Source organism: Stenotrophomonas sp. YJH_SMC_58 (assembly GCF_059369635.1).
This window is the reverse complement of sequence record NZ_JCAFSW010000006.1, coordinates 1-57,671: the sequence shown is the minus strand read 5'-3', so window position 1 is coordinate 57,671 and position 57,671 is coordinate 1. Positions and strand designations below refer to the sequence as shown.

General features: G+C 67.4%; 46 protein-coding genes and 1 pseudogene (1 of these 47 running past the window's edge). 20 read left to right on the top strand and 27 right to left on the bottom strand.

Annotated features, from left to right (window positions below; genetic code table 11):
• Both AC5P68_RS09845 and AC5P68_RS09840 read left to right on the top strand, forming a co-directional pair.
• Nucleotides 1-625, top strand: the 3' portion of a protein-coding gene (locus tag AC5P68_RS09845; protein ID WP_005408718.1) for a DUF885 domain-containing protein. 1,184 nt of this gene lie to the left of the window's left edge; only the last 625 of its 1,809 coding nucleotides appear in the window; the start codon falls outside the window, past its left edge; its stop codon occupies nt 623-625.
• 145 nt (nt 626-770) lie between these two features.
• Nucleotides 771-1,766: a polysaccharide lyase gene (locus tag AC5P68_RS09840; RefSeq protein ID WP_111187934.1), complete on the top strand. Its 996-nt coding sequence runs from the start codon at nt 771-773 to the stop codon at nt 1,764-1,766.
• Nucleotides 1,767-1,775: 9 nt separating this feature from the next.
• Here the strand turns inward: AC5P68_RS09840 and agp are convergent, their stop codons facing one another.
• The 3 genes from agp to AC5P68_RS09825 form a co-directional block, all read right to left on the bottom strand.
• A complete protein-coding gene (agp, locus tag AC5P68_RS09835; RefSeq protein WP_049402227.1) occupies nt 1,776-2,999 on the bottom strand; it encodes a bifunctional glucose-1-phosphatase/inositol phosphatase in 1,224 nt (407 codons plus the stop codon).
• 67 nt (nt 3,000-3,066) lie between these two features.
• Nucleotides 3,067-4,899, bottom strand: coding sequence for a multidrug efflux ABC transporter SmrA (gene smrA, locus AC5P68_RS09830; RefSeq protein WP_049402228.1), 1,833 nt, complete (start codon nt 4,897-4,899; stop codon nt 3,067-3,069).
• 199 nt (nt 4,900-5,098) lie between these two features.
• Entirely contained in the window at nt 5,099-6,658 is a 1,560-nt protein-coding gene (locus AC5P68_RS09825; protein ID WP_049402229.1) for a serine hydrolase, read from the bottom strand.
• A 110-nt stretch (nt 6,659-6,768) separates the two neighbouring features.
• Between AC5P68_RS09825 and AC5P68_RS09820 the strand changes: the two genes are divergently transcribed.
• Genes AC5P68_RS09820 through AC5P68_RS09810 form a run of 3 tightly spaced genes read left to right on the top strand, consistent with a single transcriptional unit; the run spans nt 6,769 to nt 9,009 of the window.
• Nucleotides 6,769-7,212, top strand: a complete 444-nt coding sequence (locus AC5P68_RS09820) for a VOC family protein (RefSeq protein ID WP_005408713.1) — start codon at nt 6,769-6,771, stop codon at nt 7,210-7,212.
• Nucleotides 7,209-8,027 (top strand): DUF72 domain-containing protein, encoded by an 819-nt coding sequence (locus AC5P68_RS09815; protein WP_049454693.1) that lies wholly within the window; start codon nt 7,209-7,211, stop codon nt 8,025-8,027. Before AC5P68_RS09820 ends, AC5P68_RS09815 begins: the two co-directional genes overlap by 4 nt.
• Before the next feature lie 34 nt (nt 8,028-8,061).
• Nucleotides 8,062-9,009: a DMT family transporter gene (locus AC5P68_RS09810; protein WP_005408711.1), complete on the top strand. Its 948-nt coding sequence runs from the start codon at nt 8,062-8,064 to the stop codon at nt 9,007-9,009.
• A 45-nt stretch (nt 9,010-9,054) separates the two neighbouring features.
• Here the strand turns inward: AC5P68_RS09810 and AC5P68_RS09805 are convergent, their stop codons facing one another.
• The 6 genes and pseudogenes from AC5P68_RS09805 to AC5P68_RS09780 all read right to left on the bottom strand — a co-directional run bounded on the left by AC5P68_RS09805 (nt 9,055) and on the right by AC5P68_RS09780 (nt 18,712).
• Complete coding sequence (locus AC5P68_RS09805) at nt 9,055-10,215, bottom strand: AAA family ATPase (protein WP_049402231.1); 1,161 nt, start codon at nt 10,213-10,215, stop codon at nt 9,055-9,057.
• Between the two features lie 163 nt (nt 10,216-10,378).
• Nucleotides 10,379-11,449, bottom strand: coding sequence for a sensor domain-containing diguanylate cyclase (locus AC5P68_RS09800; protein ID WP_005412715.1), 1,071 nt, complete (start codon nt 11,447-11,449; stop codon nt 10,379-10,381).
• A 144-nt stretch (nt 11,450-11,593) separates the two neighbouring features.
• Nucleotides 11,594-12,316, bottom strand: coding sequence for a pseudouridine synthase (locus tag AC5P68_RS09795; RefSeq protein WP_005408708.1), 723 nt, complete (start codon nt 12,314-12,316; stop codon nt 11,594-11,596).
• 34 nt (nt 12,317-12,350) lie between these two features.
• The gene (locus AC5P68_RS09790; RefSeq protein WP_033835113.1) at nt 12,351-14,015 is read right to left on the bottom strand and encodes a sensor domain-containing diguanylate cyclase; all 1,665 of its coding nucleotides are present in this window, start codon (nt 14,013-14,015) and stop codon (nt 12,351-12,353) included.
• Nucleotides 14,016-14,124: 109 nt separating this feature from the next.
• A pseudogene (locus tag AC5P68_RS09785) lies at nt 14,125-16,547 on the bottom strand (putative bifunctional diguanylate cyclase/phosphodiesterase).
• Nucleotides 16,548-16,765: 218 nt separating this feature from the next.
• Complete coding sequence (locus AC5P68_RS09780; RefSeq protein WP_495216597.1) at nt 16,766-18,712, bottom strand: DEAD/DEAH box helicase; 1,947 nt, start codon at nt 18,710-18,712, stop codon at nt 16,766-16,768.
• Between the two features lie 267 nt (nt 18,713-18,979).
• On the opposite strand from AC5P68_RS09780, the gene AC5P68_RS09775 reads away from it, so the two are divergent.
• Nucleotides 18,980-19,201 (top strand): RNA-binding S4 domain-containing protein, encoded by a 222-nt coding sequence (locus AC5P68_RS09775; protein ID WP_005408703.1) that lies wholly within the window; start codon nt 18,980-18,982, stop codon nt 19,199-19,201.
• A gap of 11 nt (nt 19,202-19,212) precedes the next feature.
• Here the strand turns inward: AC5P68_RS09775 and ubiM are convergent, their stop codons facing one another.
• The 4 genes from ubiM to AC5P68_RS09755 all read right to left on the bottom strand — a co-directional run bounded on the left by ubiM (nt 19,213) and on the right by AC5P68_RS09755 (nt 22,639).
• Entirely contained in the window at nt 19,213-20,391 is a 1,179-nt protein-coding gene (gene ubiM / locus AC5P68_RS09770) for a 5-demethoxyubiquinol-8 5-hydroxylase UbiM (RefSeq protein ID WP_033835110.1), read from the bottom strand.
• 79 nt (nt 20,392-20,470) lie between these two features.
• Nucleotides 20,471-20,860: an MAPEG family protein gene (locus AC5P68_RS09765; RefSeq protein ID WP_049402234.1), complete on the bottom strand. Its 390-nt coding sequence runs from the start codon at nt 20,858-20,860 to the stop codon at nt 20,471-20,473.
• Nucleotides 20,861-20,871: 11 nt separating this feature from the next.
• On the bottom strand, nt 20,872-21,417 hold the full coding sequence (locus AC5P68_RS09760; protein ID WP_005408699.1) for a DUF4019 domain-containing protein: 546 nt from the start codon (nt 21,415-21,417) through the stop codon (nt 20,872-20,874).
• A 58-nt stretch (nt 21,418-21,475) separates the two neighbouring features.
• A complete protein-coding gene (locus AC5P68_RS09755) occupies nt 21,476-22,639 on the bottom strand; it encodes a COG3904 family protein (RefSeq protein ID WP_049402233.1) in 1,164 nt (387 codons plus the stop codon).
• A 582-nt stretch (nt 22,640-23,221) separates the two neighbouring features.
• Here AC5P68_RS09755 and AC5P68_RS09750 point away from each other — a divergent pair.
• The 3 genes from AC5P68_RS09750 (at nt 23,222) to AC5P68_RS09740 (ending at nt 26,860) form a co-directional block, all read left to right on the top strand.
• A complete protein-coding gene (locus tag AC5P68_RS09750; protein ID WP_049402541.1) occupies nt 23,222-24,700 on the top strand; it encodes a DNA-3-methyladenine glycosylase 2 in 1,479 nt (492 codons plus the stop codon).
• On the top strand, nt 24,697-25,188 hold the full coding sequence (locus tag AC5P68_RS09745) for a methylated-DNA--[protein]-cysteine S-methyltransferase (protein WP_049402542.1): 492 nt from the start codon (nt 24,697-24,699) through the stop codon (nt 25,186-25,188). Before AC5P68_RS09750 ends, AC5P68_RS09745 begins: the two co-directional genes overlap by 4 nt.
• A 421-nt stretch (nt 25,189-25,609) precedes the next feature.
• Nucleotides 25,610-26,860 carry an alkaline phosphatase family protein gene (locus AC5P68_RS09740; RefSeq protein ID WP_033835538.1) on the top strand — a complete coding sequence of 417 codons (1,251 nt, stop codon included), beginning with the start codon at nt 25,610-25,612 and terminating at the stop codon, nt 26,858-26,860.
• Nucleotides 26,861-26,960: 100 nt separating this feature from the next.
• Here AC5P68_RS09740 and AC5P68_RS09735 read toward each other — a convergent pair whose 3' ends face one another.
• Entirely contained in the window at nt 26,961-27,140 is a 180-nt protein-coding gene (locus tag AC5P68_RS09735; protein ID WP_004150462.1) for a 30S ribosomal protein THX, read from the bottom strand.
• A gap of 110 nt (nt 27,141-27,250) precedes the next feature.
• Entirely contained in the window at nt 27,251-27,664 is a 414-nt protein-coding gene (locus tag AC5P68_RS09730; RefSeq protein ID WP_008264835.1) for a MerC domain-containing protein, read from the bottom strand.
• 135 nt (nt 27,665-27,799) lie between these two features.
• On the opposite strand from AC5P68_RS09730, the gene AC5P68_RS09725 reads away from it, so the two are divergent.
• The 4 genes from AC5P68_RS09725 to AC5P68_RS09710 all read left to right on the top strand — a co-directional run bounded on the left by AC5P68_RS09725 (nt 27,800) and on the right by AC5P68_RS09710 (nt 33,612).
• The gene (locus tag AC5P68_RS09725) at nt 27,800-30,007 is read left to right on the top strand and encodes a TonB-dependent receptor (RefSeq protein WP_049403566.1); all 2,208 of its coding nucleotides are present in this window, start codon (nt 27,800-27,802) and stop codon (nt 30,005-30,007) included.
• A gap of 200 nt (nt 30,008-30,207) precedes the next feature.
• On the top strand, nt 30,208-30,774 hold the full coding sequence (locus AC5P68_RS09720) for a TetR/AcrR family transcriptional regulator (RefSeq protein ID WP_019659167.1): 567 nt from the start codon (nt 30,208-30,210) through the stop codon (nt 30,772-30,774).
• Nucleotides 30,774-32,447 (top strand): MFS transporter, encoded by a 1,674-nt coding sequence (locus tag AC5P68_RS09715; RefSeq protein WP_049456694.1) that lies wholly within the window; start codon nt 30,774-30,776, stop codon nt 32,445-32,447. Before AC5P68_RS09720 ends, AC5P68_RS09715 begins: the two co-directional genes overlap by 1 nt.
• A 10-nt stretch (nt 32,448-32,457) precedes the next feature.
• The gene (locus tag AC5P68_RS09710) at nt 32,458-33,612 is read left to right on the top strand and encodes an HlyD family secretion protein (RefSeq protein ID WP_049403564.1); all 1,155 of its coding nucleotides are present in this window, start codon (nt 32,458-32,460) and stop codon (nt 33,610-33,612) included.
• A 60-nt stretch (nt 33,613-33,672) separates the two neighbouring features.
• Here the strand turns inward: AC5P68_RS09710 and AC5P68_RS09705 are convergent, their stop codons facing one another.
• From AC5P68_RS09705 to creB, 7 genes are all read right to left on the bottom strand, one after another.
• Nucleotides 33,673-34,164: a transcriptional repressor gene (locus AC5P68_RS09705; RefSeq protein ID WP_495216593.1), complete on the bottom strand. Its 492-nt coding sequence runs from the start codon at nt 34,162-34,164 to the stop codon at nt 33,673-33,675.
• 34 nt (nt 34,165-34,198) lie between these two features.
• A complete protein-coding gene (gene gltX, locus AC5P68_RS09700; protein WP_049403562.1) occupies nt 34,199-35,602 on the bottom strand; it encodes a glutamate--tRNA ligase in 1,404 nt (467 codons plus the stop codon).
• A gap of 153 nt (nt 35,603-35,755) precedes the next feature.
• Nucleotides 35,756-37,333 (bottom strand): M20/M25/M40 family metallo-hydrolase, encoded by a 1,578-nt coding sequence (locus AC5P68_RS09695; protein ID WP_049397508.1) that lies wholly within the window; start codon nt 37,331-37,333, stop codon nt 35,756-35,758.
• 169 nt (nt 37,334-37,502) lie between these two features.
• Nucleotides 37,503-37,913, bottom strand: coding sequence for a hypothetical protein (locus AC5P68_RS09690; RefSeq protein ID WP_012479575.1), 411 nt, complete (start codon nt 37,911-37,913; stop codon nt 37,503-37,505).
• A 10-nt stretch (nt 37,914-37,923) separates the two neighbouring features.
• Complete coding sequence (creD, locus tag AC5P68_RS09685; RefSeq protein WP_049404793.1) at nt 37,924-39,243, bottom strand: cell envelope integrity protein CreD; 1,320 nt, start codon at nt 39,241-39,243, stop codon at nt 37,924-37,926.
• Between the two features lie 81 nt (nt 39,244-39,324).
• Nucleotides 39,325-40,785, bottom strand: coding sequence for a two-component system sensor histidine kinase CreC (gene creC / locus AC5P68_RS09680; RefSeq protein ID WP_049404790.1), 1,461 nt, complete (start codon nt 40,783-40,785; stop codon nt 39,325-39,327).
• 3 nt (nt 40,786-40,788) lie between these two features.
• Complete coding sequence (gene creB / locus AC5P68_RS09675) at nt 40,789-41,514, bottom strand: two-component system response regulator CreB (RefSeq protein WP_080356484.1); 726 nt, start codon at nt 41,512-41,514, stop codon at nt 40,789-40,791.
• A gap of 35 nt (nt 41,515-41,549) precedes the next feature.
• Here creB and AC5P68_RS09670 point away from each other — a divergent pair, with 35 nt between their 5' ends.
• The 4 genes from AC5P68_RS09670 to AC5P68_RS09655 all read left to right on the top strand — a co-directional run bounded on the left by AC5P68_RS09670 (nt 41,550) and on the right by AC5P68_RS09655 (nt 47,324).
• Nucleotides 41,550-42,407, top strand: a complete 858-nt coding sequence (locus AC5P68_RS09670) for a 23S rRNA (adenine(2030)-N(6))-methyltransferase RlmJ (RefSeq protein ID WP_005408683.1) — start codon at nt 41,550-41,552, stop codon at nt 42,405-42,407.
• 95 nt (nt 42,408-42,502) lie between these two features.
• Nucleotides 42,503-43,048, top strand: coding sequence for a GNAT family N-acetyltransferase (locus AC5P68_RS09665; protein WP_004150340.1), 546 nt, complete (start codon nt 42,503-42,505; stop codon nt 43,046-43,048).
• A gap of 149 nt (nt 43,049-43,197) precedes the next feature.
• On the top strand, nt 43,198-46,662 hold the full coding sequence (mfd, locus tag AC5P68_RS09660; protein WP_033835530.1) for a transcription-repair coupling factor: 3,465 nt from the start codon (nt 43,198-43,200) through the stop codon (nt 46,660-46,662).
• A gap of 44 nt (nt 46,663-46,706) precedes the next feature.
• Nucleotides 46,707-47,324, top strand: coding sequence for an HD-GYP domain-containing protein (locus tag AC5P68_RS09655; RefSeq protein WP_033835529.1), 618 nt, complete (start codon nt 46,707-46,709; stop codon nt 47,322-47,324).
• Between the two features lie 199 nt (nt 47,325-47,523).
• On the opposite strand, the gene AC5P68_RS09650 is transcribed toward AC5P68_RS09655, so the two are convergent.
• Both AC5P68_RS09650 and gpmA read right to left on the bottom strand, forming a co-directional pair.
• Complete coding sequence (locus AC5P68_RS09650) at nt 47,524-49,617, bottom strand: M13 family metallopeptidase (RefSeq protein WP_033834514.1); 2,094 nt, start codon at nt 49,615-49,617, stop codon at nt 47,524-47,526.
• Between the two features lie 161 nt (nt 49,618-49,778).
• A complete protein-coding gene (gene gpmA / locus AC5P68_RS09645) occupies nt 49,779-50,528 on the bottom strand; it encodes a 2,3-diphosphoglycerate-dependent phosphoglycerate mutase (RefSeq protein ID WP_033834513.1) in 750 nt (249 codons plus the stop codon).
• Between the two features lie 94 nt (nt 50,529-50,622).
• Between gpmA and nfi the strand changes: the two genes are divergently transcribed.
• Entirely contained in the window at nt 50,623-51,297 is a 675-nt protein-coding gene (nfi, locus tag AC5P68_RS09640; protein WP_033834512.1) for a deoxyribonuclease V, read from the top strand.
• A gap of 38 nt (nt 51,298-51,335) precedes the next feature.
• Here nfi and AC5P68_RS09635 read toward each other — a convergent pair whose 3' ends face one another.
• Nucleotides 51,336-52,316, bottom strand: coding sequence for a cation diffusion facilitator family transporter (locus AC5P68_RS09635; protein WP_049404787.1), 981 nt, complete (start codon nt 52,314-52,316; stop codon nt 51,336-51,338).
• 221 nt (nt 52,317-52,537) lie between these two features.
• On the opposite strand from AC5P68_RS09635, the gene AC5P68_RS09630 reads away from it, so the two are divergent.
• The gene (locus tag AC5P68_RS09630) at nt 52,538-53,464 is read left to right on the top strand and encodes a hypothetical protein (protein ID WP_005408676.1); all 927 of its coding nucleotides are present in this window, start codon (nt 52,538-52,540) and stop codon (nt 53,462-53,464) included.
• Between the two features lie 45 nt (nt 53,465-53,509).
• On the opposite strand, the gene AC5P68_RS09625 is transcribed toward AC5P68_RS09630, so the two are convergent.
• Complete coding sequence (locus tag AC5P68_RS09625) at nt 53,510-55,759, bottom strand: TonB-dependent siderophore receptor (RefSeq protein ID WP_033834520.1); 2,250 nt, start codon at nt 55,757-55,759, stop codon at nt 53,510-53,512.
• A gap of 287 nt (nt 55,760-56,046) precedes the next feature.
• Between AC5P68_RS09625 and AC5P68_RS09620 the strand changes: the two genes are divergently transcribed.
• The gene (locus AC5P68_RS09620) at nt 56,047-57,462 is read left to right on the top strand and encodes a GGDEF domain-containing protein (protein ID WP_033834519.1); all 1,416 of its coding nucleotides are present in this window, start codon (nt 56,047-56,049) and stop codon (nt 57,460-57,462) included.
• A gap of 82 nt (nt 57,463-57,544) precedes the next feature.
• Here the strand turns inward: AC5P68_RS09620 and AC5P68_RS09615 are convergent.
• On the bottom strand, nt 57,545-57,671 hold a 127-nt coding region (locus AC5P68_RS09615; RefSeq protein WP_146256670.1), incomplete at its 5' end, for an integrase core domain-containing protein.

Sequence of the window (57,671 nt, the reverse complement as noted above, 5' to 3'; positions counted from 1 at the left end):
CAAGAACCTGAAGACCTTCTACGCCGTGTCGCCGATTCCGGACGACTGGAACGACAAGCAGGTCGACTCGTTCCTGCGTGAGTACAACTCGCGCATGATCCACCTGCTGAGCATCCACGAAGGCACCCCGGGCCACTACCTGGAAGGCTGGCATTCGGCCAAGTTCCCCTCCACCCTGCGTGCGGTGCTGCGTTCAGGCCTGTTCGCCGAAGGCTGGGCGGTCTACACCGAGCGCATGATGCAGGAGCAGGGTTACCTCAACAACGACCCGCTGTTCCACCTGGTGCAGCTGAAGTTCTACCTGCGCACGATCTCCAACGCGATCCTCGACCAGGGCGTGCACGTGGACAACTGGGATCGCGAGAAGGCAATGCACCTGATGACCCACGACGCGTTCCAGCAGGAAAGCGAAGCGGCGGGCAAGTGGGTGCGTGCACAGCTGACCTCGGCACAGCTACCGACCTACTTCGTCGGTGCGCAGGAACACTTCGACACCCGCAAGGCGGTGCAGGAGAAGCTGGGCGACAAGTTCAACCTGAAGGCGTACCACGACCAGGTACTGTCCTACGGCGCACCCCCGGTGCGTTTCGCACGCCAGCTGATGCTGGACCAGCCGATCGAGTGATCGGGGTGGTGTGAGTTGAAGCGGAGCGGCCCGGGGAAACCCGGGCCCATCTGTATGTGGGGGATCGCCAAGCCATCTCCGCATCACATGCCGGCAACATGGCCAGGCGCATCGTTCGCCGGATTCCCCCTTCCGCCGGTTTCCAATGTCTCTCCCCTTGCGCCTCGCCCTGCTGCCCACGCTGCTGGCCAGTGCGGGTGCCTTCGCCGCCTGCCCCGCGCCGCCGCCCGGCCAGCCGGACATCCGCGCGATTGGCTACTACACCGACAAGGTCGGCTCGGTGATCGACCCGGCACTGCAGCAGCAGAACAAGGACGCCACTGCACCGCTGGACCGCTATGCCGCCGACGTGGCGCGCATGAGCGATGACTACCTGCGCACCAGTGACCCGGCAGCGGCACAGTGCACGCTGGGCTGGTTGGGTGCGTGGGCCGACGACGGCGCCATGCTCGGGCAGATGATCCGGGTCAACAACGATCAGTCGTTCTACATGCGGCAGTGGATGCTCGATGCGGTAGCGATGGCCTACCTGAAAGTGCATGACCAGGCCAACCCGCAGCAGCGTGCGCGTATCGATCCGTGGCTGCAGAAGCTGGCACGGGCCAATCTGGCGTACTGGGACAATCCGAAACGGCGCCGCAACAACCACTACTACTGGGGCGGGCTGGGCGTGCTGGCCACCGGACTGGCCACCGACGACGACGCCCTGTGGCAGGCCGGCCACGCCGCGTTCCAGAAGGGCATCGATGACATCCAGGACGATGGCAGCCTGCCGCTGGAGATGGCCCGCGGGCAACGGGCCCTGCACTACCACGACTACGCATTGGCGCCACTGGTGATGATGGCCGAGCTGGCGCGTCTGCGCGGCCAGGACTGGTATGCCAGCAGGAACCACGCGATCGACCGCCTGGCGCGGCGGGTCATCGAAGGCAGCAGGGACCCTGCATGGTTCAACCAGCACACCGGCGTTGCACAGCTGCCCCTGCAGGCCAGCGGCTGGGTCGAGTTCTACCGCCTGCGCTCACCTGACGGCGGCGTGTTCGACGCCGCGCATGCGCGCGGACCGTTCCACTCGCCACGGCTGGGCGGCGACCTTACGCTGATGGCCACGCATGGCATCGTGCGCACGCCGCTGCGTTAGCAGCGCGCCTCAGCGGGCTTTCGGATGCAGCAGGCGCTGGAACTCGGCGACGGTGCACTCCTGAGCCGCGCACCCCGGCACACGCAGCACGACGCGGCCCGGCGGCTGCGCGTTGGCCAGCGGCAGCGCATCGCGCAGCTGCGCGGTGGTCGGGTAGACGTAGGCCAGGCGGATCCGTTCCACCCCGCTGTGGCGATCACGCCAGCGTTCGAACTGCAGCAGGCCACCGACCGGTGTCTTCTCGTACTGCCCCGGCAGGCTGTAGTCGCTGATTCCCAACGCCGCCAGCACCGAGCCGATGTTGGAATCGTGACCGACCAGCAGGGTCGCCTTCGGCGACGCCGGGTCGTCGAACAACGCATTCACTCTTGTCAGCAGCGGAGCGGCCACATCACGCGCCACCTCGGGCGTTCCGAACAGGATGTCCTGGTAGCGGTTGCGGATCTTCGCCAGCGCCTGCCATTGCGCCTCGGTGGTCAACCGGCCCCAGCCTTCGCGGGGGATGCCACTGCCCCGGTAGTGCTCCATCAACAAGGCATCGACCAGCCCGCTGGCCAGCGCCAGTGATCCGGACGCGCGAGGCTCCTTGCCCGGTTCCGTACTGAAGGTGGTATCGGCCAGCGCCAGATGGCAGTCGCTGTGCCCCTTGCATGCCGCCGACTGCGGATAGCGGGTGATCTCCTCCACCACGGACAAAGCCGGTGCCAGGTCCACTGCGGCCAGCGCTCGCTGCATTGACTCCAGCGCGCGCGTGCGGAATGCCGCGTCGTCGCGGCGGATCACCGGATCGAACAACGGATCCATCGAGCCCAGCGGCATGCGCTGTTCGACCGCAACATGGCAGCCCGGGAAAGCACCGGCAACGAAGAACTGCGCGGTGGCCTGGGTGCGCTGCAGGCTGTTGGCGTACGCGTGGAAGTCATCCTCCTGCGGGCAACCCGACACCGGCAACAGCTGCGCCTGGCGCAGCCACTGGGCGATGTAGCGGCCCATGTAGACCTCCAGCACGCCTCCCTTGGTAGTCAGCTCGCCCGGTGCCACCTCCCAGCGCGGCCAGGTCTCGGGCGTCGCGTTGGCGAGCGCGCCGGAGGCGACCACTGGCGCGCGCAGGTTGTGACGGCTGAGCAGGACGACCTGCTCGAGCTGGTCGCCGTCCATGGGTGCCGGCGCAGCCGTGGCAACCGTGGCAACCAGGCTGAGTGCCAGCAACAGGGAGCGCAGGGGGCGGATCATGCAGGTCTCCGGAAACACGCTGGGGTCAGAGCCCTTTCCTGCGGAAAGGGATCCGCCCCCGAAGCGATCATTGATCGGCAGCAACAAATCCACCGGTCTGTCGCGCCCACAACCGTGCGTACAGGCCACCGGTCGCAATCAGCTCGGCATGGGTGCCGGTCTCCACGATGCGTCCCTGGTCCATCACCACCAACCGGTCCATGCGCGCGATGGTCGACAGCCGGTGCGCGATCGCGATCACCGTCTTGCCGCCCATCAGCTCATCCAGGCTGTCCTGGATCGCCGCTTCCACTTCCGAGTCCAGTGCCGAGGTTGCTTCGTCCAGCACCAGGATCGGGGCGTCCTTCAGCAGCACGCGGGCAATGGCGATGCGTTGGCGCTGGCCGCCGGACAGCTTCACGCCGCGCTCGCCGACATGTGCGTCGTAGCCACGACGCCCCTGCCCGTCCACCAGCGTATCGATGAAGGCTTCGGCACGTGCCTTGGCCACCGCAGCGCGTAGCTGCTCATCGGTCGCGTCTGGACGGCCGTACAGCAGGTTGTCGCGGATCGAGCGATGCAGCAGCGAGGTGTCCTGGGTGACCACACCGATCTGCTGGCGCAGGCTTTCCTGGGTGACGTACGCAATGTCCTGGCCGTCGATCAGGATGCGGCCGCTTTCCAGGTCGTACAGGCGCAGCAGCACATTGACCAGGGTCGACTTGCCGGCCCCCGAAGGACCGACCACGCCGATCTTCTCGCCCGGCTTCACCACCAGGTCCAGGCCTGCGATCACGCCACCCTTCTTGCCGTAGTGGAAGTGGATGTCCTGGAAATGCACGCCGCCACGGGTCACCTGCAACGGCACTGCATCCTCGCGGTCCTGCACGGTCAGCGGCTGGGCGATGGTGGTGATGCCATCCTGTACCGTGCCGATGTCCTCGAAGATGCCGTTGATGGTCCACATGATCCAGCCGGACATGTTGTGAATGCGGATCACCAGGCCGGTCGCCAGCGTGATCGCACCGACGGTGATGTGGCCGCCATTCCACAGCCACAGCGCCAGCCCACAGGTACCGGCGATCAGGAAACCGTTGACGATGGCGATGGTCAGGTCCATGCCGGTGGTCACCCGGGTCTGCGCGCGGTGCTTGACCGCCAGTTCCTGGATCGACTCGGCCACGTAGGCCTGCTCGCGCCCGCCATGGGCGAACAGCTTCAGCGTGGGAATGTTGGTGTAGCCATCGACGATGCGGCCCATCGCCTTGGAACGCGCTTCGGACGCAATCCAGGCCCGTTCCTTCGCGCGCGGCACGAAGTAGACCATGATCACCGCATAGGCCAGCAGCCACAGGATCAGCGGCACCATCAGCCGCCAGTCGGCCTGCGCGAACAGGTACAGCGCGGTGCCGGTATAGACCACGATGTACCAGAGCGAATCGACCATCTGCACCGCCGACTCGCGCAGCGAGGTACCGGTCTGCATCACCCGGTGGGCGACGCTGCCGGCGAAGTCGTTCTGGAAGAAGCTCAGGCTCTGCCGCACCACATAGTTGTGCATCAACCAGCGCGAGCGGTTGCTCAGGCCGGGCACGATGGCCTGGTTGACCAGCAGGTTGTGCAGGCCGACCAGGATCGGACGCGCGATGACCGTGATGAACAGCATCCAGCCCAGGTCGTTGGCATGGCGCTTGAAGAAGTCGGCACCGGGCTGCTCGGCGACCATGTCGACGATGCGGCCCAGGTAATCGAACATCGCCACTTCCACCAGCGCCAGCAGCAGGCCGGCGATGAGCGTGGCCAGCAGCACCGGCCACACCGGGCGCAGGTAGTGCAGGTAGAACGGCAGCACTTTGCGCGGAGGCATCCGCCCGTCCACGGGCGGGAACACCGGAATCAGGGATTCAAACCAACGGAACATCGCATTCCCTCGCCATCTTTAGCTGGCGGAGTATCCCATGCCGCATGTGTACGCCGGCCGACGATCGCTGCGGCTGCGGTCGTGCCGGCCGCTGGCCGGCAACCTTGTGACGCATCCGGGGATCATGAGGTTGCCGGCCGCAGGCCGGCACTACCCATCGGATTCGTCAAACGTCAGCGCCGGGCCACGCCCGGCGGCGTCATTTCACTGGGGTGAACAGCAGGTCCTGGAAATCGAAACTGAAATCGGTCAGGTCGGAAATCGGCTGCATGTGCACCTCGCGCACCTTGCCGTCCGGGTCCAGGCTGAAGTTCACGAACGCGTCGGCGTTGAGCGAACGGTCGTCCCAGCGCACGATGAAGGTGTCGTGCTGCCAGTGCTCCAGGCGACCGCTCAGCTGCGCGGTCCTGGCAAAGCGCAGGCGCAGTCCCTTGCCCTCGGCACTGACCTGCATGTCGCCATACCAGCGGTCGCGGAACGTGCCTGTGTAGCCGGCCAGCGCCAGCGACGGCCTGCTGCCCTTGTCGCGCGCGCTCTGGTGCTTGGCCCACGCCTCGTCGGCCTTGTCCTGTCCCTTGGCCACGGCCTTGGCATAGGCGTCCACCCAGTCATGCTTTTCACCGCCCAGGTAGGCATCGAGCACACTCAGGGTGATCGCATTGAACGCCGCGCCCACTTCTTGATTGGTCAGCACCACCACGCCCAGTTTCTCGCCCGGTACCAGGGTCAGCCGCGAGACCATGCCCGGCCAGCCACCGGTGTGCCAGACCAGCTTCTGCCCGCGGTAGTCGCTCAGGCTCCAGCCTTCGCCATAGCCGGCGAAGTTGGCCCGCGCCGGTGCCAGCTCCGGCACGCTCGGCGCCGGGATCGACTGCGGCGTGATCATCCGCCACATCTGCTGCTGGCTCTTCTCGGAGAACAACGGCGTGCCGTCGGCCAGCTTGCCTTCGGCCAGCTGCACCTGCATCCAGCGCGCCATGTCGTGCGCGCTGGAATAGATGCCGCCGGCGCCGGCATTGTTCGACCAGGTCAGCGGCGCGACGGTACGCAGGTCCTTGAAATCGTACTTGGCGTGGCCGACCGCGGCCTTGTCGCCCGGCTTCAGGTGATCGGCGTTGTAGCGCGTGCCGGCCATGCCCACCTTGTCGAAGATGCGGGTCTGCAGGAACTGCTGGTAACTCATGCCGGAAACATGCTCGATCACCTGCTGGGCGACCGCGTACAGGATGTTGTCGTACGCATAGCCCTCGCGGAATCCACCCTTCAGCGGCACCTTGCCCAGCCGTTCCACCACTTCGGCATTGCTGTAGGAGGTGGTCGGCCAGAACAACAGGTCACCGGCGCCCAGGCTCAGTCCGCTGCGATGCGACAGCAGGTCGCGGATCGTCATCTGGCCGGTCACGAACGGATCGGACATGCGGAACGACGGCAGGTGGTCGATCACCTTGTCGTCCATCTTCAGCTTGCCGTCCTCGGCCAGCAGGTTCAGCGAGGTGGCGGTGAACGCCTTGGTGTTGGACGCAATGGCAAACAGCGTATCGGCCTGCACCGGTTCCGGCTTGCCCTGCTCGCGCACGCCCCAGCCGCGCTCCAGCACCACCTCGCCATCCTTGACCACCGCCACCGCAATGCCGGGCACGTCGAACTGCGCGCGCACGCGCTCGACGGTTGCATCCAGCTCCTGCAGCTGCGCCGGGGTGGCAGCGCTCGCCATGGTCGTGCACGCCAGCAGCACGGCTCCTCCAATCCAGGGTTTCATCCAGCACGATCTCCGAACAGGGGTGGCGGCCATGTGCAGGCCGTCACCGGGGTTTCGCGGGATGGTAACGTTCTGCGTTGCACCCTGCCCTGTGCCATAGGAGGGGTGTCATGGGCGAGAACGGCCAACCGAGCAGCGGCTCCACCATCATTCCGTGCCTGCGCTACCGCGATGCGCAGGCTGCCATCGACTGGCTCCAGCGCGCCTTCGGCTTCCATGCCCAGGCCGTCTACGCCGATGGCGATACGGTGTTCCATGCGCAGCTGACCTTCGGCACCGGCATGATCATGCTGGGCTCGGCCAGCAACCAGAGCGCGTGGAGCGAGCATGCGGCGATGCCTGATGAGGTCGGCGGCCGCCAGACGCAGAGTGCCTGCGTGATCGTCACCGATGCCGACGCGCACTACGCCCGGGCCAAGGCCGCCGGTGCCCGAATCGTCATCGACATCGCCGACCAGGACTACGGCGGCCGTGGCTATGCCTGCGCCGACCCGGAAGGCTACCTGTGGTGGTTCGGCAGCTACGACCCGTGGCGCGCGGACCACGGCCAGTGACCGCCGGAGCGATCCGCTGCGGCATCGGTGGCTGGGTGTTTCCCGAATGGCGCGGCGGCGTTTTCTACCCCGTAGGCCTGCCACAGCGTGAAGAACTGGCCCACGCCAGCCGTGCCCTGCGTTGCATCGAAATCAACGGCACCTTCTACCGCACGCCCACCGCCGCGCAGTGCGCGCAGTGGGCCGCACAAACGCCGGAAGGCTTCCGGTTTTCGATGAAGGCGCCACGCTACCTGGTGCAGCGCCGCGACCTGTCCAGCACGGTCGAGGCGGCCGCGCCCTTCCTGCAGGCGGCGACCGCGCTCGGTGACCGGCTGGGCCCGCTGCTGTGGCAGTTCGATCCACGGCATCCGGCCGACGCCGAAGCACTGGAACGGCTGATGGCACAGCTGCCGAAGCATCTGGACGGGGTGCCGCTGCAGCATGCGCTGGAGGTCCGCAACGCCGAGGCACATGGCCCGGCACTGGTCGACGCCGCCCGCCGCCACGGCGTGGCGCTGGTGATCGAGGATAGCGACGAGGCGCCATTGCACGGCGATGTCAGTGCCGGCTTCGTCTATGCGCGGATCAAGCGCAGCCAGGCCCGCTTGAACGAGGGCCTGCCGGCGCCCGTGCAGCAGCGCTGGGCCGAACGCGCACGCCGCTGGTCATGCGGTGAACCAGTGGATGACCTGCCCTGCCTGGCCGCGCCAGCTCCGGAAACCCCGCGCGAGGTCTACCTGCTGTGCATCGGCGCGGGCAAGGCACGCAACCCGGCGGCGGCGATGGCCCTGCAGCGGCGGGTTGGCCAGGGCAGCGATCCCGCACGCGGGTAGCGCTGCGACGTTCGCCTTGCCTCACAATAGGCGGATGAGCACACCCGACACCCGCAAAGCGCTGTGGCAGATCCACTTCTGTGTCCTGCTGTGGGGCGTCACCGCCATCCTCGGCAAGCTGATCACCCTGCCCGCATTGCCGCTGGTGTGGTGGCGCATGCTGCTGGTGACGGCGATGCTGGCCCTGCTGCCGCGGGTCTGGCGCGGGCTGCGCACCCTGCCCCTGCGGCTGGTGGCCGGTTACGCCGGTATCGGTGCGCTGGTCGCCCTGCACTGGCTGACCTTCTACGGCGCGGTGAAACTGGCCAATGCCTCGGTGGCCGCCACCTGCATTGCACTGGCCCCGGTGTTCACCTCGATCATCGAACCCTGGGTCGCCAAGCGGCCGTTCCAGCTACGTGAACTGGCGTTCGGCCTGGCGGTGCTGCCGGGTGTTGCGCTGGTGGTCGGTGGCGTGCCCGATGGCATGCGCCTGGGTGTCTTGATCGGCGCGATATCGGCGCTGCTGGTGGCGGTGTTCGGCTCGCTCAACAAGCGCATGGTCAGCCACGCCGATCCGCTCACGGTCACCGCCCTGGAGCTGGGTGCCGGCACCCTCACCCTGACCCTGCTGGCACCGCTGATGCCCTACCTGCTGCCAGCACTGGCCAGCCCGCTGTGGGTGGTCCCGAATCTGCACGACAGCATCCTGCTGCTGGTGCTGGCCGGGTTCTGCACGCTGCTGCCGTTCGCCCTGGCCCTGGTCGCACTGCGCCACCTGAGCGCCTATACGGTGCAGTTGGTGACCAACCTGGAGCCGGTCTATGCGGTGGTGCTGGCGGTGGTGCTGCTGCGCGAGCAGCACGAGGTCACGCCGTGGTTCTACCTGGGCGTGGCCATCATTGTCGGCGCGGTGTTCCTGCATCCGCTGCTGAACCGCCGCAAGCCGGTGCAGCACCCGGAAATCCTTGGCACGGCCGAGGCACGCAACATCGCCGATTGAGTGCATCCGCGCATGGCGTGGATCTGCCGGATCCGGATCGATGTCTCAACGCTGCGGCCAATGCCAGGCCGGCGCATCCAGCAGGCCCTGCCCGCTCAGCAGCGTGCGGCCCTGTTCCTTGTGCAGATGCAGCGAGTGGCAGCCCGGCGCCTGCTCCAACGCCGCGATCAGCCGGCTGGCGTGTGACACCACCCACACCTGGCTGCGCGCACTGGCGGCGATGATCAGCCGCGCCAGCGCCGGCAGCAGGTCCGGATGCAGGCTGGTCTCCGGCTCGTTCAGCACCAGCAGCGGCGGTGGCCGCGGCGTGTGCAGTGCCGCGGCCAGCAGCAGGAATCGCAGGGTACCGTCAGACAATTCGGCCATCGACAACGGCCGCAGCAGCCCGGGCTGATGGAATCGCAGGGCCAGTCGACCGTCCAGCTCTTCGAAGCCGACCGTGGCGCCGGGGAAGGCATCATCGACACTGCGTGCCAACGCAACCGGATCTCCGATCTCGAGAATGGTCACCCAGGCCGCCGCCAGATCCCGGCCGTCGTGATGCAGCACCGGCGTGCGCGTTGCCATCGCCGGTTGTCGCGCCGGGGCATCGGCGTCGCTGCGGAAATGATCGTAGAAGCGCCAGCGACGGATGTACTCACGCAGGGCGATGGTTTCCGGCATGCGCTGCGGATCGCCGACCTGGGTGAACAGGCTGTCGAACAGTGACAACCGGTCATCCACGAGATCCCAGCCGTGCGCATGGCGTTGCCGCACCATTGCCCCACGGCGATCGACCAGCAGGTTGGCGCTGCGCAGGAACGGCCCGGCCCAGATCGCCTCCGCCTTGATCTGCGGATCCAGCGCAAACGCGGAACGGCTGGGTGGCGGGTAGCCCAGGTCGATGGCATAGCCGAACTCGTCGGTGGTGAATCCCAGCTTCAGCCCCACTGACGCCTGCCGGGGCCCGCCCTGCAGCGGGATCTCGCCGGCCGCGACCCGGCGATCGATGGATCCGGGGCCGGCCCACAGCGCCGAACCAAGTCCCCCTTCGCGGGCCAGCACCGCCGCGACGCCGCCCTGGGCGGTTTCCGCCAGCAGGCGCAGCGCGCGGTACAGGCTGGATTTGCCACTGCCGTTGTCACCGGTGACCACGTTCAACGGCTGCAGCGGCAGTACCAGCCCGTGCAGCGAGCGATAGTGGGCGATGGCCAGGGTCTGCAGCATGGCTGGTGTCCGTGGAAACAGGGACGTCATGCTGGCCGGTTCTGATCGCAGGAGCTGCGACGCCAAGTAAAACGGGAAGAGCATCCACGCATGGCGTGGATCTACTGGAGCGGCATCGAATCATCCACGCGTCGCATGCGTTCAGCGCGCGAACCGCCGTGTTTCAGCCCGCCAGCTCCACCCGGTTGCGACCGTTGCCCTTGGCCCGATACAGCGCCTTGTCGGCGCGCGCCAGCATCTCATCCACGCTTTCACCGGGCTGGTGCTGGGCCACACCAATGCTGATCGTGACCGGGAATCCCAGCGGCAGATCCGCCACGGCCAGGCGCAGGAACTCGCATTGCAGTTCGGCCGTGCGCAGATCAGCGCCCGGCATCACCGCCACGAACTCCTCGCCACCATAGCGCGCGGCCATGCCACGGCCGGCAAAATGCGAACGCAGCAGCACGCCCAGCTCGGCCAGTACCCGGTCGCCGGTGGCGTGGCCCTGGAAGTCATTGATGTGCTTGAAATGATCGATGTCCAGCAGGGCCACGCAGGCTACTCCCGGTTGCCCATCGATCTCCGCAACCGCCTCTTCCAGTGCCGCTGCCATCGCGCGGCGGTTGGGCAGGCCGGTCAGCGCATCGGTGCGGCTCTGTTCGGCCAGGTCGGCATTCTGCGCCAGCAGCACGTCCTGGTACTCCGACAGCAGGCGCTCGTAGTCATCGCGTTCCAGCATGTGCTTCTGGATGTCGAGCGCGAAACGACGCAGCTCCATCACCAGCATCACCTGCCGTGACAGCGCGGCCAGCGCCTCGGCCTTGTCGCTGGGCAGGTGCTGCGGCTGTGCATCGAACACGCACAGCGTACCCAGCGGCAGGCCATCGGAACTGATCAGCGGCGCACCGGCGTAGAAGCGGATGTGCGGGTCGCCGGTCACCACCGGGTTGTCGTGGAAGCGGATGTCCTGCAACGCATCCTCAACCACCATGATTTGGTGCGGCTGCAGGATGGCGTGGCCACACATCGATTCGCTGCGCAGGTTTTCCGCCGCGTCGATGCCCTGGATCGACTTGAACCATTGCCGTTCGACGTCAATCAGGGTCACCGCCGCCATCGAGGTACCGCAGACCGCCTTGGCGATCGCCACCAGGTCGTCGAATGACTTCTCGCGCTGCGAATCAAGGATCCGGTAGCGGTACAGCGCCTCGAGCCGAAGGGCTTCGTTGGCAGGCTTGTCGGGCTTGATCATGCAGCGTCACGTTCCGGCAGGTCACTGCAAAGTCTAGCTGATGCCGGCGCGTAATCCGCACAACGGGTAGTGCCGGCCGCTGGCCGGCATCCCGCGCGCATTCGATGCTTGGAGCAGCCGGCCAGCGGCCGGCACTACCGCGCGTTACCAGTCCAGCTGCTTCGGCAGGAGGCCCTGCAGTTCCTGCTCGGTCAGGTTGCGCCACTGGCCCGGCTTCAGCGCGCCGATCTTGATGTTGTCGATGCGCACGCGGCGCAGCTGGGTCACGCGATAGCCGAATTCGGCGGCCATCAGGCGGATCTGCCGGTTCAGGCCCTGCTGCAGGGTGATACGGAAGCCGAACTTGGCGATGCGCGAGGTCTTGCACGGCAGCGTCATCTGGTCGTGGATGCGCACGCCGCGCGCCATGCCGCGCAGGAACTCATCGGTGACCGGCTTGTTCACCGCCACCAGGTATTCCTTCTGGTGGCCATTTTCGGCGCGCAGGATCTGGTTGACGATGTCGCCGTTGCTGGTCATCAGGATCAACCCCTCGGATTCCTTGTCCAGGCGGCCGATCGGGAAGATGCGCTGTTCGTGGCCGACGAAGTCGACGATGTTGCCCTTGACCGAAGTTTCGGTCGTGCAGGTGACGCCTACCGGCTTGTTCAGTGCGATGTAGACGTGGCGGCGGGCGCCGGGCTTGCGTGCCACGCGGGCGCGCAGCGGCTGGCCGTCGACCAGCACCTGGTCTTCCTCGCCCACCACCGCGCCGGTACCGGCCGGATGGCCGTTGACGGTAACGCGGCGCGCGGCGATCAGGCGATCGGCCTCGCGGCGGGAGCAGAAGCCGGTGTCGGCGATATGTTTGTTGAGTCGGGTGGTCATCGGCCCATTATCCGGCATCGCCGCCCGCTGCGCTTCACGCCAGGGCGGGCGGATCGAGCTCCTCACCGTCGAAGACCCGGTTGCGGCCCGCCCGCTTTGCCACGTACATGGCATGGTCGGCGCGCCGCAGCAGCCCGGCCAGATCGTCCTCGCCCGGTCGCCACTGCGCCAGGCCGATGCTGGCGGTCACCTCCAGCCCCGGCACCTGCAGGGCCTGGCCAGCCTCGGTGATGCGCTGGCGCAGGCGGTCCAGCCGCGCCGACGCCGCCTCGCGCGGCATGCCGGGCATCAGCAGCAGGAACTCTTCGCCGCCCATCCGCACCACTTCGTCCTGGCTGCGTACCGCCGCGCGCAGGGCACGCGCCACCGCCACCAGCACCTGGTCGCCCACTGCGTGGCCGTGGCGGTCGTTGATGTCCTTGAACAGGTCGATGTCGAGGAAGCCGATCACCAACGGGCCGCGCTCACGGTCCACCCGTTCCAGATGGCGGGCCAGCTGCTGCAGTCCGGCGCGACGGTTGGGAAGCCCGGTCAGGCCATCGGTCTCGGCCAGCTGGCGAAGTTCATCACGCTGCTGGCGCAGCCGGCCCAGCCGCTGGTTCAACGCATACGCGGCCATCATCAACAGCCAGGTCACCGCCAGCTGCAGCGCCTCCACCCGGTATTCCAGCAGCCACGCCGCACCACAGGCATCGGCGATGATCAGTACCAGCATCGGTGCCAGCGCGGCCAGACCCGCCTGTGCCCAACGGTCGCCGCGCCAGCGTGCCCAGACGCCGACCATCAGTGCCAGGCCACATCCGGACAGATAGGACACCTGCAAGCCCTTCGCGACCCAGGCCAGATGCTCCCAGCGCAGCCACGGCACCAGCACGGCCAGCGCCATCAGGGTCCACAACACCGCCAGTTGGGCCGGGCGCGATCGAGGCAGCACGCGGTCGCCTCCGTTCAGCCGCCACAGCGCCGGCAGCACCAGTGCCTGGGTCGCAGCGGTCAGCGCCAGCAGCCACCAGGCGCCGTGCTCGCCCACCGGCAGCCAGGGTTCCGGATAGCCGCTCAGCCCGCCGAGGATGGCCTGCCACAGCACCATCACGGTGGTGCCGGCGATGTAGACCAGGAAACTGCGGTCCCGGGTGGTCAGGAAGGCCATCAACGCCGACAGCGCCAGCGCAATCGCCACCGCGATGCAGGCCGCACGCACCAGCAGGCGGGCGGTGTCGTTCTGCTGCACCGGGCTGGGCGCGCCCAGCCGCAGGGTCGGTACCCAACGTGCCTTCAGCGGTGTCTGCCAGGAGACCAGGAACGGCTCATGGCTGCCGGCCGGCGGTACCGCCACCAGGCCGATGCCAGCCCGGAAACGTGAATCGCGGGTGCGCGCGTCGTGCATGTTGCCGCAGATCTCGCGGTCGCCATGCTGGACGCGCACTTCACCGGCAAAGACGTTGAACACGTCCAGCGCCTGCGGTTGGCCTGACCAGCCCTGCGGCGGAGCCGGTACCAGCACCTGCTGGCGGGCGCCGGACAGCATCTCCGGCGTGCATGCGCGGTGCGGCGTCGGCTCGTCGGTAGCGCCGCCGACCAGGAGATAATCATGGCCCGGCACGGCCTCTGCAGCCTGAAGCGGCCACGGCAACGCCAACCACACCATCAGGACGGCCAGCACCGCTCCTGTTCCATACCGCCACTGCCTGCCGCCCACGCCACGTCCTGTTCCTGCTTACGTCCGCGCCCACTGCGCGCCGCCCCTGGCGCGCATTATCGCAGCCGGGCACGCCACGCATGTGTAGACCAAAGTCGGCGCCCGCGGTTCAGCCAGCCGCCGGCGGCCCCTTCACCGCGACCAGCCGTACCGGGCGCAGATCGACCAGGGTCAGCCGCTCCAGCGGCTGCGGCCGTTCGATGGCATAGCCCTGCAGCCCTTGCACGCCAAGCCGGGTCAGCGCACCGGCAACCTCGGCGGTCTCCACCCACTCGGCCACCACTTCCATCTGCAACTCGCGCCCGAGCTCGCTGATCGCGCGCACCGTGGCGTGGCTGACCGGGTCGGTATCCATGTCGCGCACGAAGGCGCCGTCGATCTTCAGGATGTCCGCCGGCAACTGGCGCAGGTAGCCGAAGGAAGACAGGCCGGAGCCGAAGTCATCCAGCGCCATCCGGCACCCCCGTGCCTTCACCGCATCGATGAAGGCGCGGGCCTGGCTGAGGTTGCTGATCGCCGCGGTCTCGGTGATCTCGAAGCACAATTTGGAGGCCAGCGCGCGGTTGCGCTCGAGCAGGTCGCAGACGAAGGCGAGGAATCCCGGCTCGGCGATCGACTGCGCGGACACGTTGACGTTGCACAGGCCCAGCTGGCGCACGTGCGCCGGGCACACCTGCAGGTGGCGGAACAGCAGCCCGAGCACGTGCCGGTCCAGCGCCACCGCCATGCCATAGCGCTCCACCGCCGGCATGAACTGGCCGGGCAGATGCAGGCTGCCATCGGTGCCACGCATGCGCACCAGCACCTCGTAGTGCAGGTAGGACGGATCGCCAACGCGGGCGATGCGCTGTGCATACAGCAGCATGCGATTCTCGGCCATCGCCAGGCTGACGCCCTGCAGGCGCTCGGCCTCCTGCCGCCGCTCCTCCAGCGCCATGCGGTTCTCATTGAAGCAGTGCACGCGGTTGCGCCCGGCCTGCTTGGCGGCATAGCAGGCGCTGTCGGCAGCACTCATCAACCAGTTCACGTCCGGCGCATCTGCACTGACCTCGACCACGCCGATGCTGCAGCTCAGCTGCGGGCTGCCCTCGCTGATCGGGAACGTGGCCTGGCCCAGGTTGCGGATCACCCGCTGCAGCACCCGCTTGGCTTCGTCCTGCCCGGCATGGGCGAGGAACACGGCGAACTCGTCGGCGCCCAGGCGGCCGACCCAGTCACCGTCACGCACGGCCGCCACCAGATAGTCGGCGAAACTGCGCAGCATCTGGTCACCGGCGGCATGGCCGAAGCTGTCGTTGACCAGCTTGAAGTGGTCCAGGTTGATGTAGCAAGCGCATGCGTACCGCCATCACTGCGTACCTGCAGCAGCGCACGCTCCAGCAGCCGCTCGATCTCGCGGCGGTTGATCAGGCCGGTCAGCGGATCGTGGCTGGCGTGATGCTCGATCTCGCGTGCCAATGCATGGTTCTGGCTGACATCCTCGATGATCGCAAACACCGACAGGCCGCCTCCCGCGCTGCGCACGCCGGTGCCACTCCAGCGCCCCCACACCAGGCTGCCATCGCGGCGGCAGAAGCGCAGTTCACTCGGCCGCAGCTGCCGGTCCCAGTCGATGCGGCCGACGCCATCGATGACCAGTTCGCCTTCCATCAACAGATCGCCGAGCGACATCTGCAGCAGCACGTCGCGTCGGTAGTCGAGGATGTCGGCCATCGCCTGGTTGGCTTCGATCACCTTGCCGTCGGTGTCGAGCTTGAGCATGCCGACATTGGCCTGGTAGAAGGCCGCACGGAAGCGGCTTTCATGCTCGGTCAGGTCCTTGCCGACGCGGCGCGCGAGGGCCACCGCCATCAGGCTGATCGCCAGCACCGACAACCCGCCGACCACAAGCGTGGCGATCCGTACCATCGTGGCCATGCGCAGCAAGGCTTGCGAAAATGCCTGCGCCTGCACCTGCAGCCGCCGGTCCAGATCACGCAGTTGTTGCAGGTACCGATCGCGGTCCGCCGCTGGCAGCACGCCCTGGGCGTGCCCCGACTGCAGCTCGGCAACCAGCCGCTGCATGGCCAACAGATCATCGTCGGTCTGTCGCCACAGCGTGGTTGCTTCCCGGAATGCACCGATGTCGCGTGCATAGCGGAACGAGAACACCAGGCGTGGGATATCGGCGCGCGCGTTGCCACCCTGCAGGAAGCCCTGCCTGGCCTTTTCCTCGTCCGGTACCGCCTGTTCCAGCGCCAGCCGGGCCTGCAGATCGCCCAATGGAATCCGCAGCGCCTGGCGCGCGTCATCCAGGTCCTGGGCATGGCCACGCGCCAGGTAGCGGCTCAGCGCAGCGGTTGCATCCTGCTGTCCTCGTGACCAGTACCCCTGGCCGGCAATCCAGGCCGTCGAGGCTGCCTGCAGTTCCTGGATCAACGCGGACAACGCGACCAACCCGATCGCCATGCCCGTCAACAACGCAAAGCGCAATCCCAGCCCACGGGTCATCGGCACCCGCCGGCTCTGCTGGTCCGTGCCACTTCTACCCATCCCGGATCCCCCCGAATGTGCTGCGGTGACAACCTGCCTTGGAACCGGCCCAGCCTATGACCGGCAATGTGTGGGCCATGCGAAAAAGGGGACGGAGGGGATTAAGTCGTTTTCGGCATAAGCGCATGGCCTGCCATTTACGACTTAATCCCCTCCGTCCCCTTTTCCTGTACGCCAGCCCGGGGGCGGGCGTTGTCATGGACGGATGCGGGTGCGGCTTAGAAGATGCGCGGGCCGCGCGGCTTGAAGCCGTCACGACGCGGCGGGCGGCTGTCGCGGTCACCGCCGCGGTCGCCACCATGGCCACCCGGACCACCCGGGCCACCACGACGCGGACCACCCGGGCCGCCCGGGCCACGCTTGTCGAAGCGCGGCTTGAACGGACGCGGGGCCGGGTTGGTGTCTTCACCCGGAGCCAGCGCACGCATCTGCAGCTGCTGGCCGGACACCCACACCTTCTGCAGGTGCGACAGCACGTCCGGCGGCATCTGTGCCGGCAGGTCCAGCAGCGAGAAGTCGTCGTGGATGTCGATGCGGCCGATGAATCGGCTTTCCAGGCCCGCTTCGTTGGCGATGGCGCCGACGATGTTGGCCGGCTTCACGCCATGTTGGTGGCCCACCGAAATGCGGTAGGTCTCCATGCCCTGCTCCGGTGCACCACGCGGCGGAACCTCACGGCGCGGACGCTGCTCGAAACCACCTTCGGCGTCGTCGCGACGCGGGCCACGCTCGAAGCGTGGACCACGCTCGTTGCGGTCGAAGCGATCGCAACGCTCCGGACGGTCGCCACGGTCGAAACGCTCGCGCGGGGCGCGCTCTTCACGCGGGGCACGCACCGGCGGCTGCAGCAGGAACGGGGTGTCACCCTGCAGCATCTTGGCCAGCGCGGCGGCGATCTCGATGGCCGGCACGTTCTGCTCGTTCTCGAAGCGCTCCAGCAGCTGGCGGTAGAAGTCCAGGCCGCCGGCACCGAGGGTTTCGGTGATGCGCGTGGTGAATTTGTTGATGCGGGTGTCGTTGACCGCTTCCACGCTCGGCAGCTGCATCTCTTCGATCGGCTGGCGGGTGGCGCGCTCGATCTGGCGCAGCATGCCCTTCTCGCGCGGGGTGGCGAACAGGATCGCCTCGCCGCTGCGGCCGGCACGACCGGTACGGCCGATACGGTGCACGTAGCTTTCGGTGTCGTACGGAATGTCGTAGTTCAGCACGTGGCTGATGCGCTCCACGTCCAGGCCGCGCGCAGCCACGTCGGTGGCGACCAGGATGTCCAGCTTGCCTTCCTTCAGCATGGCGATGGTGCGCTCACGCTGGGCCTGCTGCATGTCGCCGTTGATGGCGGCAGCGGCCAGGCCACGGGCCTGCAGCTTGCTGGCCAGTTCTTCGGTGCCGGCCTTGGTGCGCGCGAAGATGATCATCGCGTCGAACGGCTCGACTTCCAGGATGCGGGTCAGCGCATCCAGCTTGTGCATGCCGCTCACCCACCAGTAACGCTGGCGGATGTTGGCCGAGGTGGTGGTCTTGGCCGCGATGGTCACTTCCACCGGGTCCTGCAGGTAGGTCTGCGCGATGCGGCGGATCTGCGGCGGCATGGTGGCCGAGAACAGGGCCACCTGGCGCTGCTCCGGCAGCTTCTTCAGCACCGCTTCGACGTCGTCGATGAAGCCCATGCGCAGCATTTCATCGGCTTCGTCCAGCACCAGGGTCTTCAGCTCGGACAGGTCCAGGGTGCTGCGGTCGAGGTGGTCGATCACGCGACCGGGGGTACCGACCACGATATGCACGCCACGGCGCAGCGCCGACAGCTGCTGCCCGTAAGGCTGGCCGCCGTACACCGGCAGCACGCGGAAGCCCGGGATCTTCGACGAGTAGGACTGGAACGCTTCGGCGACCTGGATGGCCAGTTCGCGGGTCGGCGCCAGGATCAGGGCCTGCGGCTTGATCTGCTGCAGGTCGATGTTGGACAGTACCGGCAGCGCGAACGCGGCGGTCTTGCCGGTACCGGTCTGGGCCTGGCCCAGCACGTCGCGGCCTTCCAGCATCGCCGGGATGGTGGCGGCCTGGATCGGCGACGGGGTTTCGTAGCCGATGGCGGTGACCGCCTGCATCACGGGCTCGGACAGGCCGAGCTGCGCGAACTGCAGCGGCGCTTGGGAATCTTGGGACATGGGGAACTCCGAAGGCACTGCCGTCTTCCTGGCAGTGCGATAAAAAAGGGATGGTCCGCGCTTTGGGCGCCCTTCTTATCGCGTGCCCTGGCGCTGCTCGGTCGGAGGAGATTTCACTCGCTCAGAGCGGGATGATACCGCATTGATCCTGAACGAGGCGTACAGCTTTCCGTGCGCGTGCCGTCATGCCCCGTGCTGGCGCACAATACGCGCCCTCTTCCCGGCCCGGCCGCTGGCCTGCGCCCCTCTTCCCAGGAACCCCGCTCCATGCAGATTCTCGAATTCGACCTCGACGGCGACTACGTCGAACTCAAGCAGCTGCTCAAGCTGGCCGACCTGGTCACCAGCGGCGGCGAAGCCAAGATGGTCATCAGCGAAGGCCTGGTGCGGGTCGACGGCGAAGTCGAACTGCGCAAGGCCTGCAAGATCCGCGCAGGCCAGGTGGTCGAGTTCGCCGACAGCCAGATCCGGGTGCTGGCCGCCGGCTGATGTGAGGCTGTTCAGGCTACGCGCTGGGTCAGGTGCAAGGCAATCAGCTGCCTGAACGGTGCCACGCCCTGCGCCAGGCGCAGGCCGGCCGCCCGCAGCAGCCGCGCCGGGCGGCGATCGTCGGTGTACAGGCTGGCGATCGCATTGGTGGCCTCGTACAGCGGCCGCGACGCCAGCCGGTGACCCCGTTGGTAGCTGGCCAGCATGCCGGCGGCGGCAATGTCGGCACCGCGACGCTGCTGCGCGACGATGCCCTGCGCCAGCCGCTGTGCGCTGGCCAGGCCCAGGTTGAAGCCATGCGCGGTGACCGGGTGCATGCCGACCGCGGCATCGCCGATCAGCGCCGAACGCTCGCCAGCAAAACGGTGCGCGTACACACCTACCAGCGGATACGCCTGCGGCGTGGCCACCGGCTGCATCCGGCCCAGCCGATGTTCGAAGCAAGCACTGATGGCCTCGCCGAAGGCCACCTCGTCCATCGCCAGCAGCGCCTCGATCTGCCTCGGCGGCAGCGTGATCACCGCCGAGGCCTGGCCCTCGTTGAGCGGCAGCAGCGCCATCGTGCGGCCGTAGCCGAACCATTCCCAGGCAGTGTGGCGATGGTCGCGCTCGACCTGCATGCGGCACACCAGCATCGACTTGCCGAAGTCGCGCATCTGCGCACCGATGCCGAGCATGCGGCGGGTGGCGGAGAAGCGGCTGTCAGCGGCCACCAGCAGCCGCGCATGCAGTTGGCTCCCGTCATCGAGTTTGACCACATGGCCCTGTGCATCGGCTTGCACGCCCTGCACCTTGCGCCCGTCGAACAGTTCCACGCCGTCCTGGCCCTGCACCGCATCCCATGCGGCACGGCGGATCAGATGGTTGGGTACCAGCCAGCCCAGCGGCTGGCCGTCGACCTGGCTGCTGGCGAAGGTCAGCGCGAACGGCGAGCCGCCATTCATCACCCTGGCGTCGCGCAGCTCAGCGACTTCGGCTTGCGGCAGGCGCTGCCACAGACCCAGTTGCTCCATGCTCTGCCGCGAGGCATGGGTCAACGCGATCTCCCTGCCATCGAAGGCGGCCTCGGCCAGGGCCTGGCGCGGCTGCACTTCGACCAGCCCGACCTGCAGCCCGCTGCCGGCCAGCGCGCGCGCGAAGCACAGACCTGCCGGTCCGGCGCCAACCACCACCACGTCCATCCTGCGCATGCGCGCCTCCTGCCGATGATTCAGTCCGCGCCAGCATAGCGCCGCGCACCTGAGCGACCTTGATCTGGATCAGGCCGACCTACAGAAGTGCGAACACCAGCGCCAGGATCGACATCAGCGACACCAGCCACACCAGGCTGCGCACGTAGGGCACGCCGGCGGCGTACAGGGGAAGATAGACCACACGCGCCCAGAAGTAGGCCTGCGCCGCCAGTGCAGTGGTGTCATTGCCGCGACCGGCCACGACCACCGCGATGGCGGCGGCGGCGAAGAACGGGAACGTCTCCAGGAAATTGGCCTGCGCACGCTGCAGGCGCCCGGCCAGAGGGCTGACCGGCTTTGCGTCGCCATCGCGTGCCGAGGCATTCCACTTCATCCCGCGCTCGCGGGTGACCACGGTGGAGGTGGCGAAGATGTAAACGAAGCCGAGCAGGACCGACCAGGCCAGCATCGTCAATTCAGTTGCCATCATTCATCTCCTCAGGGTGCCGACGCACGCAGGCTGTAACCGGCCAGACGCCACACCTGGTCCTCGTCGAAACGGAACGAGACCAGCTCGCGCACCGGCTGCGCGCTGTTGGCGAAACGGGTCGGGAAACTGACGTTGATGTACAGCCCTTCCGGCACCGCGGCACCTGCGCTGTACTTGACCCGGGTGATGGTGGGCTGGCCACGCCCGGCCAGCGCACCCAGGCGCGTGCGCTCGGTGGTCAGCTGGCTGACGAATGCGGCCTTCGGCACCGCACGACGCGCGACGGCGGAGGCGCCATCCCACAGTTCACCGGCGCGGTTGGCATCGACCAGCTGTGCGGCTTTCAATGCAGCAGCGCCCATCTCGGCATCCTGTTTCTGCACCTGGGCCTGCTGTGCAGCGGTCAACGCCGGGGCGCCGGCGGTGGCTGGCTTCGCAGCCGCTGGCGAGGCCGGGGCCGGGCGTGCCGGAGCCGGTGCCGGCGTGGCCGGCGCAGGTGCCTGCGCCAATGCGGTCAGGGGCAGCAGGGACAGCAGCAGGAGCACGCGCTTCATGGACACCGCCGGTTTTCTGGAGAGAACCGCAGTCTACGCCAGCGCGGTGACTATGCCGTCAGCGTGCCGGGGCGTTGCCCTCCACCGCTGCCGCATCAGCCTGCGCGGCGGGCGCGGCGGTGTTCACTGGCGCCTGTTCGGCCACCGGCGGCGGCTCCGGCGGTGCCGGTGGCAGCGTTGCCACATCGATCTCCGACAGTGGGCTTTCTTCCGGGCACACCGCATCCGGGAAACCGAAGCGCTGCTTCAGCGCCTGGCCGCAGCTGTTGATCGATTCCATGTCGGCGCCTTCCCGCTTGCACTGCTGGTCGAAGGCAATCAGGAACGCGTCCTTGCGTTGCACGAAGTCATCACCACAGGCCCGCATCTGCTTGATCCGTTCCAGATCGTCCTGCACCGCGTTGGTGCCGTCCAGGCCGTACTGGCGCAGCTCATCCTGCGTCAGCAGGCGCAGGCTGCGGTTGGGCACGGTCATCATCAGGTCGGCCACACCCACCGCCACGCCGTTGCGCTGCAGGTAGTCCTTCACGTTGTCGTAGACCTCGTGCAGCTCGCGGTTGAGTTCCGCGCGCGAGGTGGCCTTCGAGCTGATCCGCATCATGCGGTGGATGCCGACCTTGCCCGACAGCAGGCGGTTGTCACCGGCAGCCAGCACGAACACGCAGGCACTGTGGCAGATCGAGCCCTCGCGCACCCAGATCGTCCAGCCCGATTCACCGATGCTGTCGCCGGCGATGATCGCCGATTCCACCTGGCCGCCGCTGGAATCCAGGTCGAGGATGCGCTTGTGGATCTTCTGCTCGTCAGCGACCACGGCCAACCGCCACATCATCTCGGCAAAGCCCGGATTGATCTTGCCGGCGTAACGCACGCGCATCAGGCCACGTTCGGCGCACGGCGCCAGTGCCTGGGTGACCTGTTCGCGCTGCAGGCCCTCCAGCTCGACGCCATCGCCCGCCTCACCGGCGTACTCGGTACTGCAGCTGACCCAGGCGCGGCCATTCTCCAACTGCGCCTGCGGCCACGGCCGATCCGCCCGGCTGCGCGGCGGCGCCGGCGGTGGTGGTGCATCGGCGGCATTGATCGACACCATGTTCTCACCATCGCTGGCCGGCGCCCGCGCGGCCTTGTCGGCGGCGGTGACATTGCCCGGATTCTCCAGCTGGCTGCAGCCCGCCAGGGCCAGGCACAACAGGGGCAACCAGCGGAGTTTGGCGGACATCGGGCAACCAGTCTTCACGTGAGCAAGAGCCACAGTCTACCCGTCCGGGGCACGCATTCAGCGCGTGGCACTGAACCCCTTCTGACCCTTGGGAAAAGCGTGTCGACCAAGGTCGACACCCACCAACAGCAGCGCAGAACGCCCGCAAGACAGGTCGCAGGAACCTGTCGAAGGCGGGGTGGGTCCGGTTTCAGGGGCGTGAGCGCCATGGGCCCGAGGCATGCCTCGGGCGGGTTGGGCAGGACGCCCAACCCCGGTCTTGCCGTGTGCGCAGGACAGCGCACACGAGCAAGCGGCGACCGAGCTTACATGTGTGAGGGCGCTTTGCTTGCGAAGCACTGCTTCGCAAGCGCCCGAACGCACAGCCGCCAGCGGCTGGGCCGGGCCCCGGAGGGGTACTTGCAGCGTCCCCTGCAACCGGACCCACCCCGCCCTGCCGCAGGAAACCAGCTTCTGCTGTTGCAGTTGCCGGCCAGCGGCCGGCACTACCACGGGTGCAGGGCGCGGCCCGGCCTGACCCCCTTCAGCATCCATGTCCGAATGTGGCGAGTATCCCTACCCGCACACGCCTAGACTGGCGCCATGGACACCGCCCTCGCCCTCGACACCGCCGCCTGCGACCGCGCCCGCCTGGCCCGTGACGCACGCTTCGACGGCGTTTTCTTCACCGCCGTGCGCAGCACCGGCATCTATTGCCGCCCCGTCTGCCCGGCGCCGCCGCCGAAGCCACGCAACATCACCTACTATCCGACCGCTGCCGCGGCCGCTGCTGCCGGCTACCGGCCGTGCCTGCGCTGCCGCCCCGAACTGGCACCGCAGGCCCAGCAGGCACTGGCCGGGCAGACCGTGCAGCGCGCCCTCGCCATCATCCACGGCGGCTTCCTGCAGGAGCAGCGCGTTGCAGACCTCGCGCAGAAGATCGGCCTCAGCGCGCGCCAGCTGCAGCGCCTGTTCGTCGAACATCTCGGCGCAACACCCGGGCAGATCCATGCCACCCACCGCCTGCTGCTGGCCAAGCAACTGCTGACCGAAACCACGCTGCCGGTGACCGATGTTGCGCTGGCCGCCGGCTACAACAGTCTGCGCCGCTTCAATACCGCCTTCCTGCAGGGCTGCGGCATGGCACCGACGGCGCTGCGTCGCCAGCACCAGCCGCTGGCCGCCGATGACGGCGGCCTGGTACTGCGGCTCGTGTACCGCCCACCGTTGGACTTCCCGCGCATGCTGGCCTTCCTGCGCAAGCGCAGCCTGCCTGGCATCGAACTGATCGGCGAAGACAGCTACCAGCGCGTGCTCGGCACACCCGAGCGCCCCACCCTGCTGCGCGTCACCGCCGACCCGAAGCGCCCGGAACTGCGTCTGCAGCTGGGTGCGGTCGACCCGCGCCTGATCCCCGACATCGTGCGCCGTGTGCGTCGTGTGTTCGATCTGGACGCCGACCTGCAGCAGGTCCATGCCGCCCTGGGCGAGGAACCGCTGCTGGCACGCGGCATCGCCGAACGCCCGGGGCTGCGCGTTCCGGGCGGCTGGGATGGCTTCGAGGTCGGCGTACGCGCCGTGCTCGGCCAGCAGGTCAGCGTCGCCGCCGCCACTACCTTTGCGCGGCGTCTGGTGGATGCGTATGGGGCGCATCTGCCGGGCATGCCGTCCGAGTTCAATCGCCAGTTCCCAGCGCCCGAGGTGCTGGCCGAGGCGCCGCTGGAATCGATCGGCCTGCCGCGCAGCCGCGCCGCCACGGTGCGTGCGCTGGCCGCTGCATGTGCCAGCGGCCAGCTCGACTTCGGACCCGGGCAGGCCCTGGAAGACTTTGTTGCGCGCTGCGTGGCATTGCCCGGCATCGGCCCGTGGACCGCGCAGTACATCGCCCTGCGCGGGCTCGGCCAGCCCGATGCCTTCCCCGCCGGCGATCTGGTCCTGCAGCAGATGCTCGGCCACGCACAGGGCCAGCGCCTGAGCGAACGTGCAACTGAAGCGCGCTCGCAACCGTGGCGCCCGTGGCGCGCCTACGCCGTGCTGCACCTGTGGCACCTGTCCGGCACGTTCGTTGGAGAACCGACATGACCCTGTTGTTTGATCGTTTCGACAGCCCGATCGGCGTACTGACCATCGCCGGTGACGAACGTGGCCTGTCACACGTGCTTTTCCCCGAAAACCGCCATCCAGCACGCGGACGCGATGACTGGGACTACGCACCGGATGCGCTGCCGGAAGCGCGCGAACAGCTGCTGCAGTTCCTGCACGGCGAGCGCAACAGCTTCGACCTTGTGCTGGCGCCACGTGGCACGCCGTTCCAGCTGCGCGTATGGCAGGCGCTGGCACTGATTCCGTTCGGCCAGACCTGGAGTTACCTGCAGCTGGCGCAGCACCTCGGCCAGCCCAGTGCGACCCGCGCGGTCGGCGCGGCCAACGGGCGCAATCCGCTGCCGATCATCCTGCCCTGCCATCGCGTGATCGGCAGCAACGGCGCATTGACCGGTTTCGGCGGCGGGCTGGAAACCAAGGCCGCGCTGCTGCGGCTGGAACAACGCCAGGCCCCGCTGTTCGCCTGAGAGGGCTGGCCGGGCTGCGCCCGGCACCCGCAGAGGCTAGAGCAACAGCAACAGCGGGCTTCCTGCGGGGAGGCAGGGTGGGTCCAGTTGCAGGGGACGCTGCAAGTACGTCCCTGTAAGCTCGGTCGCGCCATCCATGGCGCTCACGCCCCTGCAACCGGACCCACCCAGCCTTCGACAGGTTCCGGCGATCTGTCCGAACGTCGTTCTGCGCAACTGTTGGTAGGTGTCGACCTTGGTCGACACGGTAGATCCACGCCATGCGTGGATGGAAGCATCAGGAATTGTGCCTGGAGAAAAGCCCCCTTCCTGTTGAAGGGGGCGCGCCGACAGGCGCGGGGATAAGGAAAAATGCGCGGACACGGCGCGCGATAGCGCGCCGTGTCTTGGGCGCGTCATTGCGCGGGCTTATCATGCGTGGATGACTTCCGTACGCCTGACCTGCGCGCTGGCGCTGCTGCTGCCATTGGCCGCCTGCACCACCGCGCCCGCCCCTTCCGCCTCCGTTCCCGGTTCCGCCGCTGCGGCTTCGCCTCCGAAGCTGCTGCTGATCTCCATCGACGGCCTGCGCGCCGATGCGCTGGACCGTGGGCTCACTCCGAACCTGCAGCGACTGATCGACGGCGGCGTGCGTGCACGCTGGATGACGCCGTCCTATCCGTCACTGACCTTCCCCAACCACTACACCATCGTCACCGGCCTGCGTCCGGACCACCACGGCATCGTCAACAACAGCATGGACGATGCAACCCTGGGCCGTTTCGAACTGAGCAACCGCGACGCGGTCACCACCAGCGGTTGGTGGGGTGGCGAACCGATCTGGGTCAGTGCCGAGAACGCTGGCGTACGTTCGGCCGCCACGGCGTGGCCGGGCAGTGAGTCTGAAATCCGCGGCGTGCGCCCCAGCAAGTGGCGCGTGTACGACGGCAAGGAACCGCTGGAGCAGCGGGCCGGCATCGTGCTCGACTGGCTGGCGCAGACCGATGCCGATGCACCGCGCCTCACCACGCTGTACATGGAACACGTGGACAAGGCTGGGCACAACTACGGCCCCGGGTCGAAGCAGTACGCCGACGCCATCGTGCGCGCCGACCAGATCGTCGGCCAGGTGCTCGACGGGCTGCAGCAGCGCGATCTGGCCAAGACCACCAACGTGATCGTCGTCTCCGACCACGGCATGGCCAGCGTCGCCGACGGCAACGTGATCGCCACCGAGTCGATGGCCGACCCGGCCATTGCACGCAATATCAGCCAGGGCCAGTCGGTGGGCTTTGCGCCGGTCGCCGGCCGCGAAGCGGAAGCCGAACGCGCCCTGCTCGGACGCCACGCGCACTACGAATGCTGGAAGAAGGAGAACCTGCCGGCACGCTGGCACTACGGCACGCATCCGCGGGTTCCGGCCATCGTCTGTGTCATGGATGAAGGCTGGGATGCCCTGCACCAGGAGAAGATCGCCAAGCGTGCTAAGCAGGATCGAGGTTCGCATGGCTACGACAACGCACTGCCTTCCATGCGCGCAGTGTTCGTGGCCGGCGGCCCGTCGTTCCGCCAGGGCCTGGTGATCGATGGCTTCGACAACGTCGATGTCTATCCGCTGCTGGCCCACCTGCTGCAGGTGCCGGCCGCGCCGAACGATGGCAATCCGGAAACGCTGAAGAAGACACTGCGCTGATGCGGTTGTAGAGCCGAACCCACGCTCGGCTCACCGGACAGGCATAAAAAAACGCGGCGCCAGGCGCCGCGTTTTTCATTGAACCGGTCGCTCGACCGGATCAGGCCTTGGCGACGGCCTTCTTCGCCACAGCCTTCTTCGCCGGAGCCTTGGCCACGGTCTTCTTGGCAACCGGAGCGGCGGCGCCTACGGCGACCTTGCTGGCGGTGTGCGAACGGGCGTTGCCATAGCTGGCGTTGTAGCGCTTGCCCTTGGCGGTCTTGCGGTCACCCTTACCCATGTCTTCAACTCCTCAAATGTGAAATCTGGTTACCCCGTACTGACACGGGTTCGGCGGGGCCGCCTTGCTGGGCGCCCCCGCGCACGATCGAAAATCCTATCACGGAGCGCCTAGTGCGCGCAGCTGGCGTCGTGCACGTGACCGTGGTTGAGGCGCAGGTTGACCAGATGGGCCACACCCACCAGCAGGCCACCGATGGTCATCACCACCGCGTGCGGCACCGCATTGTGGTGCAGCGGGTCATACAGCACGCCGGCCCACAATGCGACCAGGCCGGGAATCAGGAAGCCCAGCGCACGCAGCGCACCGTGCCGGCGGTAGCCCCAGACCAGGCTGAACAACCCCAGCAGGGTCACGAACACCACCAGCGCCTGTTCCACGCCGTCGCTCAGCCAGAACGACAGCCCCAATGAAGGCGCTGCGGCCAGCAGCACCGGGATCACCGCGCAGTGCACCGCGCACAGCATCGAACCAGTGGCGCCGAAACGGTCGAGCAGGTGGCGCAGGCGTGAGGACAGGGACATGACTTCCAGCAGGTTCGGCGAATCGTTATGGAATAATATAACATCCCTCTCCGACCCGCACGGTTTCCCTCCCCCTGTCCCATCGACGGGATTCGTGCGCCCCGCGATTGATACATTGTAACAAAGGACCCGTCCATGCCCGCCCATACCCCACGGCTCAAGCCGCATTCCCTGGCCCTGGCCCTCGCCGCCCTGCTGCCATCCGTCGCCTTTGCAGCCGGCCAGGACACCGCCCATCGTGACCGCCACCTGACCGAGCTGTCGTCGGTGCAGGTCACCGCGTCGCCGCTGCAGGGTGACGCCGAATCCCTGGCACGCCCGGTGGAGGTTCTGGCCGGTGAACGCCTGGACGAGCAGAAGGCCGGCACCCTCGGCGATACCGTGGCCAAGCTGCCCGGCGTGCAGAGCACCTTCTTCGGCCCCGGCGTCGGCCGCCCGATCATCCGTGGCCAGGAAGGCCCGCGCGTGGCCGTGCTGTCCAACGGCATGGGCAACATGGATGCGTCCACGGTCAGCGCCGACCACGCCACCAGCATCGAACCGTTCCTGGCCGACCAGATCGAAGTACTGAAGGGCCCGGCCACGCTGCTGTTCGGTAGCGGCGCCATTGGTGGTGCGGTCAATGTGGTCGACGGGCGCATCGCGCGCGAGCTGCCTGAGCGGCCGCTCAGCGGTCGTGCCGAACTGCGCGGCAATTCGGTGAACAACGAGCGCAGCGGCATGTTCCGCCTCGATGGCGTCAGCGGAAACGTCGTGCTCCATGTGGATGGCCTGGTGCGCAATGGCGACGACTACCGCATTCCCGGTTACGCGGTGATCGACAGCCTTGAAGACCACCACGACGACCACGACCATGACCACGCGGGCGAGGAAGGCGAAGAACCGCGCCGCGGCCGCCTCGACAACAGTTCGATCCGCACACGCGCAGGTGGCGTCGGCGCAACGTGGCTGGGCGACGGTGGCTACTTCGGCGTGTCGGCCAGCACCTACCGCACCAACTATGGCATTCCCAATGGCGCGCACGTGCACGCCGATGGTGACGATCATGGCCATGACCACGGTCACGACCATGGCGACGAAGAGGAAGGCGGCGACGAGCACGACGTGCGCATCGACATGGTGCAGAACCGCTTCGAGACCAAGGCCGGCATCTACAACCCGGTCTCGTTCCTGAAGAACATCAACGCACGCGTGGCCTACACCGACTACGAACACGTGGAGCTGGAAGCCGGTACGCCGTCGACCCGCTTCACCAACCGCGGCATCGAAGCGCGCCTGGAAGCGGTGCAGCAGCAGATCGGCGGCTGGGACGGCGCCTTCGGCCTGCAGTTCGGCAACAGTGATTTCGGTGCCAAGGGCGAAGAGGCGTTCGTTCCGGATACCGGCACGAAGAACATCGGCCTGTTCGTGCTGCAGGAAAAGCAGTTCGGCCCGTTCAAGCTGGAACTGGGCGGCCGCCACGATCAGGTCAAGCTGGACCCGAGCGGTGACTACCGCCGCCGCACCTTCGGTGCCACCAACCTGTCTGCCGCAGGCATCTGGAAGCTCAACGATGCCGTTGACCTGCGCATCGGCGTGGACAGCTCCGAGCGAGCACCGACCAACGAAGAGCTGTATGCCGCCGGCGCGCACATCGCCACCCGTTCGCTGGAAATCGGCGACGCCAACCTGAAGACCGAGCGCGGCCAGCGCGTGGAACTGGGTATCCACACCCACAGCGAGCGCCTGGACTTCTCCGCGTCGGTCTACCAGACCAGGTTCAAGGACTTCATCTACCTGGCCGACACCGGCATCACCGAGGGCCTGCCGGTGCGCATCTGGACGCAGCAGGACGCGGTGTTCCGCGGTGCCGAGGCCGAAGCGCTGGTGCACCTGTTCGAGGGCGGCGCCGGTGACTGGGATCTGCGCCTGTTCGGCGACTACGTGAAGGCCAAGCTGGATGGCAGCGGCAGCCGCAACCTGGACATCGCCGTGCCGCATGGCGACCACAACCACAACTACACGGTGGAACTGGCCAACACTGGCTATCTGCCGCGTATCGCACCGGCCCGCGTCGGCGCCGACCTGCGCTGGTCGAAGGACGGCTGGCGCGCTTCGGTCGGTGCGGTGCGCTACAGCCGCCAGAAGGACGTCGCCCAGAACGAAGCCCCGAGCGACGGCTACACCCTGGTCGACGCGCACCTGGCCTACCGCTGGGATCGCAACGCCACCAACAGCTACGAGGTGTTCTTGGATGGCAGCAACCTGACCGACCGCGAAGTGCGCCCGCATACCTCGCTGCTGCGCGACTACTCGCCGCTGCCAGGCCGTGGTGTCGCATTCGGCATCCGCGCGTTCTTCTGATCGCGCACGGCGGGGTCAGAGCCCTTTTCGAAGGAAGGGGCTCTGACCCCCACGCCATTCCACGGGGGCCTTCGGGCCCCCGTTTTCATTTCGACCCACGCCATCACACATCCGTCACAAAGATGTGCGTACCACAACAAGCGGACAATCCCGTCACCCAATGTCTCGCCAATCGGACACTTTTGTCCGAAAATGATTCCATGACTGCCCAACGTGCCGATGCCGCCGCCCGCCGTGCCCTCATCCTCGACGCCGCCGATCATGTGTTCGGCCAACACGGTGTCACCGCCCCGCTGGACCTGGTGGTCGAACGCGCCCAGGTGGGCCGCGCCACCCTGTACCGCAACTTCCCGGACCGCACCGCGCTGATCCAGGCGCTGCTGCAGCGCACGGTCGACCGCATCCGGCGCCAGGTCGAGCAGCTCGGCGACCGCGACGACGCCCTGTTCGAGGTGTTCGAGGGCATGGCCCAGCGCATCATTGATTCGCCGGCATTGGCCGATTACTGGCGTGCGGTCGATTCGGACGTGCCGTCCATGCGCGCCGCGCGCGAGACCGTGCGCGACCTGCTGGAGGAACCGATCGCGCGCGCCAAGGCCGCCGGGCTGTGCCGTGCCGACCTGGAAAAGACGGATATTTCACTGATCTCGGGCATGCTGGGTGCGGCCCTGCGCGGCAAGACCCGCGACGAGCGCGCTCAGTTGGCCGGGCGCGCCCTGCAGCTGCTGCGTGGGGGTCTCCAGGGAGCTGCCAGCGAGGCCCGTTGATGGTCCAGCCGTATCTGAAGCCGGTTCCGGATTGGGAGGAGCACGAAAAGCCGACCATGCCCGGTTCGGCATCGATGCCCTGGCACCCGCCGTATCGGCGCGCGGCCTATGCGCTGGTATCACTGCTGGTGGCGATCACCGGCGGCCTCGGCAATGCGCTGGTCACCGCCAACCTGCCGTTCCTGCAGGGCCAGCTGGCACTGACCCCGACCCAGGGCAGCTGGCTGGTGGCGGCCTATGCCATGGTGAATGTCACCGCCAACCTGTTGGCCTTCAAGTTCCGCCAGCAGTACGGCATCCGCCTGTTCGCCGAGATCGGGCTGGGCCTGTACGCGGCCCTGGCGGTGCTGCACCTGTTCGTCGGCAGCTTCGAGACCACGATGCTGACCCGCGCCGCCAGCGGCTTCGCGGGTGCGGCCTGTTCGACACTGGGCACGCTGTACATGCTGCAGGCGCTGCCGCGCCGCTTTACCGGCAATCTGCTGGTGGTCGGCGTCGGCCTTTCGCAGCTGGCGGTGCCGATTGCCTGGATCGTGTCGCCAGGCCTGGTCGATACCGGCCAGTGGCACCAGCTCTACTCATTCGAAGCCGGGCTGGCACTGTGCGCGTTCGCGGCAGTGGTGGTGCTGAAGCTGCCGCCCGGCATCCAGGTGAAGGCCTTCGAACCGCTGGACTTCCTCACCTTTGCCCTGCTTGCACCGGCCGTCGCGCTGCTGGTGATCGTGCTGGCGCAGGGCTACACCCGCTGGTGGCTCAACACGCCGTGGCTGGGCTGGGCCCTGGTCGCCTCGATCGTGCTGTCCACCACCGCCTTCATCATCGAGCACTACCGGCGCAATCCGCTGCTGCAGACACGCTGGCTGGCCAGCCTGCCCGTACTGCATTTCATCGTCGGCGCCTTCCTGATCCGCTTCCTGACCACCGAGCAGTCCTACGGCGTGGTCAACCTGATGCGCACGCTCGGCATGGGCCCTGATCAGTTGCGGCCGCTGTTCGTGGTGATTCTTGCCGGCGTGATCACCGGTATCGCCGGCACTGCACTGACTTTCGGGCCCAAACGGCTGATCCCGCAGCTGCTGATGGCGATCCTGCTGCTGGGCGCCGCCGCGTTCTTCGACCAGCACCGCACCAGCATGGATCGGCCGCACGACTTCTACGCCAGCCAGTTCCTGGCCTCGGTCGGTGCCGGCATGTTCATGGGCCCGTTGATCATGCTCGGCATTTCCGCCGCGCTGAAACAGGGCGTGGACCACATGATCACCTTCCTGGTCACGCTGTCGATCACGCAGACGCTGGGCGGCCTGGCCGGCTCGGCGGTGCTGGGGACCTTCCAGCTGCATCGCGAGCAGCTGTATTCCAGCGCGCTGACCAGCCAGCTCGACCCAGCCGACCCGGTGGTGGCACAGCGCCTGCGCATCCAACAGCAGCTGTACGTCGCCCAGACCACCGATCCGGTGCTGCGCAGCGCGCAGGGCAGCGCGCAGTTGGCGCAGACGACGCGCCGCGAAGCCAACGTACGCGGCTTCAATGATGTGTTCACGCTGAGCGGTTGGTTGGCCATCGGCTTCCTGTGCTGGTTGCTGCTGCTGTCGCTGCGCACCGCCGTGCTCAAGCAATGGCGCAAGCGCCACCCCACTTCCCCCGCTGTGGCCACGCCGGCCGCGCCCCGCTGAGTTCTCGACCATGCCTCCCGTCCCGCCCCGACCCGACGACGCCGACAACGTGACCCCACCGCCGCCGACCGACGCGGCGCCTGCCCCTACGCCGGTAGAACCCGCGGTCGCGCCGAAGTACCTCAAGCCCAGCGCGCGCAGCGTGGTGGTGATGGTGGTGGTGGCCTTGCTGGGCATTGCGCTGATCCTGCGCGCCTGGCACCTGTGGCCGTTCACCAGCAGCGTGATGGTGACCGACAACGCCTACGTGCGCGGCCAGATCACGGTGATGGCGCCGCAGGTGAACGGCTACGTGACCGAAGTGCTGGTGAAGGACTTCCAGCACGTGAAGGAAGGCGAGCCGCTGCTGCGCATCGATGACCGCATCTATGCGCAGCGGGTCGCCCAGGCGCAGGCGACGCTGGACAGCGCACGCGCGGCCCTCGCCAACTCGGACCAGTCCCAGGCGCAGAACCGTGCGCAGATTGCCTCCGCCCGCGCCACGTTGTCGGCCGGGCAGGCGGAGCTGCAACGCTCACGCAACGAGACCAAGCGCTACGAGGAACTGGCCGCGCAGCAGCTGGTGTCGATCAACGATCGCGACAAGTTCCGCACCGCGCAGGCCTCGGCGCAGGCCAGCGTCCAGCAGTCGCAGGCGCAGATCCGCATCGCCGAGGAGACCCTGGTATCGACCCAGGTAGCGCGCAAGAGCCTGGAGGCCCAGGTGGAGAGCGCGCAGGCGCAGCTGGAACTGGCGCGCATCGATCTGGCCAACACGGTGATCCACGCGCCGCGCGACGGCCAGATCAGCGAAGCCAGCGTACGCGTGGGCCAGTACGTCGCCGCCGGTTCGCAGCTGCTGTTCCTGGTACCTGACACGCTGTGGGTGGTGGCCAACTACAAGGAAGGCCAGACCTGGGGGATGGCGATCGGCCAGCCGGCCACGTTCTCGGTGGACGCGTTCCAGGGCCAGGTGCTGCGGGGCCGCGTGCAGGAGATCGCGCCCGCCACCGGGTCGGAATTCAGCGTGCTGCGCCCGGACAACGCCAGCGGCAATTTCACCAAGGTGGTGCAGCGGCTGCCGGTGCGGATATCGATCAACAGGGATCAGAAGCTGGCAAAGCAGCTGCGGCCCGGCATGTCGGTGATCGTGCGGGTGGATACCCGTTCCAAGGCGATGGACTAGGACGCAGGCCCTGTCGCACCGTTTCCAAAATGCCGGCCAGCGGCCGGCACTACCGTTGCGTTAGCCGGCGCAGCGCGCGCAGAGGCCATGCACTTCCAGGGTCTGCGCCTGCGGCTGGAAACCCAGCTCCTTGGCGCGCTTCTCCAGCTGGGTGACGATCTCGCGGTCCTCCAGCTCCACTGCGCTGTGGCAGCTGTTGCAGATCAGGAACGGCACCGAATGCGCGGCACTGCTGGGGTGATGGCAGGCCACGAAGGCATTGACCGATTCCAGCTTGTGCACGAACCCGTTGGCCATCAGGAAGTCCAGCGCGCGGTACACGGTGGGCGGGGCATCCGCGCCCACGCCATTGCCGTTGCGCACCCATTCCAGCAGCTCGTAGGCCTTGACCGGCTTGCCGGCCTCGGCGATCAGCTTCAGCACATTGGCGCGGATCGGGGTCAGGCGCAGCCCGCGTTCGCGCGAGACGCGCTCGACCACCGCCACGAAATCCGATGCGTCGTGGACGTGGTGGTGCGGGGCGGTACAGGCAATGGCGGTCTTGGCGGGCATGCGTGTTCTCCGGTTCGGGCCTGGCAAGGATGCCTCAGGCCGTTGCTACCTTGGTGATGGCCACATCAATGCGTTTCAAGGCCTGCTCGCGGCCGGCCAGGTACACGGTATGGGAAATGTCAGGGCTGACCTGGGTGCCGGTGATGGCCACGCGCAGCGGCTGGGCGACCTTGCCCATGCCGATCTCCAGCGCTGCGGCCGCGTCATGCAGGGCCACCCCCACCGACTCGGCGGTCCATTCCGGCAGCGCGGCCAGCAGCTCGCGGGCCTTGCCCAGCGCCACCTCGGCACCGGCCTTGAAGTGCTTGGCCACCGCTGCTTCGTCGTACTCGGTCAGCGGCTGGTACCAGACCACGGCCTTCTCGGCCATTTCCTTCAGGGTCTGCACGCGTTCACGCAGGGCGATCACCACATCCTCCGGAGCCGGGCCGGCGGCCACGTCCAGCCCCAGCTTCTGCAGCTGGTAGACCAGGTGCGGCACGATCGCGGCTACGTCCTCGGTCTTCAGGAAGTGCTGGTTGACCCAGCCCAGCTTGGCCATGTCCAGGCGCGAGGCCTTGGAATTGCAGTCCTTCACGTCGAACAGGTCGATCAGTTCCTGGCGGCTGAACAGCTCCTGGTCACCGTGCGACCAGCCCAGGCGGGCCAGGTAGCTCAGCAGCGCATCGGGCAGGTAGCCGGCGTCCTTGTACTGCATCACGTCAGCCGCACCGGTGCGCTTGGACAGCTTGGCGCCCTGCTCGTCCAGGATCATCGGCATGTGGCCGAACCTGGGCACCGGCGCGCCGATGCCTTCATACAGGTTGATCTGGCGCGGGGTGTTGTTGATGTGGTCGTCGCCGCGGATGACCTCGGTGATGCCCATGTCCCAGTCGTCCACCACCACCGCGAAGTTGTAGGTGGGGTAGCCGTCCGGGCGGAAGATGACCATGTCATCCAGCTCGCTGTTGGCGATCTCGATACGGCCCTTGATCAGGTCGTCGAACACCACCGTACCTTCCAGCGGGTTCTTGAAGCGGATGACGCGGTTCGGATCATCCCTGCGCGGCAGGCCCAGCTCGCGCGCAGCGCCGTTGTAGCGCGGCTTCTCCTGCCTGGCCATGGCGGCCTCGCGCATCGCGTCAAGCTCTTCGCGGGTCTCGTATGCGTAATACGCCTTGCCGTCGGCCACCAGCTGTTCGGCCACTTCCAGGTAACGGGCGACGCGGTCGGTCTGGTAGATCGGGCCCTCGTCATAATCCAGGCCCAGCCACTCCATTGCCTCCAGGATCGCGTCGATCGCGCCTTGGGTGCTGCGTTCACGGTCGGTGTCCTCGATGCGCAGCACGAACTCGCCGCCACGGTGGCGGGCCTCCAGCCAGCAGTACAGCGCAGTGCGGGCACCACCGATGTGCAGGTAGCCGGTGGGACTGGGGGCGAAGCGGGTGCGGCAGGTCATGGACGGCTCGAGGAACGGGAATCCCCCGATTTTACCAGCCCTCCGCCCCTGACGGAAAAAGCGGACGGAGGGGATTAGGTCGCGATTGCCCAGCCTGGGGCGCTGCAACCGGGAAACGGAGGGGAGAAACGACTTAATCCCCTCCGTCCCCTTTTACGGTTCCACCTTGCGCGGGAACGGCTGCTCGCGCATCGCGGCGTTGTAGGCGAACGAGGCGACGATGGCTGCGGCCTGCTTCAGGTCCTCCGGTTCGGCGTGGTCCCAGGTGTCCAGGTGGCTGTGGTGGACATTGGTGAAGTAGTCCAGCCGGTCCTGGATGAACTGGAAGCCCGGCAGGCCGATGCGGTCGAAGCTGATGTGGTCGGTGCTGCCGGTGTTGCGGGTGGCCACGGTGGTGGCACCCACGTCATGGAACGGCGCCAGCCAGGCTTCGAAGATCGGCATCGCCGCCAGGTTTTCCTGCGCATAGATGCCGCGGAAGCGGCCCGAGCCGTTGTCCATGTTGAAGTAGACCTGGAACTTGCCGTAATCACGGGTCTTCTGCAGCGCGCCGGTGGGCTCGCGCAGCGAGGCCGGCAGCGCCTTCTGCGCCGGGTCGGTGGGTTCCGGGAAACGACCGAAGTGCTTGGCCACATAGGCCTGCGAGCCGATCAGGCCCTGTTCCTCGCCGCTCCACAGCGCCACGCGGATGGTGCGCCTGGGCTTGGCGCCGGTCGCCTTGAGGATGCGCATCGCCTCCATCATCACCGCCACGCCAGCCGCGTTGTCGGCCGCACCGGTACCGCTGTGCCAGGAATCCAGGTGCGCGCCGATCATCACCACTTCATCGGGCTTGCTGCTGCCACGGATCTCGGCCAGCGTGTTGTAACCGGGCTGGTCGGCCTCATCGGTGAAGCGTGCTGCCACATCCACGCGCAGGCGCACCGTCTGCTTGGCCTCCAGCGCGCGCACCAGCGGATTGAAGTGCTCGCTGATCATCGCCAGCTCGGGGATGCCCACCGACTCGCCGGCCTTGCGCGAACCACCACCGGCAACCCGGATGATGCCGTTGTCCCAGCTGCTGATGCTGATCGAGGCCAGCGCGCCCTCTTCCACGAAGAACGCATTGACCTTGGTCGCCAGCTGCTGGCGTTCCTGGTACTCCTTGACCCGCTTGGCACGCTCGGCGGTGGCGTCCTTGTCCTTGGGCAGGGTGAACTCCTGCAGGCCTTCCAGCGAGGTGGCGTCGTGGCGATGCGAATCCGCCTCGGTGCCGCGCTTGTACTCGCGCGCCTCGCCCAGCAGCAGGATCTTGCCGCGCAGCTTGCCGCGGTACTTCTCGATGTCTTCGGGCTTCTTGATCTCGACCTGGACCAGCTCGCCTTCAACCGGCCCCTTGGTGCCCGGCGTCCAGGCCTTGGGCAGTGCATGCAGCGGCTGCACGCGGTCGCCCAGCATCTCCACGCTCGCCGAAGTGAACTCCCAGCCGCGCCCGAAGTCGTCGAAGGCCTCGTCGTGGACGTTGTCCAGCTTCCATTCGTTGAACTTGCCGCGGGTCCAGGCGTTGGCGCGACCCATGGCCGGCGAGTTGGTCAGGCGCGGGCCGATGCGCTCGGTGAGATAGCTGAAGGTGTCCATCACCTGCGAACGGTGGAAGGCCTCCTGGCGGATGCGGCTGACCATGTCCAGGTCCACCGTCTCGCGCTGCTGCGCTCCTGCGTTGCCACCCATCGCCAGCGCTGCGGCCAGCATGCCCCACTTCAACACATCGCACCCCTGCCCTTCGGCTCGATCATCAACTCGTCGAGTCTAGCCAGCGGGGGCGCGGGGATACCGTCCCATCGGTCATGGGCGGGAGCGTGCGAACCAAGGTTCGCACCCACAACAGTAGATCCACGCCATGCGTGGATGAACAGCCCAATCACCCGCTCCATCCCAACCACAACTGTGCCCGTTCCGGCAGCAGCAGCAACCAGTGCCGCCGGTCGATGCTGCTGCAGCCGTACACCGCCGCGTGTGCCGGCCAGTCATCCGGAAGGCCACCGATACCGATCTCGGCCAGCGCCTCCGCCCCGGCCTTCCATGGCCGGTAGCGCGGCACCCGGCCAGCCACCGCGCCGCGTCCCTGCCGCGCGCCCTGCAGCCAGCGCAATCCCTGCCCCTGCAATCCTTCGCAGGTCACCGCCGCCAGCTGGAAGCGGACCAGGCCGGGGGCGATCCGCGCCCCCGGCAGGGCCGCCAGCACGCCATGTGCCTGCAGCAGTGCATCCACTTCCAGCAGGGCCGGAATGCCCTGCCGTGCCCGTTGCCGCAATCCCTGGCGCCAGCCCATGGCCTGCTCCTTACTTCAGTTCCGCGCCGAGCGCGTACCAGTCGACCCGGCGGGTCACCCACATCGCCAGCGCCAGGATCACGAACAGCAGCAGCGAACCCATCAGCAGCGCGTTGTTCTCCGACACCAGCAGGCCATACAGCGCGCCGTACAGCACGGTCAGCAGCGCAGCAAAGCCGAGGCCGCGCTTCCAGTGGCCCAGCACATTGGCCAGGTACACCGCCTGCAGGCCGATACAGGCCACGGCCGATACCAGGTAGGCCTTCCAGAACGCGATGTGCTCGGACAGGCTGATCAGCAGCAGGAAGAAGATCGCCAGCGCCAGGCCCACCATCAGGTACTGCAACGGGTGGATGCGCAGCGACTTGATCAGCTCGAACAGGATGAAGCCGACGAAGGTGAGCAGCACGAACAGCACGCCGTATTTCGAGGCACGGTCGGCCTGGGTGTAGGTATCGACCGGATCGACCAGCGACACCGTCACCGCCTGCGATTCGACCGCACCATCATTGCGCAGCTGGCGCTGGGCATCGGAGGCCAGCGAGGACACCGCCCAGCGTGCATCGAAGCCCTGCGCATCAACGCGGCGTTCGTTGGGCAGGAACGCGCCGCTGAACGACGGATGCGGCCAGCTCGAACGCAGCGCGATGTGGGTGTCATCGCCCAACGGCACCACCGACAGCATGCGGCTGCCATCCAGGCGCAGCTCCAGTTCAACCGTGCTGGCAGCCAGCGTGCCGCCCTGATCCGCAGCGAAGCCGGCCACCGGTGCATGCAGGCCGCGCCCCACCTCGCTGGCAGCGCCAACGCCCGGCAGCAACCGCAGCTGCTTGCCATCCACGCGCAGGTTCGGCGTACCGACCAGGCCACGCACATCGGATACACCAACCGCGACATACGGCTGGCCGTAACTGCGGCCGGCCTTCACCGGATAGTCGTCTGCGGCGAAGGTCGCCTTCATCTGGCCGTTCCAGCTGTACACCGGTACCTTGAACAGGCCCACTTCGCGCTGGCTCGGCAGCATCTCGCCGCCCACCTCCAGCGACGCCGGCATCTGCAGCCAGTGCCCCTCGGTGACCTGCATCTCGGTCTTCTTGACGCCCAGCGGGTCGACCAGTTCAACCTGCTTGCGTTCCACCCATGGCACCACCCGCACCGGGCCCACCAGCTGCTGTGCACCGGCGCGGCTGTCGGCCACCCGCGAGAACGCCTCGTCGCGGTATGCGCTGCGTTCGTTGATGACCCCGCGGATCATGGTCAGCGGCACCAGCAGCAGCAGGATCAGCCCGCCGACAATGGCGAACCTCAGCAGCATCTTCAGGGATTTCATGGTCCATCCTCGTTGGAGAGGGCTGCAGGATGGACCGCTGGGGTGAGCAGGGTTTGTGGCGAATTTGAAGCGAGTGTGAAGTCAGCGGCGTAGACGCTGGCCCGCTACACCCAACGGCAGCCACAGGCTCGCCACGGTGCCACCACCGTCGCGGGCGTCGAGGCTGGCACGGCCGTCATGCAGGCGCGCGACTTCCTGCACGAATGGCAGGCCCAGGCCGGAACTGCGCCGCCCGCTGCCGGGCCGCGCCAGCGAATAGAAGCGCTCGAACACCCGTTCGCGCGCATAGTCCGGGATGCCGGCGCCGCGGTCGGCCACCTGCAGGCGCACGCCCTGCCCGTCCACCTCGGCCTGCAGCGCGATCTCCGCGCCGGACGGCGAGAAGGCAATCGCGTTGTCGATCAGGTTGTGCAGCGCCTGCCGCAGCAGGTAGCCGTCGCCCTGCACCCGCAGGTCGGGCACGCTGCCGATGTGGACCCGCACACCGGCCGCCTGCGCGCGCACCTGCGCGGCCGCGGCCGCATCGGCCAGCAATGCCTGCAGCGCGATCGGATCGCGGGTCTGCAGCCAGCCGTGCTGTTCCACTTCGGCCAGCGCCAGCAGCTTGTCGATGGTCTCGGTCAGCCGTTCCTGCTGATCGACAATGCTGCGCGCGAAATGCACGCGGTCCGCTTCGGGCAGCGGCTCCTGCAGCAGTTCGGCGGCACCGCGGATCGCCGCCAGCGGGCTCTTCATCTCGTGCGTCAGCGACTGCACGTACTGCTCGACGTAGGCCTTGCCTTCGAGCTTGCGGCGCATCGTTTCCAGCGCCTGGCCGAGATCGCCGATCTCGTCGCGACGGCGCCGTGGTGGTGGCACCGGTTCGCCCGCGCTGACCGCGCGTGCATAGCGGCTGAGCTGGCCGAGGCCAGTGGTCAGCCACATCGTCACCAGCACGCCGACCAGCGCCGACAATCCGATGAGCCAGGCACCGCGCTCGATGATGGCGCGCTGGCTGGCGGCGATGAACGGATCGATGCTGCGGTTGGGCTGGGCCAGGCTGAGCACGCCGATCAGGGTGCGGCCATCGGCCGGGTCGTATACCGGCGCCGCCACATGCATCACCGTATCGCCTTCCTCGCCCGGAATCTCGGGGCTGGAACGGGCACCGTATTCGCCACGCAGGGTGCGGTAGACATCATTCCAGCGCGAATTGTCGCGGCCAAGGTCACGGCCCAGCGAGTCGTAGATGACGATGCCCTTGGCATCGGTGATGGTCACCCGGTAATCCAGCGAGCGCTTCGGGAACCGCCAGACCATTGCCTTCAGGTCGCGCTGCCGTGCCTTGGCCAGGTTGCGGGTGAAACTGCCGCTGCGGATGGTGCCGTCCTTGACGTCGGCGGCGGCCATCTCGGCCAGCACGTTGGCCGCATCGACCAGGGTCGATTCCATCGCCTGGCGCACACCCGGCTTCACTTCGTTGACGAACACGCGCATCACGAAGAAGGCCGCGATGCCGGTGATCAGGAAGAAGCCCAGGAACAGCTTCAGCACCAGGCGCATCGGCTAGACCTCCAGCGCGTAGCCAAGGCCACGGTGGGTGCGGATCGGGTCGTCGCTGGCACCGGCCGCGCGCAGCTTGGCACGCAGCGTCTTTACATGGGTATCGACGGTGCGGTCGGCACTGTCGGCGCTGCTGTCCCAGCCACGGTCCATCAGCTGGGCACGGCTGAGGATGGCACCGGGTCGCTGCAGCAGCGCCTCCAGCAGCGCGTACTCGTAGCGGGTCAGGTCCAGTGCCTGGCCACGGAAGCGGATGCGCCGGCCTTCGCGGTCGATGGCGAACGCGCCATGTTCCTGCCAGCCTGCATCGGCGCTGGGCGCTGCGATGACCGGCGCCGCACGGCGCAGGCGCGCACGCACCCGCGCCACCAGCTCGCGCGGCGAGAACGGCTTGGTCATGTAGTCGTCGGCGCCCAGTTCCAGGCCGAGCACCCGGTCCACTTCATCGTTGCGGGCGGTCAGGAAGATCACCGGCAGCTGCGCCGTCGGCCCGGGCTGCGCGCGCAGCCGCCGGCAGACCTCGAATCCGCCCAGGTCGGGCAGGCCCACGTCCAGCACCACCACGTCGATATCCCCGGCCTGCAGCCGCTGCAGCGCCTCCCCGCCCAGCAGGCAGTGGCTGGCGGCATAGCCCTCGCTGCGCAGCGCATAGAGCACGGTTTCGGCGATGGCGGCTTCGTCCTCGACTACCAGGACATGGGCAACGGGAGCTGTCATGGCGCGCAGCATAGCCGCTGCGGCCGCCGCCCCGTACACTGCCGGCCATGAACTATCGCCACGCCTTCCATGCCGGCAACCACGCCGATGTGCTCAAGCACATCGTGCAGCTGGCCCTGATCGACAGCTTCAAGCGCAAGGACAGTCCGTTCTTCGTACTCGACACCCACGGCGGCGCTGGCCGCTACCTGCTGGCCAGCGAAGAGAGCCGCAAGACCCTGGAGGCCGAATCCGGGATCATGCGGCTGATGGCCCAGCCCAAGCTGCCGGAGGTGGTCGAGCGCTACCTGAAGGCGGTCCAGGCCGACAACCCGGTGGGAGCGCTGACCAACTACCCGGGCTCGCCGCTGCTGAGCGCACAGGCGATGCGTGCCCAGGACCGCATGGCGGTCTGCGAGCTGCAGGAAGCCGAAACGGCCACGCTGAAGGCCCTGTTTGCCCATGACAGCCGCGTCGATGTGCGCGCTGGCGATGGCTATGCCCTGCTGCGCTCGCTGCTGCCGCCGAAGTTCAACGGCAGCAAGATCGGTCGTGGCCTGGTGCTGATCGATCCGCCGTACGAGGCGCAGGACGCCGAATACCAGAACATCCTGGCTGCCCTGGCCGAGACCCTGGCACGCTGGCCGCAGGCCACCTGTGCGGTCTGGTTCCCGATCAAGCAGCGCCGCACCATCCTGCATTTCCTGCGCAAGGCCACTGCCCTGCCGGTCAAGTCGGCGATGACGATCGAGTTCCTGGTGCGCCCGGACGACTCGCCGCTGCGCCTCAACGGCAGCGGCATGCTGCTGCTCAACCCGCCGTGGCAGTTCGACCGGGTGGTCGGCCCGGCCCTGCCGGCGCTGCGCCAGCACCTGGGCGAACCGGGGGCCAGCACCCGCCTGGATTGGCTCAAAGCCCCCGAATAACGGCCTTCACGAGGCTGTACCGCCGTGAGCCTTTCGTTCACGGAATGCAGCCCCGGTGATGCCACAATCGATGGACCACCAAGGAATCACCCGGTATGGCCACTCGCAACCGCATGCCGCCCTGGCATGAGATCTTCAAGGCTCCCAGCGGCCACGAGCTGCTGATCCGCCCCATCCGCCCGGAAGATGGCGCACCGCTGCAAGCGGCGTTCAGCCTGTTCGGGCCGGAAGAAATCCGTGATCGTTTCCTGCAGGCGGTGACCGAGCTGTCACCGGAAACCACCCAGCGCCTGACCCACCCCAATCCCAAGACCGAGATCACCCTGGTCGCAGCCGAATCCCTGCCCGCTGGCGAAGCGGTGGTCGGCGCGGTCGCCCGGGCCTCGATCATCCCCGGTACCCGTGAAGCCGAGTACGCGATCCTGATCAGCCGCTTCCTCATTGGCCAGGGCCTGGGCCGGCAGCTGATGCGCAAGCTGGTGAAGTGGGGCCGCGGCAAGTACCTCGACCGCCTGTACGGCGACGTTGCCGCCGAGAACGAGCCGATGAAGCAGCTGGCCGCCTCGCTGGGCTTCAAGCCGGTGCCGCACCCGACCGGTGCCGAAGGCCTGGTGCGGATGGTGCTGGAGCTGGACAACTGACGGATGCGCCGGGCCCTGCCCGGCCATGCCTCCCGGTAGTGCCGGCCGCTGGCCGGCATTGTGTTCCCCCAACGGCTCGTGAGGCTGCCGGCAAACGGCCGGCACGACCCACCGGGCTTCGATCGGGCTTCTGCTAAAATCCGGGGTCCATGTCGCGTACCTCATACCCCGCCCCGCCGCTGCCGCGCGCCGGCCAGCTCCGCGCCTGGTGGCGCGCCCCCGCCTCGCCGACCGCCCTGGCCTGGTACCTGGCCCAGGCCGCGCGTGCGCATGACGCCCCGCTGCTGGTGATCGCCCGTGACAACCACGGTGCCAACCAGCTCGAAGCCGACCTGCAGACCCTGCTTGGCGGTGACCCGGCCCTGCCGGTGGTCGCCTTCCCGGACTGGGAAACCCTGCCCTACGACCGCTTCAGCCCGCATCCGGACATCATCTCGCAGCGCTTGTCCGCCCTGCACCGCCTGCCGGCGCTGAAGCGCGGCCTGGTGATCGTGCCGGTGCAGACCCTGCTGCAGCAGCTGGCCCCGCGCAGCTACGTGATCGGTGGCAGCTTCGACCTGAAGGTCGGCCAGCGCTTGGACCTGGACGCCGAGAGGCGGCGCCTGGAAAGCGCCGGCTACCGCAACGTGCCGCAGGTGATGGACCCGGGTGACTTCGCCGTGCGCGGTGGCCTGCTCGACGTGTTCCCGATGGGGGCCGACGAGCCCCTGCGGATCGAGCTGCTGGACGAGGACATCGACTCGATCCGCGCCTTCGACCCGGAAACCCAGCGCTCGCTGGACAAGGTCGACGCCGTGCACATGCTGCCCGGCCGCGAAGTGCCGATGGACGAGGCCAGCATCGCCCGCGTGCTGGCCACGCTGCGCGAGCGCTTCGACGTGGACACCCGGCGCAGTTCGCTGTACCAGGATCTGAAGTCCGGGCTGGCCCCGGCCGGCGTCGAGTACTACCTGCCGCTGTTCTTCGAACGCACCGCGACCCTGTTCGACTACCTGCCCGACGGCAGCCTGCCGGTGGTCTGTGCCGGTGCGTATGAAGCGTCCGTCGCGTTCTGGGCGCAGACCGCGGACCGCTATGAGCAGCGCCGCCATGATGTGGAGCGCCCGCTGCTGCCGCCTTCGGCGTTGTACCTGTCGCCGGAGCTGCTGCGCGAGCGCCTGAACGATGCCCCGCGCATCGAGGTGTGGTCGGCTGACCACGCGCGCATCGCCGATGCCCATGCGCTGGGTGACCAGCCGCTGCCGCCGCTGCCGGTGGCCGCGCGCGAGGCCCCCGCTGGCGACGCGCTGAAATCCTTCCTCGGCCACTATCCGGGCCGGGTACTGATCGCCGCCGATTCGCCCGGACGTCGCGAGGCCCTGCTGGAAGTGCTGCAGGCCGCCGAGCTGAAGCCGCCGGTGGTGGCCGACCTGCCCAGCTTCCTCGCCGACGATGCGCGCTTCGCGATCGCGGTGGCACCGCTGGAAGATGGCTTCGCACTGGACGATCCGCGCATCGCGGTGCTGACCGAGCGCCAGCTGTTCCCCGAGCGCGCCGGCAGCACCCGCCGCACGCGCCGTGCCGGCCGCGAGCCGGAAGCGATCATCCGCGACCTCGGCGAACTGACCGAGGGTGCACCGATCGTGCACGAGGACCATGGTGTCGGCCGCTACCGTGGCCTGATCGCGATGGACGTCGGCGGCATGCCCGGCGAGTTCCTTGAAATCGAATACGCCAAGGGCGACCGCCTGTATGTGCCGGTCGCCCAGCTGCACCTCATCAGCCGCTACTCCGGCGCTTCAGCGGAAACCGCGCCGCTGCATTCGCTCGGTGGCGAGCAGTGGAGCAAGGCCAAGCGCAAGGCCGCCGAAAAGGTGCGCGACGTCGCTGCCGAACTGCTGGAGATCCAGGCCCGTCGCCAGGCGCGTGCCGGCCTGGCACTGCAGGTGGACCGTGCGATGTACGAGCCGTTCGCAGCCGGATTCCCGTTCGAGGAAACCCCCGATCAGCTGGCCGCCATCGACGCCACCCTGCGCGACCTCGCCAGCAGCCAGCCGATGGACCGTGTGGTCTGCGGCGACGTCGGCTTCGGCAAGACCGAGGTGGCGGTGCGTGCGGCATTCGCCGCCGCCAGTGCCGGCAAGCAGGTGGCCGTGCTGGTGCCGACTACGCTGCTGGCCGAACAGCATTACCGCAACTTCCGCGACCGCTTCGCCGATTACCCGCTGAAGGTCGAGGTGCTGTCGCGCTTCAAGAGCACCAAGGAGATCAAGGCCGAGCTGGAAAAGGTCGCTGCCGGCACCATCGACGTCATCGTCGGCACCCATCGCCTGCTGCAGCCCGACGTGAAGTTCAAGGACCTGGGCATGGTCATCGTCGACGAAGAGCAGCGTTTCGGCGTGCGTCAGAAGGAAGCCCTGAAGGCGCTGCGCGCCAACGTGCACCTGCTGACCCTGACCGCCACGCCGATCCCGCGCACCTTGAACATGGCCATGGCCGGCCTGCGCGACCTGTCGATCATCGCCACGCCGCCGCCGAACCGGCTGGCGGTGCAGACCTTCATCACCCAGTGGGACAACGCGCTGCTGCGCGAAGCCTTCCAGCGCGAGCTGGCACGTGGCGGCCAGCTGTACTTCCTGCACAACGACGTGGAAAGCATCGGCCGCATGCAGCGCGAGCTGTCCGAGCTGGTGCCGGAAGCGCGCATCGGCATCGCCCACGGGCAGATGCCCGAGCGCGAGCTGGAAAAGGTGATGCTGGACTTCCAGAAGCAGCGCTTCAACGTGCTGCTGTCGACCACGATCATCGAATCGGGCATCGACATCCCCAACGCCAACACCATCATCATCAACCGCGCCGACCGCTTCGGCCTGGCCCAGCTGCACCAGCTGCGTGGCCGCGTGGGCCGTTCGCACCACCGTGCCTACGCCTACCTGATCACCCCCGACCGCCGCGCGATCACCCCCGACGCTGAGAAGCGCCTGGAAGCGATCGCCTCGATGGACGAGTTGGGCGCCGGCTTCACCCTGGCCACGCACGATCTGGAGATCCGCGGTGCCGGCGAACTGCTCGGCGAGGACCAGAGCGGGCAGATGGCCGAGGTCGGCTTCAGCCTGTACACCGAGCTGCTGGAGCGCGCGGTACGCAGCATCAAGCAGGGCAAGCTGCCCGACCTGGATGCCGGCGAGGAAGTGCGTGGTGCCGAGGTCGAGCTGCATGTGCCGGCACTGATCCCGGAAGACTACCTGCCGGACGTGCATACCCGCCTGACCCTGTACAAGCGTATTTCCAGCGCGCGCGACAGCGATGCGCTGCGCGAACTGCAGGTGGAGATGATCGATCGCTTCGGCCTGCTGCCGGATGCGGCCAAGCACCTGTTCGCCATCGCCGAGCTGAAGCTGAAGGCCAATACGCTGGGCATCCGCAAGCTGGACCTGGGCGAAAACGGTGGCCGCATCGTGTTCGAGTCCAAGCCGAACATCGATCCGATGGCGGTGATCCAGCTGATCCAGAAACAGCCAAACCTCTATGCCATGGAAGGGCCCGACAAGCTTCGCATCAAGCATCCGCTGCCGTTGCCGGAGGACCGCTTCAACGCGGCCCGCGCCCTTCTGACCACCCTCGCCCCGGGTTGATCGCCCCCGAATACCCCGCACCGGTCCCCACCCGGTGCGGGCGGATGACCATGTTTCCTGACGCCGTACCCGCCCCCGACCTGCTGCATGCACAGGCCTGCCTGATCGATGCCCTCTCGATGTCGCTGCAGATGCGCGACGCTTACACCCGCCACCATTGCGACCGCGTTGGCCTGCTCGCGCAGCGCCTGGCCACGCACTGCGATCTGGATGACGATGCCAGTGCGCAGATCGGCCTGGCAGCGCGCTTCCATGACATCGGCAAGATCGGCATTCCCGATGAGGTGCTGCTGGCCCCGCGCCGGCATACCGACGAGGAGCGCGCGATCATGCGCGAGCATCCGGTGCGCGGTGAGCATATCTTCCTGGCCACCGGCCGCAGCGATGCGGCACCGGTTGCGCGGCTGATCCGCGCCCATCACGAGGCGTTCGATGGCAGTGGCTATCCCGATGGGCTGCGCGGCGAGAGCATTCCGTTGGGCTCACGCATCGTCACCGTTGCGGATGCCTATGACGCGATGACCAGCGTGCGTCCCTACCGTGCCGCGATGGAGCACGAGACGGCTCTGCGCATCATCGACGAGCAATCCGGTGGCCTGATCGATCCTTACGTTCTGCAACGCTTCCATCGCCTGCTGGCGCAGGAACCTGAGCTGGCCTGAGATCTTCCCGCACGTGAAACGACCCGCCGGTAGAGTCGACTGTTAGTCGACTATCGCGCGCAGCGCGGGATTTTCGCCATCTGTACGAAGAGCAGTCGACTAACAGTCGACTCTACCAGTCGGCGCTGTGCTGCCGGCCTGGAAGACAAAAGGCCCGGCGTTCGCCGGGCCTTTCGCATCACGCATCACGGGTGATCGGTTACCAGATCACCACGCGCTTGTCGTCGGCACGCACCATCGCGTCGCCGGCCTTGCACTGGAACGCCGCAGCGAAGGACGGCATGTTCGACGGTGCACCGTTGGCTCGGAAGTTGGCCGGCGCATGCGGGTCGGTGTTCAGGCGTACGCGCAGCTCACCGTCGGTGAAGTTGCGGCGCCACACGGTGGCCCAGTTCATGAAGAAGCGCTGGTCCTGGCTGTGGCCATCCACTTCCACATTCGCCTTCGGGTCTTCCTTCAGCGCCATCTGCAGTGCGTCGTAGGCCACGGTCAGGCCACCCAGATCGCCGATGTTCTCGCCCAGGGTCAGCTTGCCCTTCACGAACACGCCCGGCACCGACTCGTAGCCATCGAACTGTGCAACCAGCTGGTCGGTACGCTCGGTGAAGGCCTTGCGGTCGGCGTCGGTCCACCAGTTGTCGAAATTGCCGTTGGCGGCGAACTGGCTGCCCGAGTCGTCGTAGCCGTGCATCATTTCGTGGCCGATGACCGCACCGATTCCGCCGTAGTTCAGCGCCGGATCGGCCTTGGCGTCGAAGAACGGCGCCTGCAGGATCGCCGCCGGGAACACGATCTCGTTCTTGGTGGCGTTGTAGTAGGCGTTGACCGTCTGCGGGGTCATGCCCCACTCGGTCTTGTCCACCGGCTTGCCGATCTTGTCGAGCATGTAGCGGTAGTTGAACGCACGCGCCGCCTGCATGTTGCCGAGGTAGCTGTCGCCGTTGGTCTGCAGGCCCGCCCAGTCACGCCACTTGTCCGGGTAGCCGATCTTCGGGGTGAAGCTGGCCCACTTTTCCAGTGCCTTCTTCTTCGTTTCCTCGCCCATCCACGGCAGCTGCTCCAGACGCGCCTTCAATGCCTGCGACAGGTTCTCCACCAGGTGCTGCATGGCCACCTTCGACTCGGCCGGGAACACGGCGTCGACGTACAGCTGGCCCAGCGCTTCACCCATGCCACCGTTGACGGACTCCAGCACGCGCTTCCAGCGCGGCTGCATTTCCTTCTGGCCGCGCAGGGTGGTGCCGTAGAAATCGAAGTTGGCCTTCTCGAACTGGCTGCTCAGGTACGGCGAGGCGTCGTCGATGGTGTGGAAGCGCAGGTAGGCCTGCCAGGTGCTGGCCGGCACATCGGCCAGCATCTTGTCCATTTCACCGAAGAAGCCCGGCTGGGCCAGCGAGAACTTCTGCGCGGCCGGCACTTTCAGGGTGTCGAACAGCGCGGTCCAGCTGAAGTTCGGGGTCAGCTTGTCGGCGTCTGCGGCGCTGAGCGGGTTGTAGCGCTTGGCCGGGTCACGCATTTCGATGCGCGACATCGAGGCCTTGGCCAGGCGGGTTTCAAAGGCCATCACTGCCTTGGCCTGCTCGGCCGCCTGCGCGGCTTCCACGCCGGACAGGGTCAGCACCTGCGCGATGTACGCCACGTAGGCATCGCGGATCTTGGCCTGCGCATCGTCGAAGTAGTAGCCCTTCTCAGGCAGGCCCAGGCCGCCCTGGCCGACGTAGGCGATGACGTTGGCCGAATCCTTGTAATCAGCATTGGCAAACAGCGAGAACAGCACGCCCTTGCCCTCGGCCTGGCTGTCGCGCAGGTACTGGGTGATGGCGGCGGTATCGTTCAGCGCGGTGATCTTGTCCAGCTGCGGCTGCAGCGGCGCGAGGCCGGCGGCTTCGATCTTGGCTTCGTCATTGCCGGTCTTCCAGATGTCACCGATCTTGGCTTCCACCGAGCCGGCCTTGGCCTGGCTGGCGGCGGCCTGCTGCACCAGCGCGTGCTGCACTTCCAGCGAGCGCTCGCGCAGGATCTCGAAGCTGCCCCAGGTGGTCTGGTCACCCGGCACCGGGTTGGCCTTCAGCCACTTGCTGTTGACGAAGCCATTGAGGTCGGTACAGGCCGAGATGGCCGGATCGAGGTCGGCGCTGTTGAGTGAGATCAGCGGCGTCTTGATCTGCGACAGGTCGAAGGCCTGCTTGGCGTCGGCACCGGCCGCCGGTGCGGTTTCGTTCTTGCCACAGGCCGCCAGCGAGGCAGCGATGGCGATGGTCAGGCCCAGCGGGACCAGGTTGCGGACGTTCATGAGGCTCTCCTGCGGGTAATTTCACAGGGTAGCCGGGGAGGCCCTCCACAGGGACCGGCCAAAGGTCACAGGGGGAACGCCCGTGGTCGCAAGCGGGTGTGTGCGGACCGTTGGTCCGCACACACCCAGCAGAAGAATACCCACCAACGGTGGGTATCTACTTATTTCGCCTTGCCCTGGTTGGCCACGGCCTCAGCAGCCTTGCGTGCCGCTTCCGGGTCGCCCAGGTAGCGGAACGACTGCACGGTCAGGTCATCGTTCAGTTCGAACAGCAGCGGGATGCCGGTCGGGATGTTCAGCTCGAGGATTTCCTCGCGCGAGACGTTGTTGAGGTACTTGTACAACGCACGCAGCGAGTTGCCGTGGGCGGTGACCAGCACGGTCTTGCCGTCCTTCAGCTGCGGCGCGATCGCGTCGTGCCAGTACGGCAGCACGCGGTCCAGGGTGGTGGCCAGCGATTCGGTGCCCGGCAGCGCGTTGCGGTCCAGACCGGCGTAACGGCGGTCATGGATCGGGTGGCCCGGATCTTCCAGTTCCATCGGCGGTGGCGGGATGTCGTACGAACGACGCCAGACCTTGACCTGCTCTTCGCCGTGCTTGGCCGCGGTCTCGGCCTTGTCCAGCCCCTGCAGGCCGCCATAGTGCCGCTCGTTGAGGCGCCAGGACTTGTTCACCGGCAGCCAGTCCTGCTGAAGCTCGGCCAGCGCACCCTGCAGGGTGTGGATGGCACGCTTGAGCACCGAGGTGTGGGCGACGTCGAACTGCAGGCCTTCCTCGCGCATCAGGCGACCGGCGGCGGCCGCTTCCCGGCGTCCCTGCTCGGTCAGGTCGACATCGACCCAGCCGGTGAAGCGGTTGTCCAGGTTCCACTGGCTCTGGCCATGGCGCAACAGTACGAGTTTACGGGTCACTGCAGGGTCTCCAACGCGAGGAAAGGCAGGCCGCCATTGTAGCCCCGGCCGCCACTCACCGGGCCGTGGCGCCACCCATGCGATGCTGTGGCCAATGAATACGGTGATCGACCCCGGACGCTGGGAAGGCAGCGTCGCCGCGGCCCGCGCGCAGCAGCTCCAGCTGGCCGGCCGCGTGGAGCGCCAGGACCGCCTGCCCAACGACGTGCGCTGGCTGGCCGGGCTGGATGTGGGCTTTGAGGACAACGGTGCCACCACCCGCGCCGCAGCGGTCCTGCTGGATGCGAAGACATTGCAGCCCGTGGCGCAGGAAATAGCGCGCATTCCCACGGTGATGCCGTACGTTCCCGGCCTGCTCAGCTTCCGCGAGCTGCCAGCGTTGTTGGCCGCGCTGGCACTGCTGCCGCGGGCGCCGGATCTGGTGTTCGTCGATGGCCACGGCATCAGCCATCCGCGCCGGCTGGGCGTGGCCGCGCACTTGGGCGTGGTCACCGACCTGCCGAGCATCGGTGTGGCCAAGTCGAAACTGGTCGGCCGCTTCGTCGAACCGGGCGCCGAAGCAGGCGCGCATACGCCATTGATGGACGGTGACGAGCAGCTCGGCTGGGTGCTGCGCAGCAAGGTGCGCAGCAAGCCGCTGTTCGTGGCCGGCGGCCATCGGGTCAGTGCCGATACCGCGCTGGACTGGGTGCAGCGCACCCTGCGCGGTTACCGGCTGCCGGAGCCGACCCGGCTGGCGGATCGGCTGGCTTCACGTCGGGACGAATAGCTGCGCCGGGCATCTCCCGGCACGCGCGTCATCTTCGATCAGCGATGCACGTGACCGCGATGGCCCTGCGCGTCCTCGCCGTGGTCATGACCTTCATGGCCCTCGTGCTCGCCGCCCTTCACCGGCGCCGGTTCACCACAGGCCTCACCGCAGTGGTCCGCTTCAAGCTGCAGCGTCACGTGCTCGATGCCGAAGTCATCGTGCAGGCGCCCGCTCAGCTCACGGCGCAGCGCATCGGCTTCGGTGCCGTCGCGCATCACGACATGCGCGGTCAGCGCCGGCGTGCTGGAGGCCAGCGCCCACACGTGCAGGTCATGCACGTCCATTACCGCGGCGTGGCTGGACAGGCTGTCGCGCACCTTGGCCACGTCCATGCCCTTGGGCACGCCTTCCAGCAGCACGTTGATCGCCTCGCGCATCAGCACCCAGGTGCGCGGCAACACCCACAGGCCGATCAGCACCGCCAGGATCGGATCGATCGGCTTCCAGCCGGTGAACTGGATCAGCACCGCACCCGCAATCACCGCCACCGAGCCGAGCATGTCCGCCCACACTTCCAGGTAGGCGCCCTTCACGTTGAGACTCTCGCCGCTGCCGGCCTGCAGCAGGCGCATCGAGATCAGGTTGATGACCAGGCCGGCCGAGGCGATCACCAGCATGCCGGTGGAGGCGATCTCCTGCGGCTTGCTGAAGCGCCCGACGGCTTCCCACAGGATGTAGCCGGCAACCACGAACAGCATCGCGCCGTTGATCATTGCGCCCAGCGCTTCCAGGCGCGCATAGCCGTAGGTGCGACGCGCATCCGGCGGGCGCCGGCTCAGCCGCACCGCGACCAGCGCGATCATCAGGGCCAGCGCGTCGGTGGCCATGTGTGCCGCGTCGGACAACAGCGCCAGGCTGTTGGTCCAGAACGCGCCCACCACTTCGACGACGAGGAAGGTGGAGGTCAGGCCGAGCGCCCACCACAAGGGTTTCTCGTGGCGGATCTCGGATGGCAGGTGATCGTGGTCGTGGCCCATGGCAACAGCTCCTTTGCGATGGAGGCAGGCTACGCCGGCGGCCGTGGGGAAACTATCACGGTGTTTATAACATTGCAGACTGCACGTCGCGGCTCGCCGCAGCTTGCGCCCGTGCCGGGCCACACTATGATGACCGCATCCCCTCTGGATGGGGAACGGGCAGCCGGATCGCTTCGGCGTTGCGGCCCGCAATGGACACCCAAGCACAAGGAATCCGGAACATGTGGACTACCAAGACCCCCTGGGTCGCCGTCGCCGTGGCCTGCGCGCTGGGCACGGCCGCAAGCGCCTCGGCCAAGACCTGCCAGCAGAACTTCCAGGCGGTAGGCGATCCCCGCAATGGCCAGTTCTTCACCTCCGAAGTCACCCTCCCCGGCCTGAAGCCCCGCAGCGCCCTGGGCCAGCTGCGCAAGGCAGCGCTTGATGAGGGCAACAACTTCGTCAGCGGAGATGTCATCACCGAGACCGAAGGCCAGATGTACGTGCTGCAGACCGACACCAAGATGCCGCTGGTCAGCATCATCACCGCCTCCAATGGCGGCAACGTGGTGGTCGGTACCAAGCTGTCACGCGGGCAGACCGCCAAGGAAGAGGACGCACGCAGCGCGCTGTGTGGCTGGCTGGACAAGCTCAAGACCGGCCCCGAAGGCGAGGCGATCGCGGAAGCCGTGCGTGTCTCCAGCGGTTTCGACAAGCCGATCCAGGCCACTGCGGTCGGCATGTCCACCGAAATGGGCAAGGACGCCAAGCGGCTGCAGCGGGAAATCAACACCGCACCGCTCAGGGCGCTGTTCTCCGGCACCAGCACCCCGCCGGATACCGATGCGATGTACCAGCCGTTGCTCGTCAAGTATTTCGGCCGTCGTTTCATCATCGATGGCCAGGTGTACACCGCCCAGCCCAACCGCTTTGCCAAGACCTTCGAGGTGGGCTATCTGGTCACCAAGATGAAGGGCATCGGTGGCATCGGCGGACGCCAGTCGAACGACGACAACAATGCCAACTTCACCGTGCACTGTGCGCTTGCGCCGGATCAGATGGCGCTGGGCGCCACCCTGCGCGAGAACGACTGGGTGAAACTGGAAGGCGTGGTCGACAAGATGGACACCGGTGGCGTCCACCTGCGCGATTGCCGGCAGGTGAAGTAGCCTTCAGGCTGCGCCGGGGAACGCCCCGGCGCAGGCCTCATCGGGTCAGAACCCGAAGCGCAGGCTGGCCCAGTACGCGCGGCCCGGCTCGTTGTAGGTCGCCGCGCCGGCATCGCTGCTGTTGGCCTCGCGGAACAGGCGCTTGTCGGCCAGGTTGTTCACGCCGAAGCCGAAGCTGACCGTCTCGGTCACCTTGTAGCGCGCGCTCACGCCCCAGATGTTGTACGCACCGCGATCCTGCAGTGCGATCGATGGGTCGCAGGTGCCGGTGCAGCGCGGATCATTGTTGATGTTGGTGGTGGCCGGCTTCTGCTTGCCGTAGAACGTGCCGGTCAGCAGCAGCGACAGCTTGTCGGTGGCCTTCCAGTCCAGCATCGTGTTGACGGTGTACTTCGGAATCACCGACAGCGGCTGGCCGGTGCGCTTGTTCTCGTTCTCCACCATGTAGGTGAAGTTGTTGCTCCAGTTCAGGCGGTTGCCCTGCTCGCCCAGCAGCGGGATCACCAGGTTGCCTTCCAGCCCCTGCACGATCGCCTTCGGCGCGTTCTCCCAGCGGAAGATGCGGCCCCTGGTGTCGGCAGTCAGGCCGATCTGGGTGTAGCCGGCCTGGATCTTGTCCTTGTAGTCGTTATGGAAGTACGTCAACGAGGCCTGCCAGCCGCTCTGCGGTGCCCACTCGATGCCGAGTTCCTTGTTCAGGCTGGTTTCCGCCTTCAGGTCCGCATTGCCGCGCATGTAGCAGCCGGCGCCCAGGCTCGGCAGTGCATTCGGGCAGCCATTGCCACGGGTGTAATACAGATAGTCCGGATTCGACTGGTACAGGTTCGGCGCCTTGAACGCCCGGGCGATGCCGCCCTTCACCACCCAGTCGCCGTTGATGCGGAACTGCGCGTTGAGGCTGGGGCTGGTGTTGTTGCCGAACTGGCTGTGGTGGTCGAAGCGCAGGCCCGGGGTAACGATCCAGCGCTCACCCAGGTAGATGTTGTCTTCGACGAACACGGCGGTGGTCTGCGCATCGGCCTTGCCCCGCGCACGATCGGCCGACAGCCCCGGGATGCCGCCGCCGCTGCTGCTGGACTGGCTCATCGAGTACGGGTCGGTCAGGCGGCTGTCCAGGTATTCAAAGCCAAGCGTCCAGATGTTCTCGGCACCACCCAGCGTGGTCGGGAAGCTCACTTCGCCGTCCAGCTGGTAGTTGCGCAGTCGCGAGGTCGACCAGCCGGTGCCGTTGAAGCTGCCTTCCGGGCCACCGGCCAGGCCTTCGTTGATGCGTGAGTTGTTCACCGCCTCCACCGCAGCTGTCACCCGCGAGGTCACGTCGCCCCAGCGGCCACGATGGGTGATCGCGCCGGTGTTGCGGTACATGCGGTTGGTCTCCGCTTCGCCCTCGGCCAGTGCCGCCAGGTCAACGCCGGTCGAGGTACCGGTGGTGCTGACCGCGCGATCACCAGCGTAGATGTTGCCCTGGCGGCTGGTGCCGGCTTCGAACTCCACCACCTGGTTGGCGGTCACGTCCCAGCGCAGCAGCGCGTTGACATCGCGGTTCTTGACACCCTCGCGGCCGGCCGGCGGCACCGCGTTGGGGTTGGTAGCGTACTGGCGGTTGAGCTCCAGCGAGTCCGCGTCGGTCTTGTTGAGATTGCCGTACAGGCGGAACGACAGGGTGTCGGTCATCGGCCCACTCAGCTGCAGGCCGACGCGTTCGCTGCCACCTTCGGCGCTGTGTTCGGGCACCAGCCCATACAGGTCCACCGCACCGGTCAGGTCGCCGGTCGGGCGCTTGGTGATGATGTTGACCACGCCGCCGGAGGCACCGGAGCCATAGCGTGCCGCCGCCGGGCCGCGCAGCACTTCGATGCGCTCGATCATTTCCGCCGGCACCCAGTTGGTGTCACCGCGGGTATTGCGCTCGCCGCTGCGCCCCATGCGCACGGCATCGCGTGCGCCGATGCGCTTGCCATCGACCAGGATCAGGGTGTTTTCCGGGCCCATGCCACGCAGGTCGATCTGGCGGTTGTTGCCGTACTGGCCCGAGGCGCTGTTGCCGGTCAGGTTGACGCCCGGCATGGTCCGCAACAGCTCGGCGATGTCGTTGGCTGGCGGGCGCCGGGCGATATCCTCGGCGGTGATGGTCGAGGTACCCAGTGCCTGGCGCGCGATCTGCGAGGCGGTGACGTGCACCGTGTCGATATCGGTGGCGTCGGTTTCGGCCTGGGCGGTCAGGGCGCTGCCGGCCAGCAGAGCGGCAACGGCAAGCGCCAGCGGGCGCGGCGAATGGACAACGGCAGGAGACATGATCAGGACCTTCTGGCAGGGCTGCGGGGCCTCTGGCAAAGGGCTTGAGGCAACGACGAGGGGGGAGGCGGAGCCGTCCTGCAGGCACCTGCAGCCCGCTCCGTGCGCGCATTCTCCCATCAATGCGAGTGATTCTCAAATGCGTTCACTCATTGCCGCAGCGGCGTCGATGTGCTTTGCGCACCGTGCAAGCCTGCACCGCGCGTAAACTGGCCGGCTACCCCGCCATCAACCGTATGCCGCCGCGGCCGATACCCGTGGTTTGCCGTACGCAGTCAGAGATCGACGTGGAACCACCCCAACTGGACGATGCCAGCCAGCCGCTGGCCGAGGCCTGGCAGCAATGCCTGCTACAGGCCGGCCCTGCCGCCACCGCGCTGCTCAAGGCCGCTGCCTCCGATGCCCCACCCGCGCTGGCCCAGCGCTTTTACGAAGTGCTGCTGCAGGACGGGCGCGCACGCCGCTTCCTGTCCCACGACCAGGTCAAGCAGCGCCTGCAGCCGGCCATGCAGCGCTGGCTGGTACAGCTGCTGACCACCGACGCCGCTGGCATCGCCACCACGGTCGCCTCGCAGCGGGTGATCGGCGACGTACACGCACGGGTCGGCATCCCGGTCGACCTGGTCACCCGCGGTGCGCGCGTGCTCAAGCACGAGCTGTTCGTGCGCCTGCGCGACGACGCGCCCGACAGCGCGACCGCGTTCGCCGCCATCGCCTGCCTCAGCGCGATCATGGACATCGCCATGGAAGGCATGACCCTGGCCTACACCCATGCGCGCGAGCGCTCCACCCGTGCCGACGCCGCCTACCGGCTGTTCTCGCTGGTACAGAACGTCGGTACCGAACGCGAGCGCCAGCGCGCATTGCTGCTGGACTGGGAGAACGCCCTGCTCTACGCCCTCGCCGGCCACGTGCAGGCCAGCGACAACGCCAGCCTGGCCACCTCGGAGTTCGGCCTGTGGTTCACCCACAAGGGCATCCCCAGCTTCGGCGAAAGCAGCGAAACGCAGCAGGTGGGCCAGTTGATGGCCCGCATTGACGGCCACCTGCAGCGCGCCAGTGGCGATGCTCCGGCGCAGCGACTGGCGGTGCTGCCGGCCATCCGCGAGGACCTGGCCGCCATCCGCACCCTGATGACGCTGCTGTTCGAGCGCATCGGCGAACTGGATGCCGGCAGCGACGCGCTGACCAACCTGCTCAACCGTCGCTTCCTGCCCACCGTGCTGCGCCGGGAAATCGAGCTGGCCACGCGCAACCGCACACCGTTCTCGCTGCTGCTGCTCGACCTGGATCATTTCAAGGCAATCAACGACGGCCATGGCCACGATGCCGGCGACCGTGCGTTGCAGCACGTGGCCGGCCTGCTCGGCCAGCTCACGCGTGGCAGCGACTACCTGTTCCGCTATGGCGGCGAAGAATTCGTGGTGGTGCTGGTGGCGGCCAGCGAATCACAGGCGACCGTGATCGCCGAGAGCCTGCGCCGGCAGATCGCGCAGTCGCCGGTGGCATTGGCCAACGGCCAGGTGCTGGAGCTGACCGCCAGCATCGGCGTGGCCGGCCATGACGGCCACCCGGACTACGAACGGCTGATGGCACGTGCCGACGCGGCGATGTACGAGGCCAAGCGCAGCGGCCGCAACCGCGTGGTGGTCGCCAGAGCGGACCTGCAGGAAGCCCCGGGGCGGCGTGCACTGCAGCGATGACGGCAGGACAGGTAGAGTCGACCGCTGGTCGACTATCGCGCGCAGCGCGGGATTTTTCGCCGTCGGAACGAAGAGCAGTCGACTAACTGTGTAAACCCACCACGTTGTTCAGCAGGACTCTGGAAATAGGTGGCTGGCCACCGATCCCCATGTGAGGGCGGTGCCAGTTGTAGTGGTGCAGCCATTGGGTCAGCACGGAATTGCGCTGG

Excerpts from the sequence above, each read along its gene's own strand:
- AC5P68_RS09840 (WP_111187934.1), top strand. The coding sequence starts at position 771 with ATGTCTCTCCCCTTGCGCCTCGCCCTGCTGCCCACGCTGCTGGCCAGT.
- agp (WP_049402227.1), bottom strand. The coding sequence starts at position 2,999 with ATGATCCGCCCCCTGCGCTCCCTGTTGCTGGCACTCAGCCTGGTTGCC.
- smrA (WP_049402228.1), bottom strand. The coding sequence starts at position 4,899 with ATGTTCCGTTGGTTTGAATCCCTGATTCCGGTGTTCCCGCCCGTGGAC.
- AC5P68_RS09825 (WP_049402229.1), bottom strand. The coding sequence starts at position 6,658 with ATGAAACCCTGGATTGGAGGAGCCGTGCTGCTGGCGTGCACGACCATG.
- AC5P68_RS09820 (WP_005408713.1), top strand. The coding sequence starts at position 6,769 with ATGGGCGAGAACGGCCAACCGAGCAGCGGCTCCACCATCATTCCGTGC.
- AC5P68_RS09810 (WP_005408711.1), top strand. The coding sequence starts at position 8,062 with ATGAGCACACCCGACACCCGCAAAGCGCTGTGGCAGATCCACTTCTGT.
- AC5P68_RS09805 (WP_049402231.1), bottom strand. The coding sequence starts at position 10,215 with ATGCTGCAGACCCTGGCCATCGCCCACTATCGCTCGCTGCACGGGCTG.
- AC5P68_RS09800 (WP_005412715.1), bottom strand. The coding sequence starts at position 11,449 with ATGATCAAGCCCGACAAGCCTGCCAACGAAGCCCTTCGGCTCGAGGCG.
- AC5P68_RS09795 (WP_005408708.1), bottom strand. The coding sequence starts at position 12,316 with ATGACCACCCGACTCAACAAACATATCGCCGACACCGGCTTCTGCTCC.
- AC5P68_RS09780 (WP_495216597.1), bottom strand. The coding sequence starts at position 18,712 with ATGTCCCAAGATTCCCAAGCGCCGCTGCAGTTCGCGCAGCTCGGCCTG.
- AC5P68_RS09775 (WP_005408703.1), top strand. The coding sequence starts at position 18,980 with ATGCAGATTCTCGAATTCGACCTCGACGGCGACTACGTCGAACTCAAG.
- ubiM (WP_033835110.1), bottom strand. The coding sequence starts at position 20,391 with ATGCGCAGGATGGACGTGGTGGTGGTTGGCGCCGGACCGGCAGGTCTG.
- AC5P68_RS09765 (WP_049402234.1), bottom strand. The coding sequence starts at position 20,860 with ATGGCAACTGAATTGACGATGCTGGCCTGGTCGGTCCTGCTCGGCTTC.
- AC5P68_RS09760 (WP_005408699.1), bottom strand. The coding sequence starts at position 21,417 with ATGAAGCGCGTGCTCCTGCTGCTGTCCCTGCTGCCCCTGACCGCATTG.
- AC5P68_RS09755 (WP_049402233.1), bottom strand. The coding sequence starts at position 22,639 with ATGTCCGCCAAACTCCGCTGGTTGCCCCTGTTGTGCCTGGCCCTGGCG.
- AC5P68_RS09750 (WP_049402541.1), top strand. The coding sequence starts at position 23,222 with ATGGACACCGCCCTCGCCCTCGACACCGCCGCCTGCGACCGCGCCCGC.
- AC5P68_RS09745 (WP_049402542.1), top strand. The coding sequence starts at position 24,697 with ATGACCCTGTTGTTTGATCGTTTCGACAGCCCGATCGGCGTACTGACC.
- AC5P68_RS09740 (WP_033835538.1), top strand. The coding sequence starts at position 25,610 with ATGACTTCCGTACGCCTGACCTGCGCGCTGGCGCTGCTGCTGCCATTG.
- AC5P68_RS09735 (WP_004150462.1), bottom strand. The coding sequence starts at position 27,140 with ATGGGTAAGGGTGACCGCAAGACCGCCAAGGGCAAGCGCTACAACGCC.
- AC5P68_RS09730 (WP_008264835.1), bottom strand. The coding sequence starts at position 27,664 with ATGTCCCTGTCCTCACGCCTGCGCCACCTGCTCGACCGTTTCGGCGCC.
- AC5P68_RS09725 (WP_049403566.1), top strand. The coding sequence starts at position 27,800 with ATGCCCGCCCATACCCCACGGCTCAAGCCGCATTCCCTGGCCCTGGCC.
- AC5P68_RS09720 (WP_019659167.1), top strand. The coding sequence starts at position 30,208 with ATGACTGCCCAACGTGCCGATGCCGCCGCCCGCCGTGCCCTCATCCTC.
- AC5P68_RS09715 (WP_049456694.1), top strand. The coding sequence starts at position 30,774 with ATGGTCCAGCCGTATCTGAAGCCGGTTCCGGATTGGGAGGAGCACGAA.
- AC5P68_RS09710 (WP_049403564.1), top strand. The coding sequence starts at position 32,458 with ATGCCTCCCGTCCCGCCCCGACCCGACGACGCCGACAACGTGACCCCA.
- AC5P68_RS09705 (WP_495216593.1), bottom strand. The coding sequence starts at position 34,164 with ATGCCCGCCAAGACCGCCATTGCCTGTACCGCCCCGCACCACCACGTC.
- gltX (WP_049403562.1), bottom strand. The coding sequence starts at position 35,602 with ATGACCTGCCGCACCCGCTTCGCCCCCAGTCCCACCGGCTACCTGCAC.
- AC5P68_RS09695 (WP_049397508.1), bottom strand. The coding sequence starts at position 37,333 with ATGCTGGCCGCAGCGCTGGCGATGGGTGGCAACGCAGGAGCGCAGCAG.
- AC5P68_RS09690 (WP_012479575.1), bottom strand. The coding sequence starts at position 37,913 with ATGGGCTGGCGCCAGGGATTGCGGCAACGGGCACGGCAGGGCATTCCG.
- creD (WP_049404793.1), bottom strand. The coding sequence starts at position 39,243 with ATGAAATCCCTGAAGATGCTGCTGAGGTTCGCCATTGTCGGCGGGCTG.
- creC (WP_049404790.1), bottom strand. The coding sequence starts at position 40,785 with ATGCGCCTGGTGCTGAAGCTGTTCCTGGGCTTCTTCCTGATCACCGGC.
- creB (WP_080356484.1), bottom strand. The coding sequence starts at position 41,514 with ATGCTGCGCGCCATGACAGCTCCCGTTGCCCATGTCCTGGTAGTCGAG.
- AC5P68_RS09670 (WP_005408683.1), top strand. The coding sequence starts at position 41,550 with ATGAACTATCGCCACGCCTTCCATGCCGGCAACCACGCCGATGTGCTC.
- AC5P68_RS09665 (WP_004150340.1), top strand. The coding sequence starts at position 42,503 with ATGGCCACTCGCAACCGCATGCCGCCCTGGCATGAGATCTTCAAGGCT.
- mfd (WP_033835530.1), top strand. The coding sequence starts at position 43,198 with ATGTCGCGTACCTCATACCCCGCCCCGCCGCTGCCGCGCGCCGGCCAG.
- AC5P68_RS09655 (WP_033835529.1), top strand. The coding sequence starts at position 46,707 with ATGACCATGTTTCCTGACGCCGTACCCGCCCCCGACCTGCTGCATGCA.
- AC5P68_RS09650 (WP_033834514.1), bottom strand. The coding sequence starts at position 49,617 with ATGAACGTCCGCAACCTGGTCCCGCTGGGCCTGACCATCGCCATCGCT.
- nfi (WP_033834512.1), top strand. The coding sequence starts at position 50,623 with ATGAATACGGTGATCGACCCCGGACGCTGGGAAGGCAGCGTCGCCGCG.
- AC5P68_RS09635 (WP_049404787.1), bottom strand. The coding sequence starts at position 52,316 with ATGGGCCACGACCACGATCACCTGCCATCCGAGATCCGCCACGAGAAA.
- AC5P68_RS09630 (WP_005408676.1), top strand. The coding sequence starts at position 52,538 with ATGTGGACTACCAAGACCCCCTGGGTCGCCGTCGCCGTGGCCTGCGCG.
- AC5P68_RS09625 (WP_033834520.1), bottom strand. The coding sequence starts at position 55,759 with ATGTCTCCTGCCGTTGTCCATTCGCCGCGCCCGCTGGCGCTTGCCGTT.